The sequence below is a fragment of the Vagococcus acidifermentans genome, from assembly GCF_003987655.1.
Classification (GTDB): domain Bacteria; phylum Bacillota; class Bacilli; order Lactobacillales; family Vagococcaceae; genus Vagococcus_B; species Vagococcus_B acidifermentans.
Genome location: NZ_NGKC01000009.1, coordinates 1 through 57671, shown reverse-complemented (window position 1 = coordinate 57671; position 57671 = coordinate 1). Strand labels below are relative to the sequence as shown.

Genomic DNA, 57671 nt, shown 5'->3' with positions numbered 1-57671 from the left:
TGATGAAGGGTTTGGCTCATTGGATGAAGATGCACTGGAAACGGCAATCGAATCGCTTGAGATGATTGAGGGCGACGGACGGCTGATCGGTATCATTTCCCACGTCAAAGAGCTGAAAGAACGGATACCCCAGCAGCTGGAAGTCCTGTCGAGTGCCAGCGGGCAAAGCACAGTGAAGCAGAAAGAGATAGACGAATAGAGGTAAAAATATGAAATGGTCCATTCCCGATAGAATCATCAGCCGCGGCCGGAAGTACATGATGGAAGGCCGCGTGCATTCACTGACGAAAGACGACACCAGATTGAAATGGTATGCGGAAGTCATCGGTTCAGAAATATATTATGTGGAGTTGGATGGAACGACCAAAGAGAAAGATGTGTGCACATGCCCATACTGGCTGGACCACGGGTATTGCAAGCACACGGTTGCGGTGGAACTGGCGATTAAAGACAAGGGGATGTCGCGGGTCATTACGGAGACTGACGCACCGCGGAAAATCTTCCAGCCGCCTTCGGATGCCGAGGTATTCACGGAAGGCTTTGTCAAACTTCAGGAAAAAGAAAATACGCGCGTCCTTGAACGGGGCGAGCCTTTAAAACTGGATGTGATTGTGGAGAGTGTGGAGACACTGTCTTTTTATCCGGAAAAAGCTGTTATCTGCCTGCATCTTAAAGTCGGGTCGGATGTGCCGGGCAGCCGCACGTATGTCGTGAAAAATCTGGCTGAATTTTTCAAAGCTTACGAAAATCAGCAAGGCTTCCAAATAAATAATAATCATCATTTTCAAATACGCGACACGTCTTTTCACAAAAAAGACAAGGAACTGCTGGATGCCTGTCTTGCGATTCATAAAGCCAACCAGATGCTGGTGACCGGCGGCGTGCAGCAGCAGGGAAGGCCGAACGCACGCTATTTGATGCTGAGTCAGGACGAGGCGAAACACATGCTGACGGCATTGACAGCAGAACAGCGTCTGCTGTTTAAATTGCCGTTTGGCAGCCGGCATAAAATTACCTTTCAAACAGGGCGCCTGCCGCTGGTGTTTTCTGTCAAAAGGAGCGGCGACGGCTACTTGCTGGTTATCGACATGAGTCACATCGACATGTACTGGGAAACATACGGCTGGGTGCTGTCAAGGTCCAATCTGTACGAACTGACTCATGAGCAGCACGTCCATTACCAGACGTTGATGAATCTCATGAAACGTCTGCCGAAACCAGAAGTTTTTTACACGAAAGACCAGCTGGGCGAGCTGTTTTCGTATGTGATCCCGGCATTGGCAACTATCGGTCATGTCGAAGTCAGCGATATTGTTGCAGATGATATGATTCACGCACCGATAAAGACCGATTTTTATATGATGTCGCAAGATGGCATGTTAAGCGTCAGAGTGGACTTTTCCTATGCAGATGTTGTGTTTTCCACTGATTCAGCTGTTGCCACTGAACGTGCTGCTGACGCGCCGGTTGTTGTCAGAAATACCTTGCAGGAAGGGCGTGCGGAACAGCTGTTGGACCAGCTCGGTTTCCGTCTCGGCAAAACGGCTTATCAGAAGCCTTTTCCGCAAGGCCAATATTTGTACCGCTTTTTTTCCAGCGAACTTGCTGAATTTGAAAAACTGGGACAAGTTCACCTGACCGACCAGCTGGAGCAGTTGTATTTGTCTGCCGACGACTATCAGCCGCAAGTCAACATCACGGAACACGGCTCATGGCTGGATATCCGGTTTGACATTTCGGGGATTGATGACAAGGAAGTCAATCAGGTGCTGAAAAGTCTGCTGAAGCGTCAAGATTTCCACCAGCTGGAGAACGGGCAAATCATTTCGTTTGATTCAGAAACTTTTCAACAGACCAGCGATGTCTTGCGCCGTCTGCGCCGGGACTTGACTTTTCGCGGCAATCATCTGTCTGTGCCGAGTTACCGCGGCATACAGGTGCAAGATGCGTTTGGTCAGCTGGAAGAGGTTGATTTTTCCGGCGAATTCAAACAAATGGTTGAAGATTTGGCTAACCCGTCTGCGTTTCCGCTGAGATTCCCGGAAACGTTGCAGGCCACACTGCGCTCCTATCAGGAGGCAGGTGTCAGATGGCTGAAAATGTTGAGCAGCTATCAGTTTGGCGGTATTCTGGCTGATGACATGGGACTGGGGAAAACCATTCAAACAATTGCCTATCTGCTGTCGGAAAAAGAAGAAGGCAACTTGCAGCAGCCGGTTCTGATTGTGACGCCCGCCAGTTTGCTTTATAATTGGCAGATTGAATGCCGCAGGTTTGCACCGGAACTTTCTGTGACGGTGAGTGCCGGCAGCAAACAGCAGCGGGATGCATTGATTGAGGAAAATCCGACATCAGATATTTTTATCACGTCATACAGTATGCTGCGGCAAGACATCGACCGCTACCGTGACATGTCGTTTCATTGTCTGGTCCTTGATGAAGCCCAGGCCATCAAAAATGCCGCGACTAAAACATTCCATGCGGTCAAGGAAATCCAGGCAACGCACCGCTTTGCACTCAGCGGCACGCCGATTGAAAACAATCTGGAAGAATTATGGGCGCTGTTCAACGTATTGATGCCCGGTTTTTTCCCGCCGATGCGCCAGTTTAAGGCGCTGGATACGGAAGATGTGGCGCAAATGGTCCGGCCGTTCGTGCTGCGCCGCGAAAAGAAACGCGTCCTGAAAGACCTTCCGGATAAAATGGAAACCAATTTGTACAGCAGCTTGACTGAAGAACAGAAGACGGTTTATCTGGCATATTTGAAACAAATGCAGGAAACTGTCGGCGCTATGTCAGAAGGGGAATTCAACCGGAACCGCATTTCCATATTGGCGGGACTGACCCGGCTGCGCCAGATATGCTGCGATCCGCGGCTCTTTTTGCCGGATTACAGCGGTCAATCAGGCAAGCTGGAACAACTCAAGGAAATCATCCCGGTGGCGATTGAAAACGGCCGGCGGATTCTTCTGTTTTCACAGTTTACCAGTATGCTGTCGTTGATTGAAGCAGAATTAGCCTCACTGGGCATTGATGTGTTTTACTTGCGGGGAAGCACTAAATCCGCCGACCGCCAAAAAATGGTGGACCAGTTCAATCAAGGCGATAAAGCCGTCTTTCTGATTTCCTTAAAGGCCGGCAGCACAGGACTGAACCTGACAGGCGCTGATACAGTGATTCTCTACGATTTGTGGTGGAATCCGGCGGTGGAAGAACAGGCAGCCGGTCGGGCACACCGTATCGGTCAGCAGAAAAAAGTCGAAGTTTGGCGTCTGATTGCAGAAGGTACGATTGAAGAAAAAATCAACCAGCTGCAGCAAGGGAAGCGCGAACTGTTTGAGAAGGTCCTTCAAGCAACAGATACAGCCGGCCGTTCGCAACTGTCCGAACAGGATATCAGGGATATACTAATGATTGGGTCGGCAGATGACGTGAGCGGTACAAACGGTTTTTAATTACAAAGCAAAGGAGCTGGTGCCTCTGAGCACGGCTCCTTTTTTTAGCTGTATCAGGCAAACCGCAAAGTCTGGTATGATAGAGAGGCGCTATGTATGACAAGATAAAGGAGCAAAGATATGAAAGAAACGGTATCGGATGTTTTGTACGGAGAATATAAGCTGGAGCCGGTGTTGAGCGACCTGCTGGCAACACCGGAAGTACAGCGCCTGAAAGATGTCCACATGGCAGGACCCGCATACTTGCTGAATCCTGTTTGGGATGAAACCCGGTATGAGCATTCCCTGGGGGTCATGTTGCTGATAAAAAAACTGGGCGGCTCCCTAGCAGAGCAAATTGCGGGACTTCTGCATGATGTGTCGCACACCGCTTTTTCACATTTGATTGATTTGGTGACAGCCAATTTACAGGAATCCTACCACGAAGACGTGAAGCAAGATTTTTTGTCTCAAAGCACACTCCCGCAGGTCTTAGACAAGCACGGCTATGACTGGCGGGAGCTGCTGTTGGATGACAGCCGTTGGGGGATTTTGGAACAAGAGGCGCCGCTTTTGTGCGCTGACCGGATTGATTATACGTTACGGGAAATCCACCGTTATTTTCATGTGCCGCTGCCGGAGGTCCACCGCTTCATAGCGGACCTGGCAGTAGATGCTGAAAAAGGAATTGTTGTCTCCAGTGTTGAACAGGGCGAATGGTTTATCCGGAATTATCACCATGTGGTCATTGATTTTTTCTATGACCCGCTGAACATAATCAGCCATGACATCATGGCTGCGGTGCTGACACAGGCGCTGGCAAAAGATATGCTGACGCTGGCTGATTTCATGACGACGGATACAAACTTGCTGCAGCGTTTGGCCGCTACCGCCGACCCGGAGATCAGCCGTCAGCTTGCGCGTTTGTCGAATGTTGGTACATACGACATCGTCTCGCAGGAAGAGGCGTACGATATTTTCCAGCAGAAAAAACTGCGTCACGTGGACCCGCTGGTGCGCCGCAGCAGCCGGCTCGTCAAAACGTCGGACATATCCCCGTCAGCAGCGCTTGCTATTCAGGAAACATTGCGCCGCGGCAGTGCCGGCATTTACTTAAGAACAGCTGACAGAACTGTTTAACAGCCTTTGACATTCCTCTCGAACTGTTTTTATACTAAAGAGTGAAGGAAAGGATGAACAATATGACCGCAAAACTGCGGAATATGACCTCGCTCTATCTCGTCAACGGTGAGGGGATCTTGTTATTGTACCGGATAGGTTCCCGGGTGGCGGACCATCTGTACGTCGGTTCAGCGGGCGGACACTTTGAAGCACACGAGCTGAATGATGCCAAAGCGTGCGTTTTGAGAGAAGCGAAGGAAGAACTTGATTTGGATGAAACAGACCTGCATAATCTTGCCATGAGATATATCACGCTGCGGCTGAAGAACGGGGAAATCAGACAGAACTACTATTTTTTTGCTGATTTGGGCAGCCATGCCGACTTGACCAGTACCGAGGGTAAACTGGCATTATTTGATTATGAAGAAGCGGCACAGGTGGAGATGCCTGTTTCAGCGCGTAATGTGGTAGACCATTACATTCGTGAAGGAAAGTACACCGCAGAATTATACGCAGGTATCACGACTGAACAAGGCACATCATTTGTGCCGCTGCGCGAATTTTGAAGCCGCCTTTCTGAAACCAGTTCCTTTGATTTATTCTCGGATATTTGGTTAAATAAAAAGGTTAGGAGTGTGATATGGGTGAAACGTTTTTTTAGTTATTACCGTCCGTACAAAAAATTGTTTGTGCTGGACTTTTCATGTGCTGTGATTGCCGCACTGCTGGAGCTGGCATTCCCGGTAGTCGTCAATCATGTAATCGATGAGATAATGCCTCAGAAAAACTGGGGATTGATTGTGACAGTCTCGATTGCTTTGTTTGGTTTTTACATCATCAATACGCTGTTGCAGTATGTCGTAGTATATTTCGGGCATAAACTGGGCGTCAATATTGAAACGGATATGCGCCGCGAGCTGTACGACCATCTGCAGTCCCAGTCGTTTGAATACTATGACAACCAGAAAACAGGCAAGCTTATCAGCCGCCTGACGACCGACTTGTTTGAAATTTCAGAAGTCGCCCACCACGGCCCGGAAGATGTGTTCATTACGGTGATGACGCTGGTCGGCGCATTTATGCTGATGTATAACACCCATCCGACACTGGCTATTGCAACATCGATACTCGTGCCGTTCATCACTGTTGCGCTGGTATTCTTCAACAAGCGCATGACCAAGGTCAACACCCGCATCTATGAAAATCTCGGCGAATTCAATGCCGGCATCGAAGCGTCTGTCAGCGGCATCCGCGTGACCCAGTCTTTTGCCAATGAACCGTTCGAGAAAAAGCGTTTTGAAGGATTGAACCAACTGTACCGGAAAAGCAAACTGGCATTTTACAAGACGATGGCACTCAGCTCTTCTTATAATTATTTACTGATTCGTCTGATTAGTTTGTTTGCTTTGATTTTCGGCGCATATTTTACGATTAACGATGAAATCAGTTATGGTTCGTTTGTCGGTTTTATTTTGCTGTCGAATATTTTTGTCCGCCCGATTGAGAAGGTCAATACAATGATTGAAAGTTATCCGAAAGGGATTGCCGGGTTCAAACGATTTACCGAAGAACTCGACAAAGAACCGGCGATTAAGGATAAGGACGGAGCTGTCGAATTATCTGGCGTGCACGGAGACATCCGTTACGAGCATGTGTCTTTTGCCTATGAAGACGGGACGCAAGTGCTGGATGATTTGTCTCTTGAGATTGCCAAGGGAGAAACTGTTGCTTTTGTCGGTCCGAGCGGTGCCGGAAAAACCACCATCAGCAATTTGCTGCCGCGGTTTTATGAAGTGGATTCAGGGCGGATTACCATTGATGGGGTGAACATACAGGATGTCACGCTGCAATCGTTGCGTCATCACATCGGCATTGTACAGCAGGATGTGTTTCTATTTCCGGGAACAATCCGTGAAAATGTACTGTACGGCCGGCTGGATGCTACAGAGGAAGAAGTGCTGACTGCAATCGAGCTGGCACATTTGGGGCAAGTGATTGACGATATGCCGGAAGGACTCGACACAATGATTGGTGAACGGGGTGTCAAATTGTCCGGCGGGCAGAAACAGCGGGTCGCTATCGCCAGAATGTTTTTGAAAAATCCGCCGATTTTGATTCTTGACGAAGCGACATCTGCCCTTGATACAGAAACCGAATCCGTTATTCAGGAGTCGCTGGGGTCATTGGCAAAAGGACGCACGACTCTGATTATCGCCCACCGTCTGGCGACGATTAAGCAGGCGACACGCATTGTAGTGATTGACGAGCAGGGCATCGTGGAACAAGGAACCCATGACGAACTGATGGCGAAACAAGGTGCGTACAAACATTTGTATGATGCGCAGTTCAGAGAATAATGCCAAAAACCAGCCAAGTTTATCCAGTTGGAGACTTGGCTGGTTTTCTGAGCATGCGCTTGTTTTACGAATCAGGAAAGCTAACGTTATCTCAGCCATCTTCCAACTATTTCATATATCGCTATGGCCTATTTTTGGAACATAACTCGGTCGTCCCTTCGTATATGCACACATCAGCATTTACATCCCCCGCTAATCTTGTTATAATCAAAAGCAGATAGTATCAAATAACAATCTAAAAAATAGATAAATGAGGGAATTTTGTGAGTGTCGCAAGTATCTAAATGAACCATGTAAGAAAATAAGTCTCATAGGAGGTTTATTTGTCTTGCGCATGTTTAGATGCTTTCTCACAAAAAACGACTGCTGTCTTTTAGGATGGATGAGTCGGGCTTATTTGCCGCGGTGAGAAGACCGCGGCTTTTTTTGATACTATTGTGATGTGGAGAAAGTATCTTGATTACACTAAAGGAGCAGGAATATGAATCAGGATACATTTAATAAAATAGAGTTTGATAAAATTATTGATGCACTTAGTCAGTTTGCCGTCAGTCTGCCGGGGAAGGAAACTATTCGCGAGCTTGTGCCGTCTGCCAATTTGGCGGTGGTAAAAGCTCGGCTGACGGAAACGGAACAGGCACGAGCGTTGCTGGAAGCCGGTTTGCATGTGCCGTTTATGGGGCTAAGCAAGATCGATCATCTGACGAGTCAGGTGAGTAAGGGGTTTGTTTTATCTGCCGAGGAGCTGGTGGAGTTTGCCGACTTTTTGCGCAGCGGCCGACTGATACGCGATTTTTTCAGCAAACATCAAGAAACAGCACCGCTTTTGGCGGAATACAGCACAGCCATCCGCACGTTTCAGGAAGCGGAAGAGACTATCTATCAGGCGATTCATCACAATCAGGTGGCGTCGGATTATAGTCGCCAGCTGCGCAAGCTTAGACATGCACAGCAGGAAACACAGGCAGATATTGAAAAAGTACTTCAAAAATTTTTACGCCATCCCGGCAACAGTAAAAAAATTCAAGAATTTATGATTGTCAAAAAACAGGACCGCTTCACGATTCCTGTCAAGGCCAGTTATAAAAATCAGATTCAAGGGTCAGTTGTCGAATCGTCCAACCGCGGCACGACAGTGTATATCGAGCCTGCTGCTGTGGCCAGGCTGAACCAGAAACTAGCTGATTTAGCGCTTCAGGAAAGCAGTGAAGTTTATCAGATTTTGGCGGAGCTGACGGGGTTGATTGCTGAACAGCTGCCGCTTTTGAAGGAGAATCTGTCGGCGATTGCCGCATTTGACGTAATTTTTGCACGTGCGAAGTACAGCCGCCAGTTGCAGGGGATTACCCCGCTGCTGAACCAAAAGGGCCACATCGTGTTGAAGGAGGCGGTGCACCCGCTGCTGCCGGATGCCGTGCCGTTAAATTTGTCGCTCGGGAAAGGGTTTAGAGGGTTGACCATCACCGGACCCAATGCGGGCGGAAAAACGGTGGTGCTGAAAACAGTCGCATTGCTGACACTTCAGACAATGATTGGAGTCCAGATTAGGGCAGAAGAGGGAACGGAAATCGCCGTTTTTGACCAGATTTTTGTGGATATCGGCGATCATCAAAGCATTGAAAACGCGCTGAGTACTTTTTCAGGACACATGCAAAACATTGCACGGATTACCCATCGTGTGAAAGGAAACAGTCTGGTATTGCTGGACGAAATCGGCAGCGGGACTGAGCCGAATGAAGGGGCGGCGCTGGCGATTGCGATTATGGAAGAGCTTTACCGCAAGGGCTGCATGTTGTTGACGACCACGCATTACGGGGAAATCAAACGCTTTTCAGAACTGCATCCGGACTTCATGACAGCTGCGATGTCCTTTAACAGTGACACGCTGCAGCCCAACTACCGGCTGCTGATGGGGGAGACTGGTGAGAGCAACGCGTTTTGGATTGCCCGGAAAATGCAGTTGGACAAACGGGTAATTGCTAAAGCTGAACAATATGAAAAGCATCGCGAGTATGATGTGACAACACATGACTTTACCGCAGGAGCAACTGGCCAACAGGCGGAGCACGAAACATCTTCAGAGTCTGTTCATTATCGAAGAGGCGACAGAGTGTATGTGACTGACCAAGACTGCTGGGGCCTGATTTATCAAGATGATCAGAGGAGCAGCAAGGTGTCTGTCAGCATCAACAACCAGTTGTTTGACGTCAGCCGCAAGCGGGTCAAGCTGGAGATGAGGCGTGAGCAGCTCTACCCGGAAAATTACGATTATGACAGTTTGTTTGGCAGTTTTCAGGAACGGAAAATGACCCGTGACTTATTGAGAGGGTCTAAAAAAGCTCATAAAAAGCTGGACCGGGAAGCAGTCGAACGTCGTCAGGAAAAATATGAACGAACTAACAAAAAGCGTTAGTTTGTTTCAAAACAGGTAGAAGCGGGGAAACATGCTCCCCGCTTTTTGCTTGCTGGTGTCTAAAAAAAATGAAAAAATCGTTCGAAAAATATTGACAAATTGAACGAGCGGATTTATACTTTTTAGAGTAATTAGTGAAAAAACGAATCGTAAAGATGATGTATCAACATAACGATGACGTTTATGTTCACAAACAATTACAAAAGCAGCTGCTGAAACTTAGTTGCCCCGTTATCTGTTGTCGCTTATGCATAAATGCTTATTCCTAAAGGAAAAACTTGGTTTCACTACAGGTATAAATGAGCGCCTCTTCATCTTGGAAAAGAGGAACAAAAATGAAAGCGATTTTACTAGGCGGTATTGCCGCTTTGCAAACATACTTTATTGTCTACTTGATCATTGATTTAGTCAAACACCGCGAGCAGCTTTCCATCACGGCACATAAAAGGGAATACGTCTGGGGAGCAGTCATCGGCGGTATCACGTCAGGTTTGGATACGATTGGCATCGGCAGTTTTGCGCCCCATACTTTTTTGATGAATGTCACTAGAACCAATGACGATAAAAAACTGCCCGGCACACTGAATGTGTCTCACTGCATTTCCGTGTTGATTGAAGCGTTTATCTTTATCAGCGTCGTCACAGTCGCCCCGCTCACCATCTTTTCACTAATCATTTCATCCATCGTCGGTTCCTGGATCGGCTCGAGAACGATTTCAACATTTTCAGAACGTAAAGTACAGTTGATAATGGGCATTGCTCTGCTTCTCACATCTGTGCTGATGATTTTGCGCCAGCAAGGTTTCTTGGATATTTTAGGCAAAGGAAATGAAGCCATGAGCCTGACAGGCGGCAAGCTGATAATCGGCATTGTCGGGAATTTTGTTTTCGGTGCGCTGATGACTGTTGGTGTCGGTCTGTTTGCACCGTGTATGGCGATGATTTATTTGCTGGGGATCAGCCCCATTGTTGCTTATCCAATTATGATGGGGTCATGCGCCGGGCTGATGCCGGTGGCGTGTGTTGAATTCATCAAGGCAGACCACTATGACCGTGTGCATTCATTCTCAGCAATTCTAGGCGGGATTGTGGGTGTGCTTGTGGCTGCCAGATTTGTCACAGGACTAGATGTCAGCTCGCTGACGTGGATCATCATTCTCATCATTATTTATACGGGCATCGTCTACATCTACAAAGGAACCCACCGCAGCAGTCCCCGTGAAGCCGAGTCGCACATTTAAAATCAGTTAGCAAGTGCGCATCTTAATAAAGGATGTCGGGAAGATGAAAAAAACAGTTGGATGGCTGCTGATGCTAGTTTGCGTTGTGCTGTTGACCTCCTGCGGCGGGACAACAGTCAGTTTGGCAGGAGAATGGGATGCAGTCAGGACTGATTACGAAGGCAAGGATGAAGGTGTTGTCAAACTGGATTTCAATGTCAAAAATCAAACCGTGAATGAATACGTCAACGACATTTATGCAGATACCTTTTACTATTTTTACGACAAAGAAGCGGGAACGCTTTTAATCGACATTGACCCGCAAGAATTGTATAGTGTTGAACTGACGGAAGATGGAAAAACAGCGACGCTAAAACTGCTTGCATATGACAAACACTGTATCACAACTGAACACGATGAAAAATTTGTTGAAATCACGATGGTCAGACACTGAACCGTATAGGCAGCAGCATACTCCCGGGGTATGTTGAGTGAAGGAGGAAAGTCATGTCCTCGAAAAATCGCGCACGATGTGCAGTCTTGTTCGTCATCATCGGTGCGGCAATCGCAGTCAAAAGCAGATTGAGTTTTGCTCTCAGTGCATCTTTCTTAAGCTGGGCCATGATACTCATTATGCTTTACATAGGCATCGTCATGATATTTAACAGCAGCAAACGTTGATTGTTTCCGTATCGGCGGCAATCAAAATGACAGCCAAAAACATCATGCCCGGCTCCCGCAGCTAAGTGTCAGGAGAGCCGGGCATGTTTATGCCTGCTTGGCAAAAAAGTCGTCAACAGTTTTTTAATTTTTTTGATGTCGTTGTCATAAAAAAGAATGGCCGGTACATGGATTTCCGGGATGTTTTTCTCATTTTTCAATGTGGACCTGTTGACTGACGGCAGGCTACCTTCAATAAAGTAAAAAAACGAGTGATGCGTATGCGCCACTCGTTTTCCCGATTTTAAATCATCTGAATCATCCCGCCAAAAGATAACAACTTCTCAATCTTCGATAGTTGCCAGTCCTTGTTTGCGCAGCAGATCCAGATTGGCCAGCATGTCATTGATGGCTTCTTCGGAATGGTGCTCCCACGCGGACAGCTCGGCAACGATTTTCAACGGCTGCTTTGAGCGGTATGAGCGGGTGGGATTTCCGGGGAATCGTTTGTTCGTGACGTTCGGGTCGTCTTCAAATTCACCCAGCGGCTCTACGATATAGATATGCTGTTCGGCTTCCTCTGTGCCGGCTGCCAGTTCTGCGCCCCACTTTGCAGCATCCAAAGTGGCAGTAAAATAAATATAGTTCGACGTCCTGCCTGCTTCAAAATTTGAGGAATGATTCGGTTCTAACAGGTCGCCGATTTTCAAAGCCGCTTTTGTGCCATGGAAAAACGGTCCTAGGTCTAAGGTAACTGCTGATGTCATGGTGTGTTCCTCCTGTGCGGATGTTTTTTGATCGCTTTTATTATACCGCGCATTTTTTTGAAATGACAGTCTATAAATAACGGGATTTTCATAGTATAATAAAGATGAGGGAACACTGTCAGATGGTCAGACTGCCAATCAATGATAACAAAGAAGAAATTTTGTCGAACACGAGTTTCTTCTTTGTTTTGTGTCCGCTAGACAAAAATAGTGTTAGAGGAGAATCGTATGAAAAGATACCCGCTAGTAGATGTAATGAAATACGTCGCAGCCATCCTGGTTATTTTGGTGCATTGCGGCCGGCTTCACAGCAATCCGGTAATTCATTTTGCCTTAAAAAGTCTGCTTTGCCGGCTGGCAGTGCCGTTTTTCTTTATCAGCACAGCTTATGTTCTGAGGGAAAGGATGTCGGAACCCGTCTATTTTGCCAGCTATTGCCGCAAACTTTTTCGCAGTTATTGCTGGTGGTCGTTTATTTATCTGCCTTTGGGTATCTTTTATGTGTTGAATCAACTGGATTTGCCGGTATGGATGTATCCGGCCGCTTTTTTTGCCGGCTTTTTTGTCACAGGCGCATATTATCATTTGTGGTATATTCCGGCGCTGGTTATAGGTTTTGGTCTAGCTCTCTATTTGCAGAAAAAGCTGGGCTATGTGCTGTCGTTTTTCATTGCGGGCACATTCTACTTGTTTGGGGGGATTGAAACCTATTCCGGTTATTTAGAGGGCAGTTGGCTTAAAAGCGCCTATGATTTTTACCGTATCGTATTTTTCAGTCCGAGGAACGGGCTGATGTTTGCGTTGGTTTTTATTTTACTGGGTTTTCTGTTGTCCGATAGAAAAATTTCAATTTCATGTAAAAAGTTGTCGGTTTACACAATGTTAAGTGTTACCGGATTGCTTTTTGAAGGCTGGCTCATTTACCAAAATCAAGGGTATGATAAAAATATTTTATTTGCTCATGTCCCGGTGTCCTGCTGTCTTATATTGTGGGCAACAAAAAAATGTGCATGTGCCGACTCATTGCTACTTGGCGCCTTACAGCAAACATTATTATTTCATCCATCCGCTGATTTTATTTTTAATGGCACAGCTTCCTGTCAAGTGGGACGCATATATATTTGGTAATTTGACGAATTTTATTTTCGGGTTAGTAAGCACTCATATCGTGTCATGGGTTATTATTAGAAACCGTCACAGGTATCAGGTAATAAGGACACTATGCCATCAGACGTACACAAAAATTAGACGCCATGATGTCAAGGGACAGTATTATCAACGACGAGCAAACAAAACATAAATAAAAAAATTTGATTATCGAACTTAGCTGAGACTAACGATTTCGTCAGTCATCTGCTATTTTTTTATATTTTTTGAATGTTTTTTGACGATTTTGAATTATTTTGACCGATTTCGATTTATTTTGGTTGATATGTGTGGTAAAATATTACAAAAGAGGTGAAAGTTAATGCTGACAGAAGAGAGACAGCAATACATACTTCAGTTATTGCAGCAAAAAAATATTGTTAAGCTGAATGAACTGGTTAAACTGCTGGACACATCAGAGTCCACTATTCGCAGAGACCTTCAAGAGTTGGAAGACAAAGGATTGTTGGAGAGGATTCACGGCGGTGCGAAAAAAATCAGGAACTTGACATTCGAACCGAGCATGACTGAAAAGTCGACAAAGCATGCTGTTGAAAAGAAGATGATTGTAGAGCATGCAGCAAGTCTGGTAGCTGAAGGTGATGTTATATACTTGGACGCAGGTTCTACGACACTGGAAATGGTTGCTCATCTGCCTGTCAATCAGAATATCAAGGTAGTTACCAACTCAGTAAAGCATGCCGTTGCATTGATTGACAGACAAATACAGACGATTATTCTGGGAGGCAACATCAAGCTGTCAACACACGCATCGCTCGGCTTTTCCAGTATGCAGCAATTGCAGACATTTCGCTTTGATAAAGCATTCATGGGGATGAACGGTGCAGATTTGCAATCAGGGTTTACAACACCTGATCCGGAGGAAGCAGCTTTGAAGAGAGTGGCTATTGAACATAGTGAACAAGCATTTGTCTTGATTGATCATTCGAAATTTGGACAGACGACATTTGCCTTTGTAGCACCGTTGGAAGCAGCAGTTATCGTGACAAATCGCATTCCTGACAATCTTAGAGCGCCATTTCAGGAGAAAACAAATCTATTGGAGGTAACACGATGATTTATACAGTGACCTTGAATCCGTCTATTGATTACATCGTCCATGTAGACCATCTAAAAATCGGCACTTTGAACCGAATGAGCAGTGAACTGAAATTTCCAGGCGGCAAAGGGATCAATGTGTCGCGTATTTTGAAGCGTATTCAAACGCCTTCGGTCGCACTCGGTTTTTTGGGTGGTTTTACTGGGAGATTTATTTTGGATTGGTTGAAAGCAGAAGGTGTGCTTAATCAATTTACGCAGATCGCAGCAGATACACGCATTAACATTAAACTCAAAGCAGAGAGCGAAACGGAAATAAATGGTGTCGGTCCTCATATTTCTGATAAAGAGATCCAAAATTTGAAAGCGGAACTCGATACGATTCAACCTTCGGACATCGTGGTGCTGTCGGGCAGTCTGCCGGGTAATCTGCCTGATGGATTTTATCAGGAATTGATTCAACTCATTCATAAACAAGGTGCAGAATTTGTTATTGATACAACGGGCGACGCACTGCAGCAATCGTTGTCCAGCAGACCGCTGCTTGTTAAGCCGAATAAAGAGGAACTGGGGGAATTATATCAAACAACATTTGATTCGATTGAAGAGCTTCTGCCTTATGGTCAACAACTGCTGGCAGAAGGCGCACAGCACGCTATTATTTCGATGGCCTCCGAAGGCGCGTTGTTATTTACTGATGATGGTGTGTATCAGTCTAATGTGCTTATGCATCCGCTAAAGAACTCTGTTGGAGCTGGTGATTCGATGATTGCGGGATTTATTGGTAATTATGCACGAAGCAAAGACGCAGTAGAGGCGTTCAAATGGGGCGTAGCTTGTGGCAGTGCCACTGCTTTTTCAGACGATTTGGCTTCAGGAGAACTTATTCGAACGTTATTATCAGAAGTCCATATTCGCCAAATTAGTTAAGTGTAGTAAACATAACATAAAAAAGGAGACTGACTCATGAATATCACAGAATTGCTATCCAAAGAAGCTATGATTATGGACCTACAAGCGTCAGATAAAGAAGCGGCCATCGCTGAGATGGTTCAGAAGCTATATGATACGAACCGTATATCAAATATAGAAGTATTTAAGGAAGGGATTCTCGCACGTGAAGCCCAGACCTCCACTGGACTTGGCGATGGTATTGCGATGCCGCATGCAAAGAATGCATCCGTTAAAGAAGCGACCGTGCTATTTGCGAAGAGTCGCAACGGAGTGGATTATGCGGCATTGGACAATCAACCTGTATACCTGTTTTTCATGATTGCTGCACCAGAAGGAGCTAATGACACACACTTGCAGGCACTAGCAGCATTGTCACGTCAGTTAGTTCACAAGGATTTTGTTGAGCAATTAAAAACAGTTGAAACGCCGGAAGACGTGCATACTCTTTTTAGATTAGCAGAAGAAGTCCCAGAGGAAAAAGAAGAGGAATCGGCTGCAGGTGACGCGGACCAGCGTTTCGTCGTTGCAGTAACAGCTTGTCCGACAGGAATTGCCCATACTTATATGGCAGAAGATGCACTGAAACAGATGGCTGAAAAGATGGGGGTTGCCATAAAGGTCGAAACGAATGGCACGGATGGTGTCAGGAACCGCTTGACTGAATCAGATATCGCCCGCGCAGAAGGAGTTATCATTGCGGCGGATAAAAATGTAGAGATGAATCGCTTTGACGGGAAAAATTTGATTAGTCGTCCTGTTAGTGACGGCATTCGCAAACCGGAAAAGCTGATCAATGAGATACTGGCAGGCAATGCACCAGTTTACCATAGTCAATCGGATTCCCAAACAGCTGAAAAACAAACGGAAACAAGCAGTATCGGGCAAAAGATATATAAAGATTTGATGAATGGTGTTTCACATATGCTGCCGTTTGTTATCGGCGGCGGTATCGCAATCGCTATTTCATTCATGCTCGATCAGTTTATCGGTGTACCGCAAGATCAGTTGAGCAATCTGGGAAATTATAATGAAATTGCCAGCTGGTTCAATCAAATCGGCGGTGCGGCCTTTGGGTTTATGTTGCCGGTTTTGTCAGGTTTTATTGCCTCGAGTATTGCGGATCGTCCGGGGCTGGTGGCAGGATTTGCGGCTGGTGCGCTTGCTAATACAGGCGGCGCAGGATTTTTAGGCGCTCTGATTGGCGGCTTTCTAGCGGGTTATGTAATTTTAATGCTTCGGAAATTACTTAAAGGACTACCAAAATCACTTGACGGTATCAAGACAATCTTGTTTTATCCAGTATTGGGCTTGATTGTTACTGGTATGCTGATGTTGTTGATTAACATACCGATGAAAGCAATCAATGAAACGCTGAACAATTTTCTGACAGGGATGAGCGGGACTAATGCTGCTTTATTAGGAGCATTGCTTGCCGGCATGATGGCAACTGATTTGGGAGGTCCGATTAATAAAGCTGCATATGTTTTTGGCACAGCGACGTTGGCAAGTACAGTTGCCAGCGGGGGCAGTGTGGTGATGGCGTCAGTAATGGCGGGCGGAATGGTGCCGCCGCTGGCAGTTTTTATTGCAACGCGTCTGTTTAAACACAAATTTGACCAAAGTCAACAAGATGCAGGGTTAACCAATATCGTCATGGGATTATCGTTCGTGACAGAAGGAGCTATTCCCTTTGCAGCAGCTGATCCTTTGCGGGCGATACCAAGTTTTATGGCGGGTTCCGCGGTTACCGGTGCGTTGGTTGGTGCATTCGGCATTAAGTTGCTGGCACCGCACGGCGGTGTGTTTGTCGCTTTACTGCTGAGTAATCCATTATTGTATTTGCTGTTTATTTTGATCGGAGCGATTATTTCAGGTGTCTTGTTTGGCGTTTTAAAAAAAGCGGTATAGCCAAAAATAGAAATTAACAGAAGCGGCTAGTAATTTATGGTTGTTTATTAGAAAGAGAGTGCTGGATGAAATCAAAATTCAGTACTCTCTTAAATTTTATCATTAGTTCTACCTTTTAAAAGGTTTCATTTCTTTTTAGATGCGATGTTTATTAAGAGCGGAATTGCTGTTTATGCAAGAGGAGCCGCTAGTCGATAATCTAGATACAGAACTAGGAAAGATAGAGTTATCGTTTCCAACCCACATCAACTTCAGTACACAGAAACATTGAAGAAGGAAAAAATAACATTTAACAAAAAGATGTTGGACAGCTATAGTGACATTCTGCCCAACATCTATTAAACTACTTTTGAAGCTTGCTTGATTCATTTCTCTTCGTTTTATCATACACCATAGACTTTTCAATCGTGCGTGTAAATATTTTGTAAGGGCTCTTTTTCATCTGATGTTACTGTGAAAATAATAAAGTATACAGGTTGAAAAACGTTTTTAAAAAAACTTTATTCGGGTTGACAGAGTCTGTTGTTCGCCGGATAATGTAATTAAGAAACAGTCGATTTTTTTAGGGTATGCCACTGTTCAAAAAACACATAATAAAAGATTTGTGTGAGGACTACAACGCATTTGGGATAATCTAATTTGGGGGAAAATGAAATGAAAAGTAGAAGATGGAAAGAGTATTTATGGGCTACATTGATGATACTGTTATTATTTTGGAGAGATATTATCCGTGGGGATTTTGAGTGGTTGTCCGTCATCCCTGTGCTTGTTTACTTGGTAGTTGCCCGAAATATGTTCAAATACTTCAGGAAAATAAGATACTTTTTTCTGCTGAATGCACTGGTCATGTTTCTGGCATGTGCCTTCATGCTTGGAGAGGCGCGTGATTTACAGAGTGTGTTATTCTTTGGTTCAATTCTCACACTTATTTCGACGGGCATCATCATGCTGCTTGTCGGGTTTGATCAGGCACAAGATAAGAAAGAACATCCGGCAAATCAGGAATAATCAGCGTGCTGGATTAGGCGGGTATGAGCCCCTAATAACTTAAAAGGAGTCCGAAATGAAAAAAATAGTTGCAAAAATAGATACGATAAGAAATCAATATATTCTTTTAATACTTTTAGCCGTGTGTTTCTTTTTTATAGATTTTATCAACGGCAGTTTTGATTGGTTGCCGCTAATCGCATGGTTAATGTATTTTCGCGTTGCATTCGATGTTTTCAGATTAGTCAAAAGGAAGCTTTTTTTCGTTTTGTTGAATGTGTTACTGATGCTTATCATTTATGCCTTCGTCCTTGACGGGGCACTTGACACCCAGAGCACAGTGTTCTTTGTAGCCATTCCCGCATTTATCACAACAGGTCTCATATATATCGGTGTGGTGGTTGAAGATAGATGGTTAGAATGGTTAAATGAGTAGCCATGAAAAAAATCAGGCAGCAGTCTCGTCGTTTGATATGAGACGGTTGCCTGATTTTCTTAATCGTTGAGTTTTCTGACGAAGGGATCAGAGCTGATGCCTTTGTCCAGCACGATTTTTGCGTATTCTTTGGCTGAAAACAACGAGTGGTCTTTGTAGTTGCCGCACTCTTTGGCTGTGACGGCTGGCACGGCGTCGGCTGTGATGACTTTTTTCAGTACAGCGACGAGCGCGTCCCTGACTTCTGCGGGCGAGTGGTCGTCCCAGATAATCATGTAAAATCCTGTCCGGCATCCCATCGGCGAAATGTCGATGATGCCAGTCAGTTCATCGCGCATCCAAGTTGCCAGCAAATGCTCAAAGGTGTGCAGTGCGGCAGTCGGCAATGCATCTTGGTTGGGCTGGAGAAATCTCAGGTCATATTTTTGAACGTGCGCGCCGCTTTCGTGTGTTTCCGTTCCGGCCAGGCGGACATAGGGGGCTTGGACGTTGTTGTGGTCAAGTAAAAAACTTTCAACTTGTGCCATTGTTCGGTCATCTCCTTAATCTGTGTCATTCCGCCTCAATATAGCAGTGGAGGGGCCTGTCTGTCAATGGGAAATGTTTTTGACGCCGGTTGTAAACCGGAAAATTATCGGTCAGATGCTGTGTTTCTTTTGTCAAACACGGGTTACAATTGAAAAATCAAGAAATTTTCAGCACTTTGTGTTAAAATAATTGGTAAGTTTGAATCGGGATAATTCAAGAAGACGTTATGAGATGAAAAGGAGTTTTAGCAAATGAGAGAATACAATGTAGCAGTAGTTGGAGCAACGGGTGCGGTCGGTACAAAAATGATTGAAATGTTGGAAACGAGCAGTTTACCAATTAAACATATTAAGTTGTTGGCATCAAAGCGTTCTGCCGGAAAAGAAAAGACATTTAAAGGCGAAACAGTTGTGATTGAGGAGTTGACGGCTGACTCGTTTGAAGGGGTGGACATTGCGTTGTTCAGCGCCGGCGGTTCCATCTCCCAAAAATTTGCACCGGAAGCAGTGAAACGCGGTGCGGTCGTTGTTGACAACACCAGCGCCTTCAGAATGACAGAAGGAGTGCCTTTAGTTGTGCCTGAAGTCAATGAAGAAGCGTTGAAGGAGCACCGGGGCATCATTGCCAATCCGAATTGTTCGACGATTCAGATGGTTGTGGCACTGGAGCCGATTCGTAAAAAATACGGGCTTGACCGGGTGATTGTGTCGACTTATCAGGCGGTCAGCGGCGCAGGCGTGTCAGCGATTGAGGAATTGAAGCAGCAGGCGCGTGACATGTTGGATGGAAAGACGGAAGTGACGGCAGAAATCCTGCCTAGCGCCGGCGATAAGAAGCACTACCCGCTGGCTTTCAATGCGTTGCCGCAAATTGACTTGTTTACGGAAGACGGCTATACTTTTGAAGAACATAAGATGATTAACGAAACGAAAAAAATCATGTCTGATGATGCGATTAAAGTATCGGCAACATGTGTGCGGGTGCCGGTGCTGTCAGGTCACTCGGAATCAGTGTATATCGAGCTGAAAGAAGCAGGCGCGACTGTCAAGAGCCTTCAGGAGATTTTATCACAGGCACCGGGAATCGTACTGGAAGATGACCCGGCTGAACAGCTGTATCCTCAGGCACTGACGGCAGTCGGCAAAAAAGAAACATTTGTCGGACGAATCAGACAAGATTTGGATGTTGAAACAGGGTTCCACATGTGGGTTGTTTCAGACAACTTGCTGAAGGGGGCTTCTTGGAATTCCGTTCAAATTGCTGAAAGTCTGCATAAGCTGAATCTGGTTCATGTGAATCAATAGTTAGGAGAGAATATACATGGAACTAAAAGATGCGACCATTTTAACAGCGATGATAACCCCGTTTGATGAAAACGGCGCGGTTAACTTTGAGGTGTTGCCGGATTTAATCGAATATTTGCTGGAACATCATACAGAAGGTCTGATTGTCTCTGGTACAACTGGCGAATCGCCTACTCTGTCCGAAGAAGAAAAACTGAAATTGTTCAAGGAAACAGTCAAGATTGTTGATGGACGCGTACCGATCGTGTGCGGTGTCGGCAGCAACAATACGGCTGAATCGGTGGCATTTGCAAAAAAAGTTGCAGAAATCGAAGGCGTCGCTGCGGGATTATGCGTCGTTCCATATTATAATAAACCGAGCCAAGAAGGGCTCTATCAGCACTTCAAAGCGATTGCGGAAGCGAGCAGCCTGCCGGTCATGTTGTACAATGTACCGGGGAGAACGGTGGCTAACATGGAAGTGGCAACGACACTCAGACTGGCAGAATTGCCGAATGTCATCGGCGTCAAGGAATGCCACGGCTTGGATGCCATTTCGGAGATTATCGAACAGGCACCGGCTGATTTTCTGGTTTACTCAGGCGAAGACGGCATGGCGATGGCAGCCCGCTCCATCGGCGGCAACGGCATCATTTCGGTAGCAAGCCACGTAGCCGGCGATGACCTTTACGAGATTTATCAGGCGCTTGAAGCAGGCGACCTTGAAAAAGCTGGCCGGATTCACAGACAATTTGTACCGAAATATAAAGCAGTCTTCTCCGTGCCGTCACCGGCGCCGGTGAAAGCTGTATTGAATCATTTAGGATTGAACGTGGGGGCGCCAAGATTGCCTTTGGTTGCCTGCACGCCGGAAGAAACACAACGAATATTAAACGAATTAAATTTATAGGAGGAAAATTAATGAGGTGGACGACGTGAGTCATATAAAAATAGTACCTCTCGGTGGTGTCAGAGAAAACGGGAAAAATAATTATGTAGTGGAAGTCGGTCAGGAAATATTTGTTCTTGACTGCGGATTAAAGTATCCGGAAGACAGTCAGCTGGGGATTGACATGGTCATCCCTGACTTTTCTTATCTGGATGAGAACAAAGACAAGATAGCGGGTGTTTTCCTGTCGCACGGCCATGCGGATGCGATAGGTGCGTTGCCGTATCTGCTGGAGAAAATCAGTGTGCCCGTTTTCGGAACGGAACTGACTATCGAGCTGGCAAAACTCAACGTAAAAAATTACCCGCCGACGAAGAATTTTAAAGATTACCATATAATTGATGAACAGACAGAGATTGATTTTGCAGACAGCACAGTCAGCTTTTTCCGGACCACCCACACGATACCGGAATCAATCGGTATCTCTATCAAGACAGTGGAAGGCAACATCGTTTATACGGGCGATTTTAAATTCGACCAAAGTGCGGTGCCGATGTATCAAACGAACTTTTCGCGGTTAGCTGAAATCGGCAACGAAGGCGTACTGGTGCTTTTGAGCAGTTCATCCAATGCGGAAAGCAATATTCAAACAGCATCCGAACGCCAGATAGCAGAAGAAGTTTACGACACGGTGCGCTACTGGGACGGCCGCATCATTGTTGCAAGTGTGGCTAACAATATCCAGCGGATTCAGGAAGTGCTGGACGCTGCCCACAAATCTCACCGCAAAGTGGTGCTGACCGGGCATGATTTGGAACAAGTCGTTAAAACAGCGATTCGTCTGGAAAAACTGGAACTGCCTAACGACAAGCTGATTATCAATGAACGTCAAATGAAAAAACACCGTCCTGAAGAATTGTTGATTTTGGAAACAGGCAGAATGGGCGAGCCTATCAAGTCATTGCAGAGAATGGCCAGCCGCCGCCACCGTTCAATCAACATTCAAGAAGGCGATTTGATTTACATCACCACGACCCCGTCAATAGCAATGGAAACAATCGTTGCCAAAACAGAAGACATGGTCTACCGGGCAGGCGGAGTCGTCAAAACGATTTCTGACAACTTGCAAGTATCCGGTCACGGTAATCAGAACGATTTAAAACTGATGATGAATCTGCTGAAGCCGAAATACTTTATTCCTGTACAGGGAGAGTACCGGGTGCTGGCCGCCCATGCGGACTTGGCGCATGAGATCGGCATTCCTTATCAGAATATCTTCATCACAAGCAATGGGGACATTGTCGAATTTGAAAAAGGCAAAATGCGCATGACGGGTACCACTCAGGCGGGCAATGTCCTGATTGACGGACTGGGTATCGGCGACATCGGCAACATTGTTTTGCGGGACCGCAAAATTTTATCAGAAGACGGTATTTTCATTGCAGTGGTGACCATCAACCGCAAACAGAAAAAAATCGTATCCAAACCGCGTATTACGACACGGGGCTTCGTTTATGTCAAAGCCAGCAAGGATTTGATGAAAGAAAGTGCCTCGATGGTCGAAGAAATCGTGACGAAAAGTCTTGACGACAAAGATTTTGAGTGGGCGAAATTGAAGCAGGACATCAGAGACCAGCTTCACAAATACTTGTTTGAACAGACAAAACGCCGACCGGTGATTCTCCCGGTTATTATGGAAGTTAATCAGAAAAAACATTAAGTGTGACCAATAAAAACGGACAACTCAGCAGACACAGGTCAGTGTCGGGGTGTCCGTTTTTTTTGGTTGGTTGTTTCCTTATCAGGGCGCAGCACATTAACGCCTTCTGACAAAAAAACAGTCGTCATGTCTGTGGTAGTTATTTCTTTTTCTGTTACAGTGTAGAAAGAGTTGTTTTTTGCGGAAATTCTGTTAAGATAAAGGAATAATGTAGGTAGAATGCGTTGAAACAGGTAGTGAGCGAATAGAAAACAGATTGGAAAAGTTGGTGAAACAGATGGCAACAAAACACGATCAGATTTTGGAACATATAGAAAACTTGCCGGTGGGTGTCAAGATTTCTGTTAGAGGCATTGCCAAGGAATTGCAGGTCAGCGAAGGGACTGCTTACCGCGCCATCAAGGAGGCAGAAACGAACGGCCTTGTATCGACCATTCAACGTGTCGGAACGATTCGTATCGAGCGGAAGATGAAGGAAAGCATCGAAAAACTGACCTTCAAAGAAGTGGTGAAGGTTATCGAAGGCGACGTTCTGGGCGGCGATAAAGGTCTGGACAAAATTTTGAATAAATTTATCATCGGTGCGATGACAGAAAAAAGCATGCTGCGTTACATCACACCCGGTTCGTTGATGATTGTCGGTGACCGGGAAGGAGTGCAGCGGCTGGCTTTGAGAAACGGTGCAGCGGTGCTTTTGACTGGCGGATTCGACGTGTCGGAGGAGATTCGTCAGCTGGCAGACGAAGTGGAAATGCCTATTTTACGGACGACCTATGACACGTTCACAGTGGCGACGATGATTAACCGGGCAATCAGCGATCAGCTGATCAAAAAGGACATCATGCTGGTCGGCGACATTCAGACAGCGATGGACCAGACGCATTACATGTATTTGAAAGATACCGTTGAGGATTACCAGAAACTGGCGCAATCGACGCATCACTCGCGGTTCCCGGTAGTCAACCGGACGAAACGGCTGATGGGGATTGTCACGTCCAAGGACATCATCGGCAAACAGCTGCATCAGACGATCGACAAAGTCATGACCAAAAACCCGCGCCAAGTCAAGGCGCACATGAGTGTGGCCAGTGTGGGGCACATGATGATTTGGGATGGTCTTGAAGTCATGCCGGTGGTGGAAGATGATTTGACACTGATTGGGATTGTTTCCCGTCAGGATGTGATGAAGGCGATGCAGCTGGCTCAGAAGCAGCCGCAAGTCGCCAATACTATTTCCGATGAGATAGCTGCGGAAATTATCGAAAAGGAACCAGCCGGCAACGGACAGTCCCAAGAGTCGGTTTATACGTTCAATGTGTCGCCCCAGATGGTCAGCGGCATGGGGACGATGGCGTTTGGTGTGCTGAGCGAAATCATTGCCGAGGTCAGCCACCGGGCGATGTTCAAAAATCACCGCAAGAACTCTGTTGTGGAACAGGTGAGTTTATACTATTTCAAATTGATTCAGATTGAAAGTGATGTGGAAATCCGTCCGCGCATCTTGGAGATGGGACGACGTTCAGCAAAACTGGATATTGAAGTGTTTATTGAGAATATCTTGGTGGCTAAGGCAGTCGTTCTTAGTCAGTTGATGGAGAAGCCCTAGAGGAGGCAGTTGTAGTGGGAGTTAGAATCGATATATTAAAGACAATCAAAGCGTATGATACAATCATCATTCAGCGTCATAAAAGTCCGGACCCGGATGCGTTGGGGTCGCAGGGGGGGCTGGCGGAGATATTGCGGGCCACTTTCCCGGAAAAAAAGATTTACCAGACAGGCGGTTCGGTTCATGATTTGGACTATTTGATTACGATGGACGAAATCAGCGATGAGGTGTATCAGGGAGCACTGGTGATTGTTACTGACACAGCCAATGCGCCGCGCATTAGCGACAGCCGCTATAAATTAGCCGAAAAACTGATTAAAATCGATCACCACCCGGACGATGAGCCCTATGGTGATTTATCGTGGGTCAATACGCGGGCGAGCAGCACAAGTGAAATGATTTATGAATTCTTTTTGATGTTTGCTGATGAATTGCAGATGACGGATGAAGCGGCACGTCTATTGTATGCCGGTATCGTCGGTGATACGGGACGCTTCCTGTACCCTGCGACGACTGCCCGTACACTGGAGATTGCTGCCGAGCTGCGGGGTTATCAGTTTGATGCGACCCGGTTATGCCGGCGGATGGAAGAAATTACGGTCAATGTGGCACATTTGTCAGGCTATGTCTGGGAAAATATGACGATTGACGAGCATGGGGCCGGCATGGTGGTGCTGACTCAGGATATTTTGACCAAGTATGGTGTCGAGGACTCGGAAACCTCTGCACTGATTCCACTGATTGGACAAGTCAAAGGCGTTGTCGCATGGGGAATCTTTGTGCAGCAGCCGGAAGGGTATTTCCGGATTCGTCTGCGCTCTAAAGGGCCGGTCATCAACGAACTGGCAAAACGCCATCACGGCGGCGGACATCCTCTAGCCAGCGGTGCTAATGCCAAAGATATGGCAGGAGTCGAGAAAGTGTACCAGGAAATTCAAGAACTGGTAAAGGCGTATCTTTCGGAAAATGCGTAAAAAGATAAAGAGCGTGTCTCTTTATCTTTTTTTTGCATTCTAGAGGGGATAGCTTTTTTCAAAGCCGTCACGTAAAATAAATTCAAGACATTCATAAAAAAAGGGGGATTTGTATGGCCAATATTGTTATTTTAGAAGATGATGTCAATTTGAATGAAGGAATAAAAATTGCGCTTGACGACGGAAACAAACATTTTTTTCAATGTCGGAAAATAGCTGAGGCACGGCATATATTGTTGCATGAAGAGGTTGATTTGCTGCTTCTTGATTTGAACCTTCCAGATGGTCAAGGGATGTCCTTTCTGCGGGAAGTGCGCTATCAATATGATTTTCCGATTATTATTATTACTGCTAATCATATGGAATCAGATATTGTAATTGGTCTTGAAGCAGGTGCGAATGACTATGTGACCAAGCCGTTCAGTTTGATGGTATTGAGAGCGAGAGTCGCAGTTCAATTAAGGAAAAACAAAACGGTTGATCAATACAAAACAGAAAACTTTAATTTTGATTTTAGAAAAATGTTGTTTACTGTTCACAATAAACCGGTCGAATTAAGTAAAACAGAACAAAAGCTGCTTCATTTGCTCATTCAAAATCGCGGGACGATTGTGAAGCGTGATGACTTGATTGACAGCATTTGGTCTGAAGACCATGAGTATGTTGAGGCGCATGCTTTGACGGTGGTGGTCAAACGTCTCCGTGATAAATTAAAGCGACACCCCGCTGATGTCCAGTGTATTAAAACGGTATATGGGATTGGTTATATGTGGGAGGTAGAAAAATGATGCCGCTGATGTTTGTTGTGGCTGCTTTGGTAATGGGGATGAGCCTTATTTGGCAAAGATTCGTTCATAAAAAGAGAGAAAATGAATTGATTGATAACTTGCAAACGATGGTTGCATCAGCGGCTAATGGGACACTCCAACTTAACAGTTTGGAGGAGACGAAGTTGTCTTCGTTGGAAAATAGTCTATATATGTATCTGATGCGTTCCAGAGTTATTTCAACTAAGCTTGCGGAACAGAAAGAAAGCATGCAGCGTTTGATATCAGATGTTTCGCATCAGTGTACGACACCTATTTCTAACATTGTCCTTTATTCAGAATTGCTGAAGGAAACGGAAGCGGGACAGTGTGACAGAATATCATTAATTCACCAACAAGCGGAAAAACTGGATTTCTTGATAAAAACGCTCGTTAAAATGTCACGGATGGAAAACGGTGTCATACAACCGGTCTTGAAACAGCAGCCCGTACAGCCGCTGTTTACTGCGCTGCAGTTGCAATTTCAGTCCGTAGCCGAGCGACGCGGGGTGACATTGAGGATTGAACCAACTGACAGTACCGCGTTGTTTGATAAAAAATGGACGGGTGAAGCACTTGCTAACATAGTGGATAATGCACTTAAATATAGTGCAGCAGGCGGGAAAGTTAAAGTATCAGCGGTCAGCTATTCGTTATTTTCAAAGATTTGTATTGCAGATGATGGCCCAGGGATTGCCGAGGAGGAACAAAACCTTATTTTCCAGAGGTTTTACCGTAGTGACTCTGCCGCTGAAACGGATGGGATTGGCGTGGGGTTATCGCTTGCAAGACAAATTATGAAAGCGCAGGGTGGATATATTCGGGTTTCTTCAAAGGAGAATCATGGTGCTGTGTTTTCTGTCTTCCTTCCCAATGATTGAATTCTGTCAGTTTTGATACTTTTCAGATACGTGATTGAGAGAAGTGCTTGATATAGTGAATATGGCCGGCACTATGTAATGAGGTGGGAGAAAATGATAATTGTAAAAACAACAGCTGTCAAAAAAATTTTTGGAGAAGGAGAGACAGCTGTTCAGGCACTTAGAGGTATCAGTCTGACTATTAATGATGGCGAGTTTATTGCGATTGTAGGGACAAGCGGCAGCGGGAAATCAACGTTACTTCATATTTTAGGAGGACTTGATTATCCGACTAGCGGAAAAGTAGTGATTTATGGAAAAAATTTGGCAGATTTGAATGATGAAGAACTAACAATTTTTCGTCGGCGCAACATCGGCTTTGTTTTCCAAAAGTTTAATTTAGTACCTATGCTGACAGCATGGGAAAATATCATCATTCCAGTTAGATTGGATAGCAGAGTCGTGGATACTGCTTATCTTGAGCGGATTGTTCAATTGCTCGGTCTGGAAGAAAAAAAGCACGAATTCCCGAATAATTTATCTGGCGGTCAGCAGCAGCGGGTTGCTATTGCGCGGGCGCTGGCAACAAAACCGGCGATTATTCTTGCCGATGAACCAACCGGTAATCTGGACTCGAAAACCAGTCAAGAGGTTTTAAGCCTTTTGCGGAAAACAAATCAGGAGTTTGGTCAGACCATTGTAATGATTACTCATAACGAGGAGGCTGCTCAGCTTGCTGATAGAATTCTCCGGCTTGAAGATGGTCAGCTCGTATCAGAAAGGTTAAAAGAAAATGATAGCAAGTAACAGTCAATTCATGTTACTAGGCCTGACTATTCGTTTTTTTAAGCGTTACAAGAAACATACACTCGCATTGTTTTTTAGTTTCCTCCTGACAGTCGCGCTGCTTGTTAGTATTATTACATTGACACATACCAATCAGCGTATTATTGAGAAGCAGAATTTGTTTATTTATTCAGATATTGACTATCAATTAGAAAATGTGTCGGCGGACCAGCTAAAAAAAATTAAACAGGTTTCTGGTATCAAGCATTTGGGAGTGACGTCCTATGTCGGTTATATTGAGACAAAAGAAAATCAGTGGGGGTCGGTGATTGCTGCTACCGACGAAGCGATTCTTTCGGTGTCTGCTCTGCTGGATGGCCGAATGCCACGAAAGTCTGATGAGATTGTTGCTGAAAAATGGGCATTGTTAAATTTAGGTATCAACCCTGTTGTCGGTCAGTTGTTCACATTGCCTGTCGCTGATGCGGCTGAGACTGGTAACAAGTCGCCCCGGACCTATCGCCTGGTGGGGATCATCAACGATTTAGCATTGAACAAACGTTCAGGTGCGATCGACCTGTATACGGCTCTTGCCCCAGAAAGTTCTAGAAGCAGTGTGCTCACCGTTTTTCTAGCTTTTTCTGAAAATACTAATAAAGAAAAAAAGATTGCAGCCGTTGCTCAAGCAGCTAACATTCCCCGCAGCCAGATTCGGAAAAATGTGTGGCAAGATGAATTTCATCAGCCATTGCAATCAGACATGCAAATAGGCTTGTTGTTGACGTTTGTTTGTGCGAGCGTGATATACGGTATTTATCGCATGATGTTGATGTCTCGGAAAAATCAGTTCGGCATTTTGCGGGCGATAGGCCTGACAAAACGGCAAATTCAAAAAATTATTTTGTATGAGCTGGGTTTGTTAGCAGCGGTGAGCTATCCGCTGGGAATAGGTCTCGGCATACTTCTGTCTTACTTAGTGACTCATATGTCAAAAGACCAGCAGATTAAAATATATTTCTGGGGAAAAGCAGACGCATTCCAGCTGATTGTTCCGATACTACCGCTCATACTTTGTCTCGTGTTATTGCTGGGGGCAACTATAATGATTGGCGTGATTGGTGCGAAAAAAGTTAACCAGCAATCAGTAATCGGAACGATTTTCAGCAACGCAGGACTTGAGCAGTCGGCGCGACGGGTAGCGTTGATTAACGCAAAGCAGAGATTTTTGTCTGTGTATCAGCAGCTGGGCATCAAATATTTTTTTCAAGATATAAAAACGACGTGTTACATGCTGCTCTCACTTACAATTGGCATCAGTTTATTTGTTGCCTTAAGTTATCAAGCGATATTGTCCAACGAAGAACAAGAAATCAAAAAAGCGACAGATTTTTACACTAGTGACTTTATTATGACTGCAACAGATGATCAAAATAGCTATGTAGGAATTACGAAACAAACATTTCAAGCAGTAGTGAATGAAAAAAGTGTTGTTGAGGTGGATGCACAAACAGCGCTGCCGATTCAAGTTGTAGATGACGGAGTGGCACGCAACAGCCGTTACTTGGCGGAAAGAAATCAGCATGTTGTCACCCACTATGGATTTCAGCTCAGCGGCAATAATGGTCAAGAAGATGTTTTTATGACTAAGTTGAAAGGATACAATGACTCCGCACTCTCCAAACTTTCCGATTATCTGATTAGCGGGAAAATACCTGATGACGGGTTGAAAAGAAATGAAGTAATCTTGGCAATGCCCACAACCAGCACTTATGGGCGCTCGAAAGGGATGGTCGGTTTTTTTAAGACCGGAGAACCAATCATGGCGTATCAAGCAGGTGATAAAATCCGCACACGTTATGCAGTGGGGCAAGAACTATCAGACGCTGGCATAGAGCAGTTGATTGCCGGGAACTCGACAACGCTTGAGGAAAAAGAATGGGTTGTATCAGCGGTTGTCTTTTACCCGTATATGCCGCAAGTTTCTTTGCTTGAGAAAAGTTATCCGCTGCTGATTACTTCAGAAGATAACTTTCGACAGATAGTCCCGCAAGCAGTTTATGAGTCATTGGCAATACATGCGGCTGATAAATTGACACCGACAGCACAAGAAAAAACGGAACAGCGTCTCATTGAATTAGCTGTAGCGAATCAGCACGTCACTGCTCGGAGTTTGATTGATGAAATTGCACAGCTTGAATCTATCTATCGTAAAGAGATGGTTTATGTGATAGGGATTGCTTGTGTCGTCTTCTTGTTAGTCATAACGAATGTCATTAATAACTTGAAATACCGTATTGAGATGCGAACGCAGGAGTTGTTCCTGTTGAAAGCAATCGGTATCACAACTAATCGTCTGATTGTGACAATTGTATTTGAAAATTTAATCGTTGCGGGAATGTCATTGGTGTTGAGTGCCTTGCTGGCGATACCAATCACAAGATATCAATACGTGCAGTCACAAATCTACCTTCTTGGGAAAAAATATGACTATCCGTTGACTTCTTTGTTTGCGGTAGCATTCTGTACACTGTTTTTAAGCGTAGTAATCAGCTGGTTTGTATCGCGCAATTTGCGGCGGCAGACCATCATTGAGGGATTGCAAGATATAGCATAAACACCCAGCTGCCGAAAAAGGCAGTTGGGTGTTTTTTTGTTTAATAAGTATCTTCATAAAGAAGACTTTTTTCTTCCCATTCCGCCATCACAGCGTCTTGTTCTTCCATTTGAGCGGTCAGCTGATTGTTCAGCTCGGTCAGGGCTTCGTGGTCTTCCAGATTTTCCGGCTGTTCCATTTGCTTCTGAAGTTCAGCGATGTGTGTGTCGATGTTGGTCAACTGTTCCTCAAGTGCTGCGATTTCCCGCTCGAGACTGCGTTTTTGACGCTGATGTTCTTTGTCCTGCTGGAAGTCCCGTTTGGCAGATGAAGCAGCGGGAATTTCCGCCTCTGTCTTTGAAGCAGTCATTTCAGCAACTTCCTGTTCTTCTTTTTTCTTCTCAAGGTAATAGTCGTAGTCACCGTGATACAGTTTCGAACCGTTCTCTGAAAGTTCCAGCACGCTGGTGGCAATGCGGTTGATAAAGTAGCGGTCGTGCGAAACAAAGAGCAGCGTGCCGTCATAGTCAATCAGAGCTTCTTCCAGCACTTCCTTGCTGTCAAGGTCCAAATGGTTGGTCGGCTCGTCCAAGAGCAGCAAATTGTCTTTTTGCATGGACAGCTTTGCTAGTGCGACCCGTGCCTTTTCGCCGCCGCTCAGCAGCGGGATGGTTTTTTTGACATCTTCTCCGGAGAAGAGGAAGGCACCGAGTACGGTACGGATGTCTTTTTCCGGAAATGTCGGGTGTTCCTGCCACAATTCTTCCAGCACCGTGTTGCGAGAGGTCAAGTTGGCTTGCTCCTGATCGTAGTAGCCGATGTCGACATTTTGTCCCAGCTTGGCTGCGCCTTTAAGAAACGGAATTTGTCCGGTGACTGATTTCAACAGTGTGGATTTCCCGATACCGTTAGGGCCGATCAGAGCGACGGCTTCTTGTTTACGCAGATGTAACGTGACTGGTTCGCTTAAAACCGTGTCGTCATAACCGATAGCAGCCTGCTCGATGGCTAGTACGTCGCGTCCGGACTGACGTTCCGCTTGGAAAAGGAATTTTGCCGATTTTTCATCACCGGCCGGTTTGTCCAGACGCGTCATTTTTTCTAGTTTTTTGCGTCTGCTCTGCGCGCGTTTGGTCGTGGATGCCCGAACCAGATTACGTGCGATGAAGTCTTCCAGCTTGGCGATTTCCGCCTGCTGTTTGTCGTAGGCTTTCCATTCTTGTTCTTGCTGGGCGGCCTTTAGTTCCAGATAGCGGCTGTAATTACCTGTATAATGATAGATTTGGTGCCGGCTCAGTTCGTATACTTCAGTCACGATTTTATCCAGAAAGTAGCGGTCGTGCGACACAATCAGAATTGCCCCGCGATAACCCTGCAAGTAATCTTCCAGCCAGTTCAGCGTATCGATATCCAGATGGTTGGTCGGCTCGTCCAAAATCAAAAGATCAGGTTTTTCCAGCAGCAGCTTGGCAAGGGCCAGCCGCGTTTTCTGTCCGCCTGACAAGGTGTTGACGGGTTGGTCGTAAAAGGATTCAAAAAAGCGGAAGCCGTGCAAGACGGATTTGATTTCTGATTCGATGCCGTAGCCGTTGCTGTCCAGGAATGTTTGCTGCAAAGCTGCATATTGTTCCAGATAATTGTTTGAATCGGCATGATTGCCTTTCTCGCTTTCCAGACTAATCAGCTTTTCCAGTTCACGCATTTGCGATTCGATGGCATGGACGGATTCAAAAACGGAGACGACTTCTTCCCAGACCGTTTTCTGCGATGTCAGCCCGGTATGCTGAGCCAAGTAACCGAAGCTCAAGTTTTTTGTCCGAGTGATAGTGCCTTCATCCGGTTCCTCTTCACCGGCAAGCATTTTCAAAAGAGTGGACTTACCCGCGCCGTTGCGGCCGATAAGCGCAATCCTGCTTTTGTCTTTTATTTCAAGATTAATATGTTGAAAGAGTGTTTCGCCGCCAAAGTGACGGGCCACTTGATTTGCCTGTAGTAAAATCATTGTATTTCCTCACTTTTTTTATCTTTTTATAGTGTATCATATTTGCGGTTAATTAGGTATCGAAGGCAAGTCATGTTTACTTTTTGGCAATTCAAGACTTTAGAATTGCATTTGTCTTGAAGGATTAGTATTCTAAATAGTGAATATTAAAACATTATTCATTTTATGTAGTATTAGGAGGAAGAATGATGAAAGATCAGTTGATCCCAAAGGCGACAGCTAAAAGACTGCCTTTGTATTACAGATATTTAAAAACTCTTTACGCTTCCGGTAAGCGGAAAGTGTCTTCGACGGAGTTGAGTGATGCGCTCAAAGTAGATAGTGCGACTATCAGGCGTGATTTCTCCTATTTTGGCGAATTGGGCAAACGGGGATACGGCTATGACGTAGAAAATTTAATGAATTTCTTTGCGAAAACATTGAATGAAGATGTACTGACCCATGTGGCACTGATCGGTGTCGGTCATTTAGGTCATGCCCTTTTGCGCTACCGGTTCCAGCGCAGCGAAAGCATCCGCATCAGTGCGGCGTTTGATGTAAAAGAAGACTTGGTGGGACGGATTTTGGAAGGCGTACCGGTCTATTCTGCTGAAGAAATGGTTCAGCAAATCAAAGAACAACAGATCGATGTGGCGATTTTGACGGTCCCGGAACATGTGGCTCAGCAAAATGCTGATTTGCTGGTCAAGGCCGGCATTCGCGGCATTATGAACTTTACACCCGTCAGACTGGACTTGCCGGGCTATGTTAAAGTTCAAAATGTTGATTTGACAAATGAAATGCAGACGTTGATTTATTTCTTGAACAATTATCCGGCGGAAACGGACGGGACAGAAACGGAAGACAACGGGACTGCTGTAACAGAATAAATCTCATAGAGATGTGTTGTGGCTCTATAATTTATGGGAGTGATGAATCCACTTTTGATTCATCACTCCCATTTTTTGTAATAGATAATTCTTCTGTTGAAGGTAAAGTTCTCCTTATTAAAACACTCAGTCGCGGTTCTCGCTTCGTACAGAATCCTATTTGAGCAAGAGCCTGTTTAGTTGAGCAGTGCGAGACGGGCTGCGATAACAACGGCGTTCATGCATGTGTGCGTGATGACGGATGTCCAGATGGAACCGGTATGGCGGTACAACCAGAAGAAAAACAAGCTCAAGCCAGTATACAGCAGGTAATGTCCGTCAAAGTGGAAAACCGCAAATATCAGCGAACTGATAACTGCCGCCAGCCAGAACAACCCGCTTTTCGGCATGGAACCGTTGGTCAAGTTGTTGACAATCAGATTCGGCAAGGCAAACCGGAAGACGAATTCTTCCATGATAGGCCCGCAAATGGCAACGGCGATCATGAAAAAAGGGGCGGACTGGATAATACTAGTGATGTTTTCTGTGTTTTCAGACGTCAGCTGTCCGCCGAAAAAAAGCACTTCAAGTTGAATCAGGATGTTTTGCAGCAAAACACTCAGACCGACGCCTAGAATGCCCCATATAAGTATGCGCGGCAAACTCTTTTTTTTCTGTTCCAGCGGAAACGGGAATCGGGCTGCCTTATAAACAGTCACGATAGCTGCTGCTCCGGCGAAGTAGGCGACGATCGACATCGTGGTGAGAACATCCGGATCACGTGAAAAAAAAGAAACAATAAAGGAGTTGATATAGGCTAGTAAAAAAATGCCGATAATCACCAACGAATTTTTTTTGAGTGATGTCATGAAAGGCAGCTCCTTCTTGGATAAGATATATCATATGCTAACACAAAATCGGGATTAAGCAAAAAAGTTTATCATATGGCTTGCAAAAGATTTAAAAAATAGGTATTATAAAAGAGTGGTTTAGCACTTAGCATAAAAGAGTGCTAAGTGCTAACTGATTAATTTTTATGGAGGGATAGCAAGTGTTAAAACCATTAGGAGATCGTGTAATTATTGAAGTAACTGAAGTAGAAGAAAAAACTGTCGGCGGTTTAGTATTGACTTCAGCATCTAAAGAAAAGTCCCAGACTGGCTCTGTAATTGCCGTGGGCGACGGCCGTATCCTTGATAATGGCACCAAACTTCCTCTATCTGTCGAAGTTGGTCAAACAGTCATGTTTGAAAAATACGCAGGCAGCGAAGTGAAGTACGAAGGTAAAGAATACTTAATTGTTCATGAAAAAGACATTGTTGCTGTTGTTGAGTAGTGGACAGATAAAAAACTATTGAGGTGATATAAAATGGCTAAAGAAATTAAATTTTCAGAAGATGCACGTGCTGCGATGATGCGCGGTGTTGACACACTGGCTGACGTGGTAAAAGTAACTTTGGGACCAAAAGGACGCAACGTTGTTTTGGAAAAATCATTCGGTTCACCATTGATTACAAATGACGGTGTAACAATTGCTAAAGAAGTTGAACTTGAGGACCATTTTGAAAATATGGGTGCCCAGCTTGTTGCTGAAGTAGCATCTAAAACAAATGATATTGCCGGTGACGGGACAACGACTGCAACGGTTCTGACACAAGCAATCGTTCGTGAAGGCTTGAAAAACGTCACAGCCGGCGCTAACCCAATCGGTATCCGCCGCGGTATCGAATTAGCTACGAAAAAAGCTGTCGAAGAATTGATGGCAATTTCTAAACCGGTGGATTCAAAAGAAGCTATTGCACAAGTAGCGGCTGTTTCATCCGGCGATGATGAAATCGGCACGCTGATTTCAGAAGCAATGGAAAAAGTGGGCAACGACGGTGTCATCACCATCGAAGAATCCAAAGGAATCGAAACAGAACTGGATGTTGTTGAAGGTATGCAGTTTGACCGCGGCTACCTGTCACAGTACATGGTGACTGATAATGACAAGATGGAAGCTGTTCTGGAAAATCCATACATTTTGATTACTGACAAGAAAATTTCAAACATTCAGGATATCCTGCCGTTATTGGAACAAATCTTGCAGGAAAGCAAACCACTGGTTATCATCGCTGACGATGTGGACGGCGAAGCGTTACCGACACTTGTCCTGAACAAGATTCGCGGCACCTTCAATGTGGCTGCTGTGAAAGCACCAGGATTCGGCGATCGTCGTAAAGAAATGCTGGAAGACATCGCAGTTCTTACAGGCGGTACAGTTATCACAGAAGAGCTGGGACTGGACTTGAAAGAAGCTACCATCGATTCATTAGGTACAGCCAGCAAAGTTGTTATCGATAAAGACAACACAACAATTGTTGAAGGTTCAGGTTCTGCTGAAGCTATCGCTGAGCGCGTCAACTTGATCCGGACACAAATTCAAGAAACAACGTCTGATTTTGACCGTGAAAAACTGCAAGAACGTTTGGCTAAACTTGCCGGCGGTGTGGCAGTTATCAAAGTCGGTGCTGCAACTGAAACAGAACTGAAAGAACTGAAACTGCGTATCGAAGATGCTTTGAATGCAACTCGTGCGGCAGTTGAAGAAGGTATTGTTGCCGGCGGTGGAACAGCCTTCATCAATGTTCTGAACAAATTGAGCGAATTCACTGTGGACGCTAAAGAAGGCGACGAAGCAACTGGTGTGAAAATCGTCTTGCGTGCATTGGAAGAGCCGGTTCGTCAAATTGCTGAGAACGCAGGTCAAGAAGGCTCGGTAATCGTTGACAAGCTGAAACATGCTGAACCAGGCATCGGCTTTGACGCGAAAGCAGATGAGTGGGTCAATATGATTGATGCTGGTATCGTTGACCCGACTAAAGTAACACGTTCAGCTCTGCAAAATGCTGCCAGCGTGTCAGCTCTGTTGTTGACAACTGAAGCAGTCATTTCAGACAAGCCGGAACCAGCTGCTCCAGCAGGCGGAATGCCAGGCGGCATGGACCCGTCAATGATGGGCGGCATGATGTAAGCTTGACGTCATCAATGCTGACAGTTTAAAAAGATAGAACAGGACAAAAGGAGGCAGTCAGTGTCAGCCCTTCTCTTCGTTGAGAGCGGCTTGACAAGGGCTGCCTCTTTTTCTATCTCATTTCCAAATGGTCGAAACGATATAGCTTGATGTTTTTATTTTCTTTCAAGTAGATGATGTCGAAGTAGAAGTACAACTCCCGCTGATTTGCAGAATGCCGGCGGGGCACACGAAAGTAGTTGCTGTTGTTTTTATCCATCGTCAGCAAAATGTCTCTTTCATGAATGAAAAAGGGGATATCCGTTTCAACATATTTAAAAAACAATTCAAAAAATTCTTTCGCTTTGTCTGTTTGATATTCAAGCACGCTTTTCATCATTCCACCTCCAAAGAGACCGCTCATTCCACTATTATTATACGAACTAACGTTCTTGTTGTAAAGCGGTGAAGCCGAATGACTATTTTAAAATCCGCTGATTTTAATGGATATATATATATGTATAAAAAGTATGTTAAATTAGTATTTTTTTAGTATGATAGACGTATAAAAGTTTTAGGGGGAATCGCAGTGAAAAGAAGTGATAATTATAAATATCATACCTATGACTTTCTGAAAAAGCGAAAATATGATCCAAAATGGCGGGAACGTTATTTAGAAGAAAGAAACAAACGTTTAACCGTTGCAGTGACGTTTGTGTCGTTGATGTTAGTGCTTCTTGTAAGTTTGCTCTTTTTTCTTGGGCAGGGAAGTGATGATGAAGCGGTTGGGACTCCGGCGAAAATTGACAACAATGTTTCTTCTTCAGAACTATCAACAGACACGGTCGAACGGTTGTTGACAGACGAGGAAATTGTTTCGATTTTCTTATATAAATTAGATGTTGCACAAGGTTTTACTCGAAATGATTTGCTCATTAAGCGAGGTGCTAATGGCTTATTAGTGATTGATAATCACAATGTCAATTACGAAGTCCTGGCGGAACAAAAAGGAAATATATTATACTTTACAGTCCGCACAAGAACCAAAAAAGAAATAAACAGATTAATCGAATATGATATAAAGAATAATAAAGTGATAAAAAATGAAACAGTACAAAGTAATGAAGACTTTTCGTATGCGGTACCAGTATCGGAAATAACGGATAAAACGTTTTATTTTTCCGGGGTCAATAATCCGCTTGATGTTCATTTAGCATTTGCAGATAATGGGCAGGGACAGGTATCATTCACTACTAAGGGGTTAGATAATTTCGGCAACGATACGGTGGTTTATACAGCAGTTTGCAATCAGATTCCTACTACAGAGATTCGAATCTTTAGCGCAGCACATGAACACAGGAGCAGTCACAGCAATATCCGGACGGTAAAAGTGAATACTGCCATTACGCTGATTGGGATAGAGAACGAATATGAAGGAAGCAGCAACCAGTTTGATATGTCAGGACCGCTTTATGTATTTTACAATAAAAATGGTGGAAGTTCTTTGATTACACCAAATTACGCTGGAAATGTGACAGCTGAATACGCTGATGTTATGCAAGAAGTGTTGTCAAATTGATTCACACTAGTTATATAGTTCAAAACAATATTTATGTATCATCGTGTTCCACGAAGTTAAAAAAATACGGGAAGTAGAGAGTTGCTCTCTTACTTCTCGTATATTACAACCGGTGAAACCGCGGCGTCATTTTATCAAAGGTTGCAAAATAAGTGAAGCCGATGTCTTTTAAAATAGCCTTGCTTTCCTTAGTATAGCATCCCAGTTCTTCAGGTGCGTGGCTGTCGCTGCCGATGGTGATAAGTTCGCCGCCCAGCTCATGATAAAGTTGCAAGATAGTCATAGATGGTGTCGTGTCCGGCAGATTGTAGCGGATAAAAGATGTGTTGATTTCAAGACCTTTATTATCTTTAATGATGGCTAAAAGAATCGCCCGTATGATTTCTTCATGTTCGTCAAAAGAATCATTTGCGACAGTGACATATCTCCGCAGCAAGTCCATGTGCGCCAGGCAGCTGTAATCATGATAAGTTGTGACGACGCGGTACATTTCTTCATAATAATCCTGATAAGCTTGTTTGTCGGTCTTATTCCGCTGGAAGTCGCCGGTCCAAAATTCCTGATTTCCAACTTGATGAATGGACAGTAAAATAAAATCAAACGGATACGCGGCAAACAGTCGTTGATACTTTTTAATGGTTTCTGTCTGTATACCAAATTCAAGGCCGAAGCGCAGGGTGATGCGATTTTTGTAGGTGTCCTTTAACTGGCAGAATTGTTTGTAATAGGATGCGTAGTCAACGTTTGTGCGAACGTTTTTTGCATTCATGTCAAGCCGCGGGTCATCGACATCATATTTTACGCCATAATCGACATGGTCCGTAAAGCAGATTTCATCCAGCCCTTTTTTTATTGCATCTTGCACGACCTGTTCCATTTGATAGGTCGAGTCATCACTGTAATGCGTGTGCACATGATAATCGACTTCCACATCGCATCCCTCCTCTTTTACGTTATTATAGCATCCTTTCAGTCTTACCCGAATGCCTTTAAAGATGAAAAAATAATGGATAGCCTTGTAACAAGCATTCCCCGTAAAATCAGCGTTGGCTTTTACGGGGAATGGTTTGGCTGGTTACAAATCGATGGTTGAAATCTGCCACAGAGAAACGGGCAGACTGGTTGTGCCTCGCGCATGATGAATCTCAATGCTTGTGGCTTTAGGATGTGTAATCAGTTCAAATAAATCCAGTAGTTCATCTGCCGTCACATCTCCTTCAGCTGTTTTCACGACAACTTTTGAAACGTCTGAAAACTCTTTGACAGTGACTTCTTTTGTGTTGATCATTCTCAGAAATGCCATATTCCCACCTCGCTTTATGTGTCGATTATATCAAAAAGCCACCGAATAAGCTGGTTTTAAGTGGTACATTGACTTAAAACAGCGCCCGGTTAGGATGGATAAACTAAAATCGATTTGACATGCACGAGGTTGATGAGTTGAGTATCTCTGTAATTGCTGTTGGCAACTTGAATTAAATCCGGAGAGCCGGCGAATTCGTCAGTGACGGCGTCGATGGTCAGCGAGTGTGTACGGTCGAAGATGATTTCCAGTGTTTTCCCTGCATTTAACTGTGTCAGAATAAAAGTCTTCATGATCAGTACCCCTTTCCTACATCAATTATACCAAATGACCAGACTGAAAGAGATGCCTATATGATATACTAAGAGCAACTTAACAATTCAAAAGGAGAACGCGATGGCAAAACTGTATTTCAAAAAAATGGTGACAGAAGATGATATAGCCAAGTTTTGGGAAAAGAAACGGCAATATGAAGCAGAGGATGTTTTCCCCAATTTGGAAGAACAGGGGGAAGAAAGGCAAGAGCTGATAGACTGGTTTCGTTCGCAGGAGTACTACGATATCATCATGACGCTGCACACTAGTTCATCGGACGGCGGCAGTACCTTGCAATTTGTTTTTATGTATGATGCACAGAATAACTATGTGGGGTTCACACACTACAAAATTTATACAAAAGAAGACGGCAAGGCAGTCGTCCTTGATTTTTGTATCGACAAACCATATCGAAATCAAGGAATAGGCAGTTATGCAGCAGGCTGTCTGGAAAACTTGCTGGTAAGTGAGGGTGCGGCGTATGTCACATTGAATACGTCAAACAAAGACAACCGCCGCTTTTGGTTACGAAACGGTTATGAAGAGTGGAAACAGGACGAATTTGGAGAGACACTTTACAGAAAACAGCTGCCGGCCGGTGAATAGGGATTATTTATCAAGGAGATGTTTGAATGACAGTATGCTTGTTTTGTAACGACAAACTTCCTTATGTTCTGGAGAACGGCACATGTGCTGCGTTCTTTGACAAACATCCCGTGTCAAGAGGACACATGCTGATTATACCGAAAGCTCACAAGACAGATTATTTCCAGCTATCCTGTCAGGAGAAACAAGACATGGACGCGCTGATTACAGCCGGAAAACGGTTGTTGGAGAATACCTATTCTCCTGCTGGTTACAATATCGGATTTAACTGCGGCTTGAGTGCGGGGCAATCTGTTTTTCACTGTCACTGTCATCTCATTCCCCGTTATCAGGGAGATTGCGTCAACCCCCGGGGAGGCGTCAGAGGAGTGATTCCAGAGAAAATGAATGACTAGACACTGGCAGTTTATATCGAAAGAGGTGGACAATGAAGAAAATAAAAATTGGGGGAATACCAGAGGCGCAGGATGATTCAGTAAATCCGGTCCTGACAGAAGATAATCGAATGACAGTTGTTTTCGTTCATGGCTTAGGACAGCAGGCGGCCAGTTGGGATAAAACGAAAGAGGCGCTGTCGGGTTCAGCGGATATTTTCACGCCTGATTTGTGGGAGTTGTCAGCCGGCAGCGAGGTCACTTATGATCATTTATATGATGTGTTTTCTGATTACTGCCAGTCGCTTTCAGGGAAAGTTCACTTGTGCGGCCTATCCCTAGGTGGCGTGCTGGCGCTGCACTATGGACTGGAACATCCGGAAAAAGCGGCGTCGCTGACATTGATCGCCACTCAGTATCAGATGCCGAAAACACTGCTTAAATGCCAAAATATTTTCTTTCGGCTGCTCCCGGGGAAACTATTTGAACAGATGGGGTTGACCAAAAAAGAAGTGATTGGCCTGACGCGTTCGATGATGGATTTGAACTTTAAGCAGAGACTGTCTGAAATTAATGTTCCTGTTGCGGTCGTTTGCGGGGAAAAAGATACCGCCAATAAAAAAGCTGCGGCTGAACTGGCGCGGCTGATACCACATGCAGAATTATCAATGGTGCCGCGTGCCGGTCACGAAGTAAACGAGGCTGCCCCGCAACAGCTGGCAGCCTTATTGGATGGATTTATTTTGAGGCGGGCACAAGTATCACTGAATCGAAGTGCTGCTCGCTGATTTTTGTTGACGGGGCCGGAGATGTTCGTTAAACAGGTGTCATGCCTTTGCAAGTTTTTAAAGAGTTGTCAAATGTATCATGCTGTACTCGCCCGTAATAGGTCATTGACCAGACGGGTTCTTTTTTGCGGCCGAAAAAGAAAACGGACAGAAGGAATGCCGCCTGTTGTGGAAAATTTTCTGGAAAGAATTCGACAGTTAGGGTAAGTACAATATGGGCAGTTAAATGTAACGTCATATCATGAAAATACTGGTCCTGATTGTTAACAGGCAGAGAGCTGTCCGTTTTCTTCTCGCTTTTATTTTATGTAATAACGGCTGCTTTGACAAGGTCAGACAGCTACCATTCTTGTCGGAATGAACGAACGACAACATTGAAAATTATGGCACGTACTTGTCGGCAGACAGAACACAAAATTCACGGCAAAAAAGGCCCGCTGTCAGCGAGCCTTGACATTAATCATCAGCCAAAGACGGCTGATGATTGTTTTTTTCGAGATGATATTGCTGTTCTTCTTTTTGCCAGTAGCGGGTATCTTCTTCTGTGATGTGGCGGATCACCCGCGCCGGGTTGCCGGCAGCAATCACATTTTCCGGTACATCTTTTGTGACGACCGAGCCTGACCCGATGATCGAGTTGCTGCCGATTGTTACGCCCGGGTTGACTGTGACGTTGCCGCCTATCCAGACATTGTCCCCGATGTGGATGGCTTTGCCGAATTCAAGTCCTCTCGTACGGACGCCGGCATCGATTGGATGTCCCGGTGTCAGCAGGTGGACGCGCGGGCCGAGCATCACATTGTCGCCGATGACGATTTTTGCAACATCAAGAAAAACGCATTCCATGTTGGCGTAAAAGTTTTCACCGATGTAGGTGTTGAAGCCGTAATCCACGTGGAGCGGCGGATTGACAAAAATTTTGTCGCCGGTTTTTCCGAAGAGTTGTTTTTCCAGCGCAACGATTGCTTCCGAGTCGTTAATATCCAGCTGATTTATTTTTTGTGCAAGGGCTTTGCCGGTGGTTGATTTTTTTTCTGCTTCAATGTCGCCGGCAAGATAAAGTTTTTCCGAAATCATGCGTTCATATTCAGGGTACATCATGCTTTCCTCCTGTAATAAATAAATTTCTGCGGTGCAGACACGATGTATTATAGCAAATAAATCTGTTGTTGGCGCCTTTTTGGCTGAAAGGCTGCTAACTTTAAGTCGCTTGTCTTAGTCGCTTTGAGTAAAAAACCGCAATAATTCCAGTCGGGCATTTTCTGGCGTATCAGATGCGTGGATAATATTCTGCGTGCCGGACAGGCCGAAATCGCCGCGGATAGTCCCGGGTTCAGCTTCCAGTGAATTGGTTGCCCCGATCATCCGGCGGACGACAGCGACGGCCTGCGGACCTTCAATGATGAGATAAACCACTGGGCCGGAAGTCATGAAGGCAATCAGCTCATCAAAAAAAGGGCGTCCTTGCAGGTGCTGGTAATGTTCCTTTGCCAGTTCGGCTGTCATGGTCGTCATCTTGATGTCTGTGATGGTCAGCCCTTTGTCTTCCAAACGCTGGATAATCCGGCCTGTGAGTCTGCGGGCGACGCCGTCTGGCTTGATAATGACTAAAGTTTGTTCGTTCATCAGTGTGTTCTCCTTTCGTATGGGACAGAGGTTGAATCTGGTGAGTCAGGCGCCTGAAAAGTGTACGGAAACATGATATAGTAAGAGTAAAAGAACAACTTACAAGGAGGGTGCGGCAATGATTGATTTGAAGGGCTATACGACATTCGTGTTTGATTTTGACGGCACGCTGGCAGACACGCTGCCGATTTGTTTTGAAAGTTTCCGCCGAGTTTTTCGCAAATATAATCAGGAAGAACTGGCCGATGATGAAATCGAAGCCCGTTTCGGTCCGAGTGAAACAGGCGTTATTCAAAATTATGTGAAACCGCCGGAGAAAGCCGATGAAGCACTGCGTCTGTTTTACACAATTTACCAGCAGGAACATGACCGGCTGGCAAGAACGCAAGATGATGTCGTCCAGTTGTTGGCACAATTGAAAGAGTCAGGGAAAAATATTGCAGTCGTAACCGGAAAAGGGCGGAAGTCGTATGATTTTTCCGTTGACAAACTATCTTTGACCCCGTATATCGACCTCAGTATCGCCGGCGATGAGGTCAACGATCATAAACCGCATGGTGAAGGCATCGTCCGGGTACTGGAATACTTCGACTGCCCGCCGGAGCAGGCTGTTTACTTTGGTGATTCCAATGCGGATATTTTGGCGGCCGACCATGCCGGTATCGTCAGTGTCGGTGTTAACTGGTTTGACGAGCGTTCTTTCGATGTGCAGCCGGACTATATGTCGCAGACACCGAAGGATATCCTCATATAATCGAGAGAAAAAAAGGTGAGCCGTATGCGTACGGTTCGCCTTTTTTGCTGTCTGCAAACACCTGGTGCAGCGGCAGCTATTCGGTCAGTTTTGCAATGACTTCCGTCAACTCTTGGAGGACTTCTTCTGCGGTTTCTTTGCTTTGTCTGTCTATTAGAAAATCCAGTAAGTGCTGATTTGCGGAACGGGTCAGTTCGCCGACCGCCCAAACAGCTGTGCCGCGGATCACAGGACGCGGGTCGTCTTCAATCAACTTCAACAGCTGCGGGACAGCTGTGGTATCGCGTGCATTTGCCAGTGCGATGATAGCGTTGCGCTGAATGGGCTTTTTACCGCGCCAAGAGCCGGCAAGATGGCCGTAAGTCTGTTTGAATTCTTTGTTGGATATCGTTAGCAAAGGTTTCAATAATGGGAAGACAACGTCCGGTTCAGGCGTCATTTCCCGGTGAAAATGAAAATTTTTGCCTTTGTTATACGGGCAGACTTCTTGGCAAATATCACAGCCGTAAATGATGGTCCTGATTTTTGGCCGGAATTCTTTCGGCATCATGCCTTTTGTTTGTGTCTGGTATGAAAGACAGCGCTGGGCGTTCATCCGGCCGTCGCCTAATAAACAAGAAGTCGGGCATAAATCAATGCATTTGGTGCAGGAGCCGCATTGGCTGGTTATTGGCGTGTCGGGTTCAAAAGGAATGTTGGTGATGATTTCCCCCAAATAGACATACGAGCCGAATTCTTCCGTAATCAGCAAACCGTTTTTGCCGATAAAGCCCAGTCCGGCGCGTTGCGCAACAGCGACATCGATCAGTTCGCCGGTGTCGACCATGGGTTTGAATGTCAACCCGTCAGTCTCAGGACTTTCCCGCTTGATGAAATCAATCAGGCGAGCCATGCGCTCGTTTAAAATGTCGTGGTAATCAATGCCCCATGATGCACGGGCGAACCGCCCGCGTTTTTCGCCTCTGATTTTTTGCGGCGGCTGGGGCAGGCGTGTCGGATAGGCCAGTGCAATGGCGATAATCGAACGGGGCTGGTCAAAAATTTTATCCGGATAAATGCGTTCATCAATGACAGGGTGTTCAAAGCCTGACGTATGCCCGCTTTTCTTTTGTTCAACCAAGCTGTCTTTTAGCGCCTCAAAAGAATCGGCAGAGGCAAACCCGATTTTATCAATCCCCAGTTTTTTGCTTTCGGCAATGATTTTTTCTTTTAACTGCGTGAACATGTCTGTCACCTCTTTTTTTATAGTATGAAAGAAAAAAAGCAGTTGTGCAAGTGGGAAGTGTTTTTCTTGGCGAATGTTAATAATACGGAAAGGAAGTGATTGGTGTGTTAACAGCACAAAATGAGCGCGGAGCTGTGATTGATATCAGCGGCATGTCAAAACAGGCGATCGAACAATTACGGGACATCCGCTGGTACTGTTGTGTCTGTCATCATCCGGTCGTTTTAAAGAATGGCCGGGTGATGATATCCCATTTTGCCCACAAACAGCTCAGCAGCTGTCAGGCATTTTCAGAAGGCGAAACGGCCGAGCATCTGTGCGGCAAAGCATTGCTTGCCGCTGCGTGCAGACGCTGGGGCTATCCGTTTCAGCTGGAAGCTTATCTGCCTTCGTTGAAACAGCGTCCGGACATTCTGATTGCTGACCAATGGGCGGTCGAATTTCAATGCAGCCCGCTTCCCGTCAAACGGCTGGTGGAGCGGACAGAAGCTTACCGCCAAAACGGCTATACGGTTGTCTGGTTGACAGGACGCAATTTGTGGCTGAAGCACCGCCTGTCCGCATTGCAGCGCGCGCTGGTTTATTTTTCCAAACAGCTGGGTTTTCACATGTGGGAGCTGGATGTGGCGAACAAAACGGTGCGGCTGGATTTTTTTATTGAACAGCTGATTTGCGAAACCGCTTGCCGTTACTCCCAAAGAGAATGGCCGGCGGCGGACACACCGCTGGCGCAAATTTTGAATTATCCGGAAACCGCCAGTTTATCTGTGAAAAGAACGTATCATGCGCAAAACATTATCTTACGGAAACGGCAGCAGCTGGCCGGCTTGCTGGCAAATAAAAACCCAAAGGCGGCAGCTCTCCAGACTTATCTCTATGAACAAAGACTCAATCTGCAGACGCTGCCGGATTATTATTTCACACCGGTCAGTGACTTTCTCTTTTTTAAAAGCGACAGCGTGCTGGTGAAACGCTACGTGTGGGAGATACTTGCGGCTCATCCGGGCGGACTGTCACGGACAGCTGTCGTCCGCCTCTTGGATGAGCGTCTGTCACCAGCAGATTGGTGGGAGATGCCGAATATAGACCGGGATGTACTGCTGCATTTTTTTGTGTGGCGCTACTTGAGTCTGGTCAAGAAAACCGGCTTCGGCAGTTCCCCGCCGCACAGTCGTGAAATTTCAATGATTCCTGTCAAATATGATATGATAATGGGGTAAGCAATTCTGAAGGGAGACAGGATTTATGAGTGAACCAAAACGATTACCAAAACGGTCCGACGTGTCAGAGGAAATGACGTGGGATTTAACGCCGATTTTTTCGGATGACGCGGCATTCGATACCGCTTTTGACCAGCTTTCAGCTGATTTAAAACAGGCGGAAAACTATAAAGGGACGCTGAAAGACGGCGCGGGCGCTTTTCTGAGTGCGATTGAGTTCGTCTTGGATATTTATCAGCGGATGGAGACGCTTTATGTTTATGCCCACTTGAAAAATGACCAGGATACGATGAACACCGTTTATCAGGCACTGTACGGGCGTGCCGGTATGCTGGCTGCGCAGGCGGGCGAAGCGGTCAGCTGGTTTGAGCCGGAAGTGCTGACGCTGAGCGATGAACAAATCAGCGCCTACTTTGATGATGAGCCGAAACTGGCCGTTTACCGTCATTTCGTCACGCAAATGACTGACAACCGCGACCACGTGCTGTCATCAAATGAAGAAGCACTGCTTGCGGCGGCCGGCGAAGTGCTGAATGCATCCGGCAATATTTTCAGCGTGCTGAACAATGCCGATTTGAAATTCCCGGTTGTGGAAGGCGAAAAGGGCGAAAAAATTCAGCTGTCCCACGGGGTGTACGGCCAACTGATGGAAAGCACCGACCGGCAGGTGAGAGAGACAGCCTTTAAAGAATTGTATGGTGTGTATGAGCAGTTCAAAAATACGTTTGCCAGCACACTGTCCACTAATGTCAAAAAACATAATTTCAATGCGAAAGCACGCAATTACAGTTCTGCACGCGAAGCTGCACTGCAGGTGAACCATATTCCGGAGACAGTCTATGATACGCTGCTGTCAGTAGTGCATAAACATTTGCCGCTCTTGCACCGTTATGTGGCATTGCGCAAAAAACTCCTGAAAGTCGACACGCTTCACATGTATGACATGTACACACCTATTTTAGGGGAAGCGCCGATTAAATACAGCTATGAAGAAGCAAAAGCAAAGGCGCTGGAAGCGTTGCAGCCGCTTGGGGCAGACTATCTGGCGATCGTTGACAAAGCATTCAGCAGCCGCTGGATAGACGTTGTCGAGAATGAAGGCAAACGCAGCGGAGCGTATTCGTCCGGCAGCTATGATTCAGCGCCGTACATCCTGCTGAACTGGCACGACAGTCTGGACCAGCTGTACACGCTGGTGCATGAGATGGGACATAGTGTGCACAGTTATTTGACACGGACCAATCAGCCTTATGTGTACGGCGACTATTCCATTTTTCTCGCTGAGATTGCATCGACCACCAACGAAAATATTTTGACAGAGCATTTGCTGAGAACGGAAACCGACCCTAAAGTCCGGGCGTACGTGTTGAATCATTATCTGGACGGCTTCAAGGGAACAGTTTTCCGCCAGACACAATTTGCGGAGTTTGAACATTTCATCCATACAGAAGATGCCAAAGGCACGCCGCTGACAAGTGATTATCTCAGCGACTATTACGGTCAGCTGAATGCAGACTATTATGGCCCGGATGTGGAAAGAGATCCGGAAATCGCCCTTGAGTGGTCGCGGATTCCGCATTTCTACTATAATTATTATGTGTATCAATATGCCACGGGCTTTTCTGCCGCTTCTGCTTTGGCAGATAAAATTCTGACCGGCGATGCCGCCGCGCTTGACGCATACTTGACTTATCTGAAGTCCGGCAGCAGCGACTATCCGATTGATGTCATCAAAAAAGCCGGTGTCGACATGACACAGGCCGACTATATCGAAGAAGCCATGGCTGTCTTTGAAAAGCGCTTGAACGAATTGGAACAGCTGATAGAAGAATTATAACCAGCAATAACAACAGCCTGACGGGGTATGCCCCGTCAGGCTGTTGTTATGTGTAGTCAACTGTTTAAATGCGCCGCCACAGCCGCGAGTCAATTGTGATGACGGATGAGTCGCTGCAGGTCAGCGTGTGGTTAAGCACCTGCTTAATCAACTCGTCTTTAATATTTGAATCGACTCGAATACCAAAATCAGAATTGCTGTCATTGAAAATGACGGCAGTGGCGTAATGCTCGACGCCCATCTCTTGAGCAACTTGCTGGTCAAGGTTGAAGGACTCCATGACAAGGTCGGAATGCCGGTCCTTGTCAAACATCTGCATGTCAACCGGCAGTTCGCTGAGGATGCTTTTCACCAGCTCCGGACAATAAGGCCTGTGCCGGAGGCTGACTTCTTCCTGCAAGCGAATCAAAAATTGCCTGCCGAGTTTTTGACCTTGCAGCTGTACTGTCTTGTGGTCGAGCGTAGCTGAAAAAATCGCTTGCGACAACTCATTGCGCAACGCCAGGTCTTTTGTCGGCAACCCGCAGCGCGACAAATGATTTTGAATCAGCTGCAGTGTGACGACTGGTATAAAATTAAAGCGTATCCGGCACGGGTCATGGCTGCCGATTTGTAATAATTCTTTTTCAAGTGTCAGACAAAATTCATCTAAGGGATTAATGAATAGATATAGCTCAATCATTCTTAATAACTCCTCCATACAATTAATCCAAATTACGTTACATTTAATGTATCAGAAAAAAAGGAAATTTGAAAGAAAAAGCCTTTTTGCGGGAGAGCGGTGCTTATTGGCGGATGTCCTGCTTTCTTTTAAACATCCTGACAATCTTATTGTCGGCTGGACGGTACGGTATTTCCCTGTCTTTAAGATACGCAAAAAAATTGGTTTTTCCTGTGGTTTCTTCCGGTGTTTCCATCTCCAGCTCGTAGTCTGTTTTACCGTAGTAGCTGCTTTTATCTAGAACGAGGGAGTATCCCTCTTGAAAGGGCAGCTCAATTCTTCGTGTCGTCAGCTCTCCGATGGGCTGCATGTCCTCCAGTGACAGCTGCCAGCGGTCCAGTTTGGTTTGGATGCTTGGTATGCGGGGCAAACGTCCGGCTGCTGCCATCTGTTTCAGTTCGTCCGGCTCCATCGTGACCGTTGTTTCAATTAGGGCGACATCGCTGTCCGGATGAGGCGTCTTTAAAGTAATTTCTCCGTGCGAATCCAGTAATCTCATCCGTAATCCGATGTGCAAATCCTTCAATTCATTTTTTTTCGTGTCGAAATAAATATTTGTCTGTGTTATCCCGTCAGCAGGGGTTAGCTGATATTCTTGTATCAGCCGGTCGTAATGCTCTTTTGACAGTAGTGTTTTAAATTCGATTTCCAGTTGTTCGTTCATCGCCAGTCACCTCGTTCCCTATTGTGACGGAAGCATTCTGAAAATTCAACAAGAAACCTCTGCTTGAAAGATTAACTTTTTCGGACGGGATATGTTAAAATGAACGATGTATGACATTACTAGAATTAGTGGGGATGGATATGGAAAAAGATTGGCAAGTTTTTTTAGTGCCCTATGAACAGGCAGTATCAGAGTTGAAGGTCAAGCTGCGCGGCATCCGCAAACAGTATCGCGATTACAATATTCATACACCGATTGAATTTGTGACCGGCCGGGTCAAACCGGTTCAGAGTATCATTGATAAAAGCAAACTGCGGGGCATCAGCGAAGAACGGCTGGAAGAGGACATGCAGGACATTGCCGGGCTGCGTATCATGTGCCAGTTTGTGGAAGACATTTATGATGTCGTGGCACTTCTTAGAAAGCGCAATGATTTTACCATCATTCAAGAAAGAGACTATGTAACCAATAAAAAAGCGAGCGGTTATCGTTCGTATCACCTGATTTTAAAATACCCGGTGGAGATGATCGACGGGGAAAAACATATCCTCGTAGAGATTCAGATACGGACACTGGCCATGAATTTCTGGGCGACAATCGAACATTCCCTCAACTATAAATATCAGGATGCGATTCCGGCGGACATCAATGAACGGCTCGAACGCACAGCCGAAGCGGCCTACCTGCTTGATGAGGAGATGTCGAAGATTCGCGAAGAAATCCAAGAGGCTCAGCAGCTGTTCTCCCACGGCAAAGGGCAGACCTTTATCGACTGGCCGTCCGACAGGGACATGAACCAGGCAGAAGATGCCAAAGACTAGACAGAAAGGACGACAGAGATTGAAGTTAGCAATCGTTTCTAATCAGAGCACCAAATCGAAGCGCATCATGACACAGCTGGAAGAAAAACTTCTGTCTGCCGGACTTGAAATCGATCAAAACGACCCTGATGTCGTGTTGACAGTTGGCGGTGACGGCACACTCTTGTCAGCTTTTCACCGTTATTTGCATCTGATTGACAAAGTGCGGTTCGTCGGTATTCACACCGGTCATTTAGGTTTTTATACGGACTGGCGGGATTACGAGGTGGACCAGCTGGTACGCAGTCTTCAAAATGATGAAGGCACGAGCGTCAGTTATCCGCTGCTGGACGTGATGCTCTCTTACAGCGACAGTAAAGCAGACAAGCAGTTTCTGGCATTGAATGAAGCGACGCTGCGCGACTTTTCAAAAACGATGGTGGTCGATGTATATATCAAGAATGATTTTTTTGAACGGTTCCGGGGCGACGGCTTGTCCGTTTCCACGCCGACCGGTTCGACCGCCTACAGTAAAAGTCTCGGCGGGGCGGTGATTCATCCGCGGCTGAATGCGATTCAGCTGAATGAAATTGCCTCGATCAACAATCGCGTGTACCGGACACTCGGGTCGCCGCTGATTATTTCAGGGCATGAGTGGATTCGTATCGACATCAAAAATGGCGGTAACTATCATTTGAACATTGACCACTTGACGATTCCGCAGTCTAAGCTGAAATCGATTATGTTCAGCGTGTCGCGGAAAAAAATACATTTCGCCTCGTACCGCCACACGCCGTTCTGGCGTCGTGTGAATGATGCGTTTATCGGCGAATTTCCGAAAAAGGAACAGGATGATTAATGGAGTTTCATTGGATTTATCAGGGCGCTGAGCCGAAGCAGCTGAAAAATTTTTTACATGAACAGGGGATTTCCCGGAAACTTTTGGCAAAAATCAAGTTTCAGGGAGGCGAAATCAAAGTGAACAATCACATTCAAAATGTGTTGTTCCGTCTCTCTAAAAATGATGCGGTTGCCATTGTGATACCGGATGAAGGGGAGCATGAAACGATGCTGCCCGACAGCATGCTGATTGACATTGTTTATGAGGATGACCACCTGCTGGTCGTCAATAAACCGAGCGGGATTGCGTCGATTCCGGCGCAATATCATCCCAACGGCACGATGGCCAATCGTGTGAAGCACTATTACAATGAACAGAATTACCGCGACCGGGTGATTCATGTCGTGACGCGTCTGGACAGGGACACATCAGGTCTGATGCTGTTCGCAAAACACGGCTTTGCGCACGCTCTGCTGGACGCGCAGCTGCGGCGCCGGGAGCTGGACAAGACGTATCAGGCGCTGGCAGGCGGAAAGCTTGACGAACTAGCTGCACATGGCTGGCTGGACGAACCGATTGCCAGAGATATGAGTTCGCTGATGAAGCGGCAAGTATCTGCGGACGGACAGCCGGCACTAACGGAATACCGGCTAGTTAAAAAAGACGCGCGGCGTGCATTAGTGGATATTACACTGCATTCCGGCAGGACGCATCAAATCCGTGTGCATTTTGCGGCGCTTGGCTGCGCGCTGCTGGGGGACAGTCTGTATGAGGGCGATATGACACAGGGAATCGACCGTCAGGCGCTTCACTGCACGCGGCTGCGGTTTGCGCATCCGTTTACCAAAGAGCTGCTGACCTTTGAGTGTCCGCTGCCCGAGGATATGGCAGCACTTGCGGCTGAGATAATTTAGGAGAGGAAGCTGGTCATGAACGAGAATAACACAATTGAAGAGCAATATGATTATTTGCTTCAGTGTCTGAAAAGCGAGGACATGACTAATTTTCGAACGGCTTTTTTTGATTTGCACATTTACGAGCAGGGGCAATTTTATCAGTCGCTTGATGAAGATGAACGTCTGCGCCTATATCACTATCTGTCTCCGAAAGAGATGGCGGATATGTTTGATGTGATTGAAGAAGACAATGAAGATGTCAAAGACTATCTGAAAGAAATGCGTCCGCAGTACATTGCCGATATGCTGTCGGAAATGTACACTGACAACGCGGCGGATATTTTGAATCAGCTGGACAAGGCTAGCGTGGCCCGTTATCTGAGTATTATGGACAGCGACAGCGCCGAAGAAATCAAAGAGCTGCTGCATTATGAAGATGAGACTGCCGGTGCGATCATGGCGACTGAGTATGTCGCCATTAAAGCCAACCAGACGGTTCATTCGGCGATGAACCTGCTGAAAAAAGAGGCCCGTTCGGCAGAAACAATTTACTATGTCTACGTGATTGATGAACAAGAGCGTTTGATTGGCGTCATGTCACTTCGTGACCTGATTGTCAGCGACGACGATGTAATGATTGCCGACATCGTCAGTGAACGGGTCATCTCTGTCAAAGTCGGCGATGACCAGGCGGATGTCGCCAAGACCATCCGGGACTACGACTTTCTGGCTGTACCCGTCACCGATTATGACGATCATCTGCTGGGGATCATCACGGTTGACGATATCATCGACGTCATCGATGATGAAGCGGCCAGCGACTATTCCGGTCTGGCCGGGGTCAACGTAGAAGAAGTATCCGACAATCCGTTTAAATCCTCAGCTAAACGTCTGCCGTGGCTGATTACGCTGCTGTTTTTAGGGATGTCCACAGCCAGCCTGATTGCCCATTATGAAGAGTTGGTCAGCGAGGCGAGTATTTTGGCGGTGTTTATCTCGCTGATTACCGGTACTGCCGGCAATGCCGGTACGCAGTCCTTGGCGGTAGCTGTCAGAAAACTGGCTGTGACAGATGATAAAGATGCTAATTTCTTTCGCAGCATCATCACCGAAGTACTGACCGGGCTGGTCACCGGTTTTGTGACAGGTGCGACGATTTTCGTTATCGTCGGCATTTGGAAACAGAATTTTACACTGGGCTTTGTTATCGGGGCTGCGATGCTGTGCGCCATCACCGTGGCAAATCTGGCTGGCAGTCTGATACCGCTGTTGATGGAAAAACTCGGGTTCGACCCGGCAGTTGCCAGCGGTCCGTTCATCACGACGTTGAGTGATTTGACCAGTGTGTTGATTTATTTTAATATTGCCAGTTTGTTCATGAGCTATTTTATTACATAAAACTTTTGATAGTTCTAAAAAAGGGCACTTCGTCAAATCGGACTGATAGTATCACCTATGAACATCGGCGTAAGGAATAGTTTTCCTTCTCCGGTGTTTTTTTATTTTATTTGAATCAAGCCACTCAGCAAAAAGATGCGTGTGCGCATATTGGTAAAGCTCCTAAAGCCATAAGCGATTCGTTTTAAGGTCTTAATATGCGTATGCAGGTTCTCTAAACGACCATTGGAATACGGTGTGGTAAAGGCTAAGCGGAATACTGCTCTCGTATTTAAAAAAGGCTTTTTTGATATGCTTCAACTCCTCTGGCAGTTCATTTGGCGCATCTTTAAGTAAATCGAAGAACTGGTGTGTTTTGCAAGACTTTTCTACACAATAGGGGGTGCGGACATAATCCTAGACCAAAAAAGCTTCATGTTACTAACGATATGTATCAAAAACGAAGGCCTTTGGTGACCAAGGATATTTAGTTAACAAATTTACTTTTAAAGACAAGCCCAAGAACGAATTAATCGGAAAGAATCCAAGCGTGCAAAAGAGAATAAAGAGCTTAACGACAGGGTCCTTAAGATTTATGAAGATTCTGTCCGTCGCTACGGTGCACCTAAAATCTATCAGGAATTAGCCAAACAAGGTGTTTTCATCAGCCTCAAACGTGTGCAAAAAAGAATGAAGGACTTAAATATTCGTTCCATTATTGTTAAAAAATGGCGCCCGTCCAACTCTGACAAGGGAATTATTCAAGAACGTGAGAATCTTTTAAAACGCGATTTTTCAACCACTGGGTTGAATGAAAAATGGGTAACAGATATCACATACATTCATACTGTCGAGGATGATTGGTGTTACTTGTCATCTATTCAGGATTTACATTCTAAAAAAATTATTGCTTGGTCATTCGGTAAGAAGATGACGACAGAATTAGTGTTAGACACATTGAGCCAAGCAGTTCAAACACAAACGATGTCTAAAGAACTCGTTTTACATTCAGATTTAGGCAGCCAGTATACAAGCCAAGAATACAAAGATCAAATAAACAAATTAGGGATTCAACATTCCTTTAGTCACAAAGGGTGTCCTTATGATAATGCGGGTATCGAGTCTTTTCATGCCACTTTGAAAAAGGAAGAGGTCTACCAAAACCAGTATCAGTCTTTTGAGCAGGCTAAACTGGCATTGTTTCAATATATTGAAGGTTTTTATAATCGTACTAGAATCCACAGCAGCATTAATTATTTGACTCCTCAAGAAATGGAAACTCCTTGTCAACAAGTTGCTTAGAATTCTCATACATATTTTTTCGAAAAAAGTCTCCCAAATCGTGTCCAAGATATTGACTTAAATCCAGATTGTACTATTAAATATATTTGTGGAGGTGGTTGTAGAGCGGACGAAGATTATATAATTGAAAATAGTGTGAATTATAATCAATGTGAGTTGCAAAAATCTAATTTAAATTATTTTTTGGAGGACGTGGATGACTAAAAAAATTATTTTAATTCTATTCATTAATACGATGGTTGCGTTTTCAACTAGTTTGTTTCAGATGAATATTCTTTGGCAAATGTATACTGTTCAAAGTGAATTAAATACGATTGTTTCTCTTATTGCATCATCATTTATTCTCCAAGCTATTTTTTCTTTAACAGCTGGCATCTTAGTAGATAAATTCTCTAAAAAAAAGCTTCTACTCTTAAGCTTAGTTTCCTACAATTTGATTGTCGTCTCAACCTTGTTTTTAGATGGGAAGTTAAACACATTGCTAGCTTACTTAGCTGTTACGATAATTACGACTGTTTATCAAAGAGCATTAATCACTCTAGTAGCCTCTAATCTAACGAGTAACGATTATATCAAATATGATTCTGTCAACAGTATTGTTATTCAAGCCACCACTATTTTAAATACGATGTTAGCTGGTGTAATTATTACTTATTTAGGAATGAGCTTTATCTTTATTATTGTATTCTTATTGCTGTGGATATCTTTTGTATTGATTTTTTTATCAGTCCAGGAATTACAAAGCAATAATACTGAACGTCTTCCAGAAGCTAAAAAAAAATCATATTCACTATCATCAATCCTGAGATTTATTAAAGTAAATGTGCTATCTGATAAGAAAATAATGATTTTTATATTGATTCTTTTCTTGCTTAATCTGGATTATGGATACATTCCTAACATATTGCCTTTCTATATGTTGCAAGGAATAAAAAATCACACAGCAATTGAGTTATCATTATTAAAATCCTCAGTAAATATTGGCGAAGTATTAGGATCTTTGATAGTAGTAACCTATAGTCATAAAGTATCTTTATTGACAAAAATTGGACTTATTGGGTCGGCTTGTTCATTTTTAGCTTTGCCATTCACAAAAAACTTCGTTATTTTCACTTTTCTTATTTTGCTATTTTATGGTTTCTTCGATACGTTAACACAACCAATATTCAGTTACTTCGTTAGTTCTATTGATAATCAAATACGTGGTAGAGTTTTAGGGATAACAGATAGTGTAGTATTTCTTTCTGCTCCCTTAGGCATGTTTTTTGGAAACCAGATTAGTCAAATCAATCAGTTTTATCTTACTATTTATCTTGTATCAATATTTGTGGTTTCGTTTATAATAATTAATAAATCAGGAATTTATTCAAATATTGATTTGAAGAAAGGATGAGTTTTAACGATCAATAAATTTCAAAACAATTTATTTTTATTGTCTAGTCCAGTGTAGCCTGTCCAGTCTGCCTGCGTGATCACAGATTTTACAACAATAGGTGTGCTGGTGATGGATCAGTCGGTCAAGCGCTGCTTGATGGAACAGGATCTCGTCCCGCAGCTGAGTCGAGCCGATGTCTGTCATCACACTGCCGCACTGCTCTCAGATCCAGTCACCTTCAGCTAACGTGTGGTGCTGATCAATCACCGGCAGGTGAGCGATCTTCGCTGCTTTTTGACCGGCCTTTCGGCGGTGTTGATTGACTTCGATGGCACTGGCTGTCTGCGTTGCGGGTGTTTCTGCAGAACGTGTTGCTTCTGACGGCTGGTCTTCCGAAAATAGGCTAAGCTGGCCGCTGACTTGATTCGATAATGTTTCTTTGGAGCGGCCAAAGCGTTTATCAGTCAAATAAGCTACTTGTTCACGCAATAACTTAACTTCAGCCATTAAGTGTTGATTGGCTTGATTTGTGGATTCGATTGTTCCTCTCAAATCCTCGATGGTTCCTTTTAACGTCTCAATGACTTGAAGCAAGATGGAAACATCGTGATTTTTGTTATTTTTAAGAATCTTATCATCAAATAAAGCCACTATTTCCACCGCATTTCTATCATTTGATTACGTTATTATTATACCATAAATCATCACAAAAAACAGAGGGAAAGCGCATGGAATCAACCTTTTCGCGACTTTTTCTCTGTTAAAATTGGCCGTTAACACCGGGTTTTATTGCTCGTTTTTGATCGATCGACAACCCATCTAACAACCAACGTATTTGTTGGTGCGTCAGCTGACGCACTTCGTCTTTTTTGCGCGGCCATCGCAGGCGTCCGTTTTCGATACGCTTGTAGCACAGCAGCCAGCCGTCACCATCCCAGTACAATGGTTTGAACCGGTCGCTTCGTCTGCCGCAAAACAGAAAGATCGCATCATCATAGACGTCCATCTGATAGTCTTGTTGGACGATACCAGCCAGACCATCAATTCCCTTGCGTAAATCACAAAAGCCAGTCACGATATAGACCTGTTTGACAGCGGTCAATCAAGAAGCATCGGTATTCAGCTCCTTTAACACCGTTTGAAGAATGTATTGATTGATGTCGTTATAGATCAATACCTCGCTGCCATCTTTGTGTCTTAACCGCACCGCAAGTCTCGCTGGACGCGGTGTTTTTTGTCCGCACTTTTGACTTCTTCGATGAGTTGAATAGGGATTATTTCATTTGGTTTATGCAAATATGGTAAGCGGGTAATAATCGACCGTCTATTTTTCTCTAACACTTCCGGGTAAACTGTATCTAACAAGTTTATCGGAGGTGTTTTTTTGAATCAATCATCTAGTATCGTGCCAGTCGTCCTTAAGGACAACTCACCATCAAAAGCCCCTACCACGTCTGTCAAACCTAAACTAGCTTGTCAGCTGAAAATTGGTGAGGCTGATTTGCGCGTGTACAACGGTATTAATCAGTATATCTTATCAACAATCATAAAGGAGTTGCGTGATGGCGGGACTCATTGATTACAGCCAGGTCAAACATATTTTCATCGTTTGCGGCAAGACTGACATGAGACGCGGGATTGACGGCTTAGCTGCCATTGTGACCGATACGTATCAGTTGGATGTCTTCAGCCAAGCCCTCTTTTTATTCTGCGGAGGT

Annotated in this window: 56 protein-coding genes and 2 pseudogenes (1 of these 58 running past the window's edge); 42 read left to right on the top strand and 16 right to left on the bottom strand. The window is 45.1% G+C overall.

The features are described 5' to 3' along the window. The 9 genes from CBF27_RS08770 to CBF27_RS14145 all read left to right on the top strand — a co-directional run. Positions 1–199, top strand: the end of a protein-coding gene (locus tag CBF27_RS08770) for an AAA family ATPase (RefSeq protein ID WP_126813938.1). The gene continues 2960 nt to the left of window position 1, outside the view; the window shows 199 of its 3159 coding nt (coding positions 2961–3159); its start codon lies beyond the left edge, outside the window; its stop codon occupies positions 197–199. Positions 200–209: 10 nt separating this feature from the next. Beyond that, the gene (locus tag CBF27_RS08765; protein WP_126813937.1) at positions 210–3455 is read left to right on the top strand and encodes a DEAD/DEAH box helicase; all 3246 of its coding nucleotides are present in this window, start codon (positions 210–212) and stop codon (positions 3453–3455) included. A gap of 120 nt (positions 3456–3575) precedes the next feature. Next, complete coding sequence (locus tag CBF27_RS08760) at positions 3576–4574, top strand: HD domain-containing protein (RefSeq protein ID WP_126813936.1); 999 nt, start codon at positions 3576–3578, stop codon at positions 4572–4574. Between the two features lie 62 nt (positions 4575–4636). Further along, positions 4637–5122, top strand: a complete 486-nt coding sequence (locus CBF27_RS08755) for an NUDIX domain-containing protein (protein ID WP_126813935.1) — start codon at positions 4637–4639, stop codon at positions 5120–5122. Between the two features lie 78 nt (positions 5123–5200). After that, the gene (locus CBF27_RS08750) at positions 5201–6913 is read left to right on the top strand and encodes an ABC transporter ATP-binding protein (RefSeq protein WP_126813934.1); all 1713 of its coding nucleotides are present in this window, start codon (positions 5201–5203) and stop codon (positions 6911–6913) included. A 481-nt stretch (positions 6914–7394) separates the two neighbouring features. Continuing rightward, the gene (locus CBF27_RS08745; protein WP_126813933.1) at positions 7395–9326 is read left to right on the top strand and encodes an endonuclease MutS2; all 1932 of its coding nucleotides are present in this window, start codon (positions 7395–7397) and stop codon (positions 9324–9326) included. Between the two features lie 335 nt (positions 9327–9661). Further along, on the top strand, positions 9662–10567 hold the full coding sequence (locus CBF27_RS08740) for a sulfite exporter TauE/SafE family protein (protein ID WP_126813932.1): 906 nt from the start codon (positions 9662–9664) through the stop codon (positions 10565–10567). A 43-nt stretch (positions 10568–10610) separates the two neighbouring features. Next, complete coding sequence (locus CBF27_RS08735; RefSeq protein WP_126813931.1) at positions 10611–11000, top strand: hypothetical protein; 390 nt, start codon at positions 10611–10613, stop codon at positions 10998–11000. Positions 11001–11053: 53 nt separating this feature from the next. Next, positions 11054–11227, top strand: a complete 174-nt coding sequence (locus CBF27_RS14145; RefSeq protein ID WP_170175064.1) for a hypothetical protein — start codon at positions 11054–11056, stop codon at positions 11225–11227. 323 nt (positions 11228–11550) lie between these two features. On the opposite strand, the gene arr is transcribed toward CBF27_RS14145, so the two are convergent. Continuing rightward, a complete protein-coding gene (gene arr / locus CBF27_RS08730; RefSeq protein WP_126813930.1) occupies positions 11551–11973 on the bottom strand; it encodes an NAD(+)--rifampin ADP-ribosyltransferase in 423 nt (140 codons plus the stop codon). A gap of 228 nt (positions 11974–12201) precedes the next feature. On the opposite strand from arr, the gene CBF27_RS08725 reads away from it, so the two are divergent. From CBF27_RS08725 to CBF27_RS08700, 6 genes are all read left to right on the top strand, one after another. Next, positions 12202–13101: an acyltransferase family protein gene (locus CBF27_RS08725; RefSeq protein WP_126813929.1), complete on the top strand. Its 900-nt coding sequence runs from the start codon at positions 12202–12204 to the stop codon at positions 13099–13101. A 340-nt stretch (positions 13102–13441) separates the two neighbouring features. Further along, entirely contained in the window at positions 13442–14197 is a 756-nt protein-coding gene (locus CBF27_RS08720; protein WP_126813928.1) for a DeoR/GlpR family DNA-binding transcription regulator, read from the top strand. Beyond that, positions 14194–15108, top strand: a complete 915-nt coding sequence (gene pfkB, locus CBF27_RS08715) for a 1-phosphofructokinase (RefSeq protein ID WP_126813927.1) — start codon at positions 14194–14196, stop codon at positions 15106–15108. The genes CBF27_RS08720 and pfkB overlap by 4 nt, the downstream gene beginning before the upstream one ends. A 36-nt stretch (positions 15109–15144) precedes the next feature. Beyond that, positions 15145–17040 (top strand): PTS fructose transporter subunit IIABC, encoded by a 1896-nt coding sequence (locus CBF27_RS08710; protein ID WP_126813926.1) that lies wholly within the window; start codon positions 15145–15147, stop codon positions 17038–17040. A 654-nt stretch (positions 17041–17694) separates the two neighbouring features. Then, complete coding sequence (locus CBF27_RS08705) at positions 17695–18048, top strand: hypothetical protein (RefSeq protein ID WP_126813925.1); 354 nt, start codon at positions 17695–17697, stop codon at positions 18046–18048. Between the two features lie 55 nt (positions 18049–18103). After that, positions 18104–18463 (top strand): hypothetical protein, encoded by a 360-nt coding sequence (locus tag CBF27_RS08700; RefSeq protein WP_126813924.1) that lies wholly within the window; start codon positions 18104–18106, stop codon positions 18461–18463. A gap of 59 nt (positions 18464–18522) precedes the next feature. On the opposite strand, the gene CBF27_RS08695 is transcribed toward CBF27_RS08700, so the two are convergent. Continuing rightward, a complete protein-coding gene (locus tag CBF27_RS08695) occupies positions 18523–18990 on the bottom strand; it encodes an S-ribosylhomocysteine lyase (protein ID WP_126813923.1) in 468 nt (155 codons plus the stop codon). A gap of 252 nt (positions 18991–19242) precedes the next feature. Here CBF27_RS08695 and CBF27_RS08690 point away from each other — a divergent pair, with 252 nt between their 5' ends. From CBF27_RS08690 to CBF27_RS08650, 9 genes are all read left to right on the top strand, one after another. After that, positions 19243–20295 (top strand): aspartate-semialdehyde dehydrogenase, encoded by a 1053-nt coding sequence (locus tag CBF27_RS08690; protein ID WP_126813922.1) that lies wholly within the window; start codon positions 19243–19245, stop codon positions 20293–20295. Between the two features lie 16 nt (positions 20296–20311). Further along, positions 20312–21184 carry a 4-hydroxy-tetrahydrodipicolinate synthase gene (gene dapA / locus CBF27_RS08685; protein WP_126813921.1) on the top strand — a complete coding sequence of 291 codons (873 nt, stop codon included), beginning with the start codon at positions 20312–20314 and terminating at the stop codon, positions 21182–21184. 25 nt (positions 21185–21209) lie between these two features. Beyond that, entirely contained in the window at positions 21210–22883 is a 1674-nt protein-coding gene (locus CBF27_RS08680) for a ribonuclease J (protein WP_126813920.1), read from the top strand. A gap of 277 nt (positions 22884–23160) precedes the next feature. Next, positions 23161–24489 (top strand): DRTGG domain-containing protein, encoded by a 1329-nt coding sequence (locus CBF27_RS08675; RefSeq protein WP_126813919.1) that lies wholly within the window; start codon positions 23161–23163, stop codon positions 24487–24489. Between the two features lie 14 nt (positions 24490–24503). Further along, complete coding sequence (locus CBF27_RS08670; protein ID WP_126813918.1) at positions 24504–25463, top strand: DHH family phosphoesterase; 960 nt, start codon at positions 24504–24506, stop codon at positions 25461–25463. Between the two features lie 113 nt (positions 25464–25576). Continuing rightward, on the top strand, positions 25577–26251 hold the full coding sequence (locus CBF27_RS08665; protein WP_126813917.1) for a response regulator transcription factor: 675 nt from the start codon (positions 25577–25579) through the stop codon (positions 26249–26251). After that, on the top strand, positions 26248–27150 hold the full coding sequence (locus tag CBF27_RS08660; protein ID WP_126813916.1) for a sensor histidine kinase: 903 nt from the start codon (positions 26248–26250) through the stop codon (positions 27148–27150). The genes CBF27_RS08665 and CBF27_RS08660 overlap by 4 nt, the downstream gene beginning before the upstream one ends. 93 nt (positions 27151–27243) lie before the next feature. After that, positions 27244–27936, top strand: a complete 693-nt coding sequence (locus tag CBF27_RS08655) for an ABC transporter ATP-binding protein (protein ID WP_126813915.1) — start codon at positions 27244–27246, stop codon at positions 27934–27936. A 67-nt stretch (positions 27937–28003) separates the two neighbouring features. After that, complete coding sequence (locus tag CBF27_RS08650) at positions 28004–30529, top strand: ABC transporter permease (RefSeq protein ID WP_170175063.1); 2526 nt, start codon at positions 28004–28006, stop codon at positions 30527–30529. A 40-nt stretch (positions 30530–30569) separates the two neighbouring features. On the opposite strand, the gene CBF27_RS08645 is transcribed toward CBF27_RS08650, so the two are convergent. After that, positions 30570–32510 carry an ABC-F family ATP-binding cassette domain-containing protein gene (locus tag CBF27_RS08645; RefSeq protein WP_126813913.1) on the bottom strand — a complete coding sequence of 647 codons (1941 nt, stop codon included), beginning with the start codon at positions 32508–32510 and terminating at the stop codon, positions 30570–30572. A gap of 188 nt (positions 32511–32698) precedes the next feature. Between CBF27_RS08645 and CBF27_RS08640 the strand changes: the two genes are divergently transcribed. Further along, entirely contained in the window at positions 32699–33379 is a 681-nt protein-coding gene (locus tag CBF27_RS08640; protein ID WP_126813912.1) for a redox-sensing transcriptional repressor Rex, read from the top strand. Positions 33380–33555: 176 nt separating this feature from the next. Here CBF27_RS08640 and CBF27_RS08635 read toward each other — a convergent pair whose 3' ends face one another. Beyond that, a complete protein-coding gene (locus tag CBF27_RS08635; protein ID WP_126813911.1) occupies positions 33556–34227 on the bottom strand; it encodes a CPBP family intramembrane glutamic endopeptidase in 672 nt (223 codons plus the stop codon). Positions 34228–34409: 182 nt separating this feature from the next. Here CBF27_RS08635 and groES point away from each other — a divergent pair, with 182 nt between their 5' ends. Together groES and groL are read left to right on the top strand one after the other, a co-directional pair. Continuing rightward, on the top strand, positions 34410–34694 hold the full coding sequence (groES, locus tag CBF27_RS08630) for a co-chaperone GroES (RefSeq protein WP_126813910.1): 285 nt from the start codon (positions 34410–34412) through the stop codon (positions 34692–34694). A 33-nt stretch (positions 34695–34727) separates the two neighbouring features. Then, positions 34728–36371, top strand: coding sequence for a chaperonin GroEL (groL, locus tag CBF27_RS08625; protein ID WP_126813909.1), 1644 nt, complete (start codon positions 34728–34730; stop codon positions 36369–36371). 112 nt (positions 36372–36483) lie between these two features. On the opposite strand, the gene CBF27_RS08620 is transcribed toward groL, so the two are convergent. Beyond that, complete coding sequence (locus CBF27_RS08620) at positions 36484–36747, bottom strand: DUF5960 family protein (protein WP_126813908.1); 264 nt, start codon at positions 36745–36747, stop codon at positions 36484–36486. A 192-nt stretch (positions 36748–36939) separates the two neighbouring features. On the opposite strand from CBF27_RS08620, the gene CBF27_RS08615 reads away from it, so the two are divergent. Further along, positions 36940–37929, top strand: a complete 990-nt coding sequence (locus CBF27_RS08615; RefSeq protein WP_126813907.1) for a hypothetical protein — start codon at positions 36940–36942, stop codon at positions 37927–37929. A 103-nt stretch (positions 37930–38032) separates the two neighbouring features. On the opposite strand, the gene CBF27_RS08610 is transcribed toward CBF27_RS08615, so the two are convergent. From CBF27_RS08610 to CBF27_RS08600, 3 genes are all read right to left on the bottom strand, one after another. Then, the gene (locus CBF27_RS08610) at positions 38033–38860 is read right to left on the bottom strand and encodes a histidinol-phosphatase HisJ family protein (RefSeq protein ID WP_126813906.1); all 828 of its coding nucleotides are present in this window, start codon (positions 38858–38860) and stop codon (positions 38033–38035) included. 144 nt (positions 38861–39004) lie between these two features. After that, positions 39005–39232 (bottom strand): hypothetical protein, encoded by a 228-nt coding sequence (locus CBF27_RS08605; RefSeq protein ID WP_126813905.1) that lies wholly within the window; start codon positions 39230–39232, stop codon positions 39005–39007. 89 nt (positions 39233–39321) lie between these two features. Further along, positions 39322–39525 carry a hypothetical protein gene (locus CBF27_RS08600; protein ID WP_126813904.1) on the bottom strand — a complete coding sequence of 68 codons (204 nt, stop codon included), beginning with the start codon at positions 39523–39525 and terminating at the stop codon, positions 39322–39324. Between the two features lie 103 nt (positions 39526–39628). Between CBF27_RS08600 and CBF27_RS08595 the strand changes: the two genes are divergently transcribed. Genes CBF27_RS08595 through CBF27_RS08585 form a run of 3 tightly spaced genes read left to right on the top strand, consistent with a single transcriptional unit; the run spans position 39629 to position 41315 of the window. Then, positions 39629–40153: a GNAT family N-acetyltransferase gene (locus CBF27_RS08595; protein ID WP_126813903.1), complete on the top strand. Its 525-nt coding sequence runs from the start codon at positions 39629–39631 to the stop codon at positions 40151–40153. Between the two features lie 26 nt (positions 40154–40179). Further along, the gene (locus CBF27_RS08590; protein ID WP_126813902.1) at positions 40180–40548 is read left to right on the top strand and encodes an HIT family protein; all 369 of its coding nucleotides are present in this window, start codon (positions 40180–40182) and stop codon (positions 40546–40548) included. Between the two features lie 32 nt (positions 40549–40580). Further along, a complete protein-coding gene (locus tag CBF27_RS08585) occupies positions 40581–41315 on the top strand; it encodes an alpha/beta fold hydrolase (protein ID WP_211334644.1) in 735 nt (244 codons plus the stop codon). Between the two features lie 456 nt (positions 41316–41771). Here CBF27_RS08585 and CBF27_RS08580 read toward each other — a convergent pair whose 3' ends face one another. Both CBF27_RS08580 and ndk read right to left on the bottom strand, forming a co-directional pair. Then, the gene (locus tag CBF27_RS08580; protein ID WP_126813901.1) at positions 41772–42416 is read right to left on the bottom strand and encodes a sugar O-acetyltransferase; all 645 of its coding nucleotides are present in this window, start codon (positions 42414–42416) and stop codon (positions 41772–41774) included. A 114-nt stretch (positions 42417–42530) separates the two neighbouring features. Then, the gene (gene ndk / locus CBF27_RS08575) at positions 42531–42941 is read right to left on the bottom strand and encodes a nucleoside-diphosphate kinase (protein ID WP_126813900.1); all 411 of its coding nucleotides are present in this window, start codon (positions 42939–42941) and stop codon (positions 42531–42533) included. A 118-nt stretch (positions 42942–43059) separates the two neighbouring features. Between ndk and CBF27_RS08570 the strand changes: the two genes are divergently transcribed. Then, positions 43060–43695, top strand: coding sequence for an HAD family hydrolase (locus CBF27_RS08570; protein WP_126813899.1), 636 nt, complete (start codon positions 43060–43062; stop codon positions 43693–43695). A gap of 76 nt (positions 43696–43771) precedes the next feature. Here CBF27_RS08570 and queG read toward each other — a convergent pair whose 3' ends face one another. After that, complete coding sequence (gene queG, locus CBF27_RS08565) at positions 43772–44920, bottom strand: tRNA epoxyqueuosine(34) reductase QueG (protein WP_126813898.1); 1149 nt, start codon at positions 44918–44920, stop codon at positions 43772–43774. Positions 44921–45024: 104 nt separating this feature from the next. Here queG and CBF27_RS08560 point away from each other — a divergent pair, with 104 nt between their 5' ends. After that, the gene (locus CBF27_RS08560; protein WP_126813897.1) at positions 45025–46140 is read left to right on the top strand and encodes a competence protein CoiA; all 1116 of its coding nucleotides are present in this window, start codon (positions 45025–45027) and stop codon (positions 46138–46140) included. A gap of 25 nt (positions 46141–46165) precedes the next feature. Next, the gene (gene pepF, locus CBF27_RS08555) at positions 46166–47977 is read left to right on the top strand and encodes an oligoendopeptidase F (protein WP_126813896.1); all 1812 of its coding nucleotides are present in this window, start codon (positions 46166–46168) and stop codon (positions 47975–47977) included. A gap of 64 nt (positions 47978–48041) precedes the next feature. Here pepF and CBF27_RS08550 read toward each other — a convergent pair whose 3' ends face one another. Both CBF27_RS08550 and CBF27_RS08545 read right to left on the bottom strand, forming a co-directional pair. Then, a complete protein-coding gene (locus CBF27_RS08550) occupies positions 48042–48659 on the bottom strand; it encodes a DsbA family protein (RefSeq protein ID WP_170175062.1) in 618 nt (205 codons plus the stop codon). A 103-nt stretch (positions 48660–48762) separates the two neighbouring features. Then, positions 48763–49362 (bottom strand): CYTH domain-containing protein, encoded by a 600-nt coding sequence (locus CBF27_RS08545; protein WP_126813894.1) that lies wholly within the window; start codon positions 49360–49362, stop codon positions 48763–48765. Positions 49363–49502: 140 nt separating this feature from the next. Between CBF27_RS08545 and yjbM the strand changes: the two genes are divergently transcribed. The 4 genes from yjbM to mgtE are packed head-to-tail and all read left to right on the top strand — an operon-like array spanning position 49503 to position 53297. After that, positions 49503–50183: a GTP diphosphokinase gene (yjbM, locus tag CBF27_RS08540; protein WP_126814001.1), complete on the top strand. Its 681-nt coding sequence runs from the start codon at positions 49503–49505 to the stop codon at positions 50181–50183. Positions 50184–50202: 19 nt separating this feature from the next. Then, positions 50203–51021: an NAD kinase gene (locus CBF27_RS08535; protein WP_245986014.1), complete on the top strand. Its 819-nt coding sequence runs from the start codon at positions 50203–50205 to the stop codon at positions 51019–51021. Beyond that, positions 51021–51917, top strand: coding sequence for an RluA family pseudouridine synthase (locus CBF27_RS08530; RefSeq protein WP_126813892.1), 897 nt, complete (start codon positions 51021–51023; stop codon positions 51915–51917). The genes CBF27_RS08535 and CBF27_RS08530 overlap by 1 nt, the downstream gene beginning before the upstream one ends. 15 nt (positions 51918–51932) lie before the next feature. Further along, a complete protein-coding gene (gene mgtE, locus CBF27_RS08525; RefSeq protein WP_126813891.1) occupies positions 51933–53297 on the top strand; it encodes a magnesium transporter in 1365 nt (454 codons plus the stop codon). Between the two features lie 101 nt (positions 53298–53398). Here the strand turns inward: mgtE and CBF27_RS14540 are convergent. Further along, positions 53399–53642 (bottom strand): annotated as a pseudogene (locus CBF27_RS14540) (transposase); the annotation flags it as partial. Between the two features lie 165 nt (positions 53643–53807). On the opposite strand from CBF27_RS14540, the pseudogene CBF27_RS08515 reads away from it, so the two are divergent. Together CBF27_RS08515 and CBF27_RS08510 are read left to right on the top strand one after the other, a co-directional pair. Beyond that, positions 53808–54578: pseudogene (locus CBF27_RS08515) on the top strand (IS3 family transposase); the annotation flags it as partial. 196 nt (positions 54579–54774) lie between these two features. Further along, positions 54775–55971 carry an MFS transporter gene (locus CBF27_RS08510; protein ID WP_126813889.1) on the top strand — a complete coding sequence of 399 codons (1197 nt, stop codon included), beginning with the start codon at positions 54775–54777 and terminating at the stop codon, positions 55969–55971. Positions 55972–56175: 204 nt separating this feature from the next. Here CBF27_RS08510 and CBF27_RS14380 read toward each other — a convergent pair whose 3' ends face one another. Together CBF27_RS14380 and tnpB (CBF27_RS08500) are read right to left on the bottom strand one after the other, a co-directional pair. Then, the gene (locus CBF27_RS14380; RefSeq protein WP_425469925.1) at positions 56176–56460 is read right to left on the bottom strand and encodes an IS66 family transposase; all 285 of its coding nucleotides are present in this window, start codon (positions 56458–56460) and stop codon (positions 56176–56178) included. A gap of 253 nt (positions 56461–56713) precedes the next feature. Beyond that, entirely contained in the window at positions 56714–57055 is a 342-nt protein-coding gene (tnpB, locus tag CBF27_RS08500; RefSeq protein ID WP_148112292.1) for an IS66 family insertion sequence element accessory protein TnpB, read from the bottom strand. A 282-nt stretch (positions 57056–57337) separates the two neighbouring features. On the opposite strand from tnpB (CBF27_RS08500), the gene CBF27_RS08490 reads away from it, so the two are divergent. Together CBF27_RS08490 and tnpB (CBF27_RS14490) are read left to right on the top strand one after the other, a co-directional pair. Then, positions 57338–57532 carry a hypothetical protein gene (locus tag CBF27_RS08490; protein WP_126813887.1) on the top strand — a complete coding sequence of 65 codons (195 nt, stop codon included), beginning with the start codon at positions 57338–57340 and terminating at the stop codon, positions 57530–57532. Beyond that, positions 57516–57671, top strand: a 156-nt coding sequence (gene tnpB, locus CBF27_RS14490) for an IS66 family insertion sequence element accessory protein TnpB (protein WP_148112291.1), incomplete at its 3' end; no start/stop codon positions are given. The genes CBF27_RS08490 and tnpB (CBF27_RS14490), both read left to right, overlap by 17 nt.

Excerpts from the sequence above, each read along its gene's own strand:
- CBF27_RS08720 (WP_126813928.1), top strand. The coding sequence starts at position 13,442 with ATGCTGACAGAAGAGAGACAGCAATACATACTTCAGTTATTGCAGCAA.
- CBF27_RS08760 (WP_126813936.1), top strand. The coding sequence starts at position 3,576 with ATGAAAGAAACGGTATCGGATGTTTTGTACGGAGAATATAAGCTGGAG.
- CBF27_RS08605 (WP_126813905.1), bottom strand. The coding sequence starts at position 39,232 with ATGGCATTTCTGAGAATGATCAACACAAAAGAAGTCACTGTCAAAGAG.
- CBF27_RS08755 (WP_126813935.1), top strand. The coding sequence starts at position 4,637 with ATGACCGCAAAACTGCGGAATATGACCTCGCTCTATCTCGTCAACGGT.
- CBF27_RS08640 (WP_126813912.1), top strand. The coding sequence starts at position 32,699 with ATGAAAGATCAGTTGATCCCAAAGGCGACAGCTAAAAGACTGCCTTTG.
- CBF27_RS08570 (WP_126813899.1), top strand. The coding sequence starts at position 43,060 with ATGATTGATTTGAAGGGCTATACGACATTCGTGTTTGATTTTGACGGC.
- CBF27_RS08665 (WP_126813917.1), top strand. The coding sequence starts at position 25,577 with ATGGCCAATATTGTTATTTTAGAAGATGATGTCAATTTGAATGAAGGA.
- CBF27_RS08695 (WP_126813923.1), bottom strand. The coding sequence starts at position 18,990 with ATGGCACAAGTTGAAAGTTTTTTACTTGACCACAACAACGTCCAAGCC.
- CBF27_RS08700 (WP_126813924.1), top strand. The coding sequence starts at position 18,104 with ATGAAAAAAATAGTTGCAAAAATAGATACGATAAGAAATCAATATATT.
- groL (WP_126813909.1), top strand. The coding sequence starts at position 34,728 with ATGGCTAAAGAAATTAAATTTTCAGAAGATGCACGTGCTGCGATGATG.
- CBF27_RS08550 (WP_170175062.1), bottom strand. The coding sequence starts at position 48,659 with ATGATTGAGCTATATCTATTCATTAATCCCTTAGATGAATTTTGTCTG.
- yjbM (WP_126814001.1), top strand. The coding sequence starts at position 49,503 with ATGGAAAAAGATTGGCAAGTTTTTTTAGTGCCCTATGAACAGGCAGTA.
- CBF27_RS08580 (WP_126813901.1), bottom strand. The coding sequence starts at position 42,416 with ATGATGTACCCTGAATATGAACGCATGATTTCGGAAAAACTTTATCTT.
- CBF27_RS08645 (WP_126813913.1), bottom strand. The coding sequence starts at position 32,510 with ATGATTTTACTACAGGCAAATCAAGTGGCCCGTCACTTTGGCGGCGAA.
- CBF27_RS08545 (WP_126813894.1), bottom strand. The coding sequence starts at position 49,362 with ATGAACGAACAACTGGAAATCGAATTTAAAACACTACTGTCAAAAGAG.
- CBF27_RS08585 (WP_211334644.1), top strand. The coding sequence starts at position 40,581 with ATGAAGAAAATAAAAATTGGGGGAATACCAGAGGCGCAGGATGATTCA.
- queG (WP_126813898.1), bottom strand. The coding sequence starts at position 44,920 with ATGTTCACGCAGTTAAAAGAAAAAATCATTGCCGAAAGCAAAAAACTG.
- mgtE (WP_126813891.1), top strand. The coding sequence starts at position 51,933 with ATGAACGAGAATAACACAATTGAAGAGCAATATGATTATTTGCTTCAG.
- CBF27_RS08660 (WP_126813916.1), top strand. The coding sequence starts at position 26,248 with ATGATGCCGCTGATGTTTGTTGTGGCTGCTTTGGTAATGGGGATGAGC.
- CBF27_RS08655 (WP_126813915.1), top strand. The coding sequence starts at position 27,244 with ATGATAATTGTAAAAACAACAGCTGTCAAAAAAATTTTTGGAGAAGGA.
- CBF27_RS08705 (WP_126813925.1), top strand. The coding sequence starts at position 17,695 with ATGAAAAGTAGAAGATGGAAAGAGTATTTATGGGCTACATTGATGATA.
- CBF27_RS08530 (WP_126813892.1), top strand. The coding sequence starts at position 51,021 with ATGGAGTTTCATTGGATTTATCAGGGCGCTGAGCCGAAGCAGCTGAAA.
- CBF27_RS08765 (WP_126813937.1), top strand. The coding sequence starts at position 210 with ATGAAATGGTCCATTCCCGATAGAATCATCAGCCGCGGCCGGAAGTAC.
- CBF27_RS08620 (WP_126813908.1), bottom strand. The coding sequence starts at position 36,747 with ATGAAAAGCGTGCTTGAATATCAAACAGACAAAGCGAAAGAATTTTTT.
- CBF27_RS08735 (WP_126813931.1), top strand. The coding sequence starts at position 10,611 with ATGAAAAAAACAGTTGGATGGCTGCTGATGCTAGTTTGCGTTGTGCTG.
- CBF27_RS08710 (WP_126813926.1), top strand. The coding sequence starts at position 15,145 with ATGAATATCACAGAATTGCTATCCAAAGAAGCTATGATTATGGACCTA.
- CBF27_RS08740 (WP_126813932.1), top strand. The coding sequence starts at position 9,662 with ATGAAAGCGATTTTACTAGGCGGTATTGCCGCTTTGCAAACATACTTT.
- CBF27_RS14145 (WP_170175064.1), top strand. The coding sequence starts at position 11,054 with ATGTCCTCGAAAAATCGCGCACGATGTGCAGTCTTGTTCGTCATCATC.
- CBF27_RS08690 (WP_126813922.1), top strand. The coding sequence starts at position 19,243 with ATGAGAGAATACAATGTAGCAGTAGTTGGAGCAACGGGTGCGGTCGGT.
- pfkB (WP_126813927.1), top strand. The coding sequence starts at position 14,194 with ATGATTTATACAGTGACCTTGAATCCGTCTATTGATTACATCGTCCAT.
- ndk (WP_126813900.1), bottom strand. The coding sequence starts at position 42,941 with ATGAACGAACAAACTTTAGTCATTATCAAGCCAGACGGCGTCGCCCGC.
- CBF27_RS08600 (WP_126813904.1), bottom strand. The coding sequence starts at position 39,525 with ATGAAGACTTTTATTCTGACACAGTTAAATGCAGGGAAAACACTGGAA.
- dapA (WP_126813921.1), top strand. The coding sequence starts at position 20,312 with ATGGAACTAAAAGATGCGACCATTTTAACAGCGATGATAACCCCGTTT.
- pepF (WP_126813896.1), top strand. The coding sequence starts at position 46,166 with ATGAGTGAACCAAAACGATTACCAAAACGGTCCGACGTGTCAGAGGAA.
- CBF27_RS08675 (WP_126813919.1), top strand. The coding sequence starts at position 23,161 with ATGGCAACAAAACACGATCAGATTTTGGAACATATAGAAAACTTGCCG.
- CBF27_RS08725 (WP_126813929.1), top strand. The coding sequence starts at position 12,202 with ATGAAAAGATACCCGCTAGTAGATGTAATGAAATACGTCGCAGCCATC.
- CBF27_RS14380 (WP_425469925.1), bottom strand. The coding sequence starts at position 56,460 with ATGGCTGAAGTTAAGTTATTGCGTGAACAAGTAGCTTATTTGACTGAT.
- CBF27_RS08510 (WP_126813889.1), top strand. The coding sequence starts at position 54,775 with ATGACTAAAAAAATTATTTTAATTCTATTCATTAATACGATGGTTGCG.
- CBF27_RS08590 (WP_126813902.1), top strand. The coding sequence starts at position 40,180 with ATGACAGTATGCTTGTTTTGTAACGACAAACTTCCTTATGTTCTGGAG.
- CBF27_RS08595 (WP_126813903.1), top strand. The coding sequence starts at position 39,629 with ATGGCAAAACTGTATTTCAAAAAAATGGTGACAGAAGATGATATAGCC.
- CBF27_RS08745 (WP_126813933.1), top strand. The coding sequence starts at position 7,395 with ATGAATCAGGATACATTTAATAAAATAGAGTTTGATAAAATTATTGAT.
- CBF27_RS08635 (WP_126813911.1), bottom strand. The coding sequence starts at position 34,227 with ATGACATCACTCAAAAAAAATTCGTTGGTGATTATCGGCATTTTTTTA.
- arr (WP_126813930.1), bottom strand. The coding sequence starts at position 11,973 with ATGACATCAGCAGTTACCTTAGACCTAGGACCGTTTTTCCATGGCACA.